The 56,712-nt window shown below is 69.2% G+C and carries 48 protein-coding genes (1 of these 48 only partly in view); 30 read left to right on the forward strand and 18 right to left on the reverse strand.

Features of this window, described 5'->3' with window-relative positions; translation table 11 throughout:
- Positions 1–122: 122 nt before the first annotated feature.
- Both QMZ26_RS15845 and phhA read right to left on the reverse strand, forming a co-directional pair.
- Positions 123–773, reverse strand: coding sequence for a DUF4375 domain-containing protein (locus tag QMZ26_RS15845; RefSeq protein ID WP_283222007.1), 651 nt, complete (start codon positions 771–773; stop codon positions 123–125).
- Between the two features lie 31 nt (positions 774–804).
- Positions 805–1,698, reverse strand: a complete 894-nt coding sequence (gene phhA, locus QMZ26_RS15850; protein ID WP_079224541.1) for a phenylalanine 4-monooxygenase — start codon at positions 1,696–1,698, stop codon at positions 805–807.
- A gap of 125 nt (positions 1,699–1,823) precedes the next feature.
- Between phhA and QMZ26_RS15855 the strand changes: the two genes are divergently transcribed.
- Together QMZ26_RS15855 and QMZ26_RS15860 are read left to right on the forward strand one after the other, a co-directional pair.
- A complete protein-coding gene (locus QMZ26_RS15855) occupies positions 1,824–2,306 on the forward strand; it encodes an Lrp/AsnC family transcriptional regulator (RefSeq protein ID WP_079224542.1) in 483 nt (160 codons plus the stop codon).
- Between the two features lie 87 nt (positions 2,307–2,393).
- Positions 2,394–4,391, forward strand: a complete 1,998-nt coding sequence (locus QMZ26_RS15860; RefSeq protein WP_283222008.1) for a hypothetical protein — start codon at positions 2,394–2,396, stop codon at positions 4,389–4,391.
- 41 nt (positions 4,392–4,432) lie between these two features.
- Here QMZ26_RS15860 and QMZ26_RS15865 read toward each other — a convergent pair whose 3' ends face one another.
- Together QMZ26_RS15865 and QMZ26_RS15870 are read right to left on the reverse strand one after the other, a co-directional pair.
- Positions 4,433–5,425: a patatin-like phospholipase family protein gene (locus QMZ26_RS15865; protein ID WP_079224545.1), complete on the reverse strand. Its 993-nt coding sequence runs from the start codon at positions 5,423–5,425 to the stop codon at positions 4,433–4,435.
- Between the two features lie 145 nt (positions 5,426–5,570).
- On the reverse strand, positions 5,571–6,629 hold the full coding sequence (locus tag QMZ26_RS15870) for a TIGR00266 family protein (RefSeq protein ID WP_283222009.1): 1,059 nt from the start codon (positions 6,627–6,629) through the stop codon (positions 5,571–5,573).
- Positions 6,630–6,789: 160 nt separating this feature from the next.
- On the opposite strand from QMZ26_RS15870, the gene QMZ26_RS15875 reads away from it, so the two are divergent.
- A complete protein-coding gene (locus QMZ26_RS15875; protein WP_079224549.1) occupies positions 6,790–9,057 on the forward strand; it encodes a TonB-dependent receptor in 2,268 nt (755 codons plus the stop codon).
- Between the two features lie 147 nt (positions 9,058–9,204).
- Here the strand turns inward: QMZ26_RS15875 and QMZ26_RS15880 are convergent, their stop codons facing one another.
- On the reverse strand, positions 9,205–10,044 hold the full coding sequence (locus QMZ26_RS15880; RefSeq protein ID WP_283222010.1) for a phosphatase PAP2 family protein: 840 nt from the start codon (positions 10,042–10,044) through the stop codon (positions 9,205–9,207).
- Between the two features lie 243 nt (positions 10,045–10,287).
- Between QMZ26_RS15880 and QMZ26_RS15885 the strand changes: the two genes are divergently transcribed.
- Together QMZ26_RS15885 and QMZ26_RS15890 are read left to right on the forward strand one after the other, a co-directional pair.
- Positions 10,288–11,166 carry a hypothetical protein gene (locus QMZ26_RS15885; protein WP_283222011.1) on the forward strand — a complete coding sequence of 293 codons (879 nt, stop codon included), beginning with the start codon at positions 10,288–10,290 and terminating at the stop codon, positions 11,164–11,166.
- An 11-nt stretch (positions 11,167–11,177) separates the two neighbouring features.
- On the forward strand, positions 11,178–12,380 hold the full coding sequence (locus QMZ26_RS15890) for a DUF4785 domain-containing protein (protein ID WP_283222012.1): 1,203 nt from the start codon (positions 11,178–11,180) through the stop codon (positions 12,378–12,380).
- A gap of 197 nt (positions 12,381–12,577) precedes the next feature.
- Here QMZ26_RS15890 and QMZ26_RS15895 read toward each other — a convergent pair whose 3' ends face one another.
- A complete protein-coding gene (locus tag QMZ26_RS15895) occupies positions 12,578–13,399 on the reverse strand; it encodes an ATP-binding cassette domain-containing protein (RefSeq protein WP_283222042.1) in 822 nt (273 codons plus the stop codon).
- A gap of 152 nt (positions 13,400–13,551) precedes the next feature.
- Between QMZ26_RS15895 and QMZ26_RS15900 the strand changes: the two genes are divergently transcribed.
- The 6 genes from QMZ26_RS15900 (at position 13,552) to QMZ26_RS15925 (ending at position 20,737) form a co-directional block, all read left to right on the forward strand.
- Positions 13,552–14,754: a fatty acid desaturase gene (locus tag QMZ26_RS15900; protein WP_283222013.1), complete on the forward strand. Its 1,203-nt coding sequence runs from the start codon at positions 13,552–13,554 to the stop codon at positions 14,752–14,754.
- A complete protein-coding gene (locus QMZ26_RS15905; RefSeq protein WP_079224554.1) occupies positions 14,751–15,080 on the forward strand; it encodes an EF-hand domain-containing protein in 330 nt (109 codons plus the stop codon). The genes QMZ26_RS15900 and QMZ26_RS15905 overlap by 4 nt, the downstream gene beginning before the upstream one ends.
- Before the next feature lie 75 nt (positions 15,081–15,155).
- The gene (gene mutM / locus QMZ26_RS15910) at positions 15,156–15,968 is read left to right on the forward strand and encodes a bifunctional DNA-formamidopyrimidine glycosylase/DNA-(apurinic or apyrimidinic site) lyase (protein WP_283222014.1); all 813 of its coding nucleotides are present in this window, start codon (positions 15,156–15,158) and stop codon (positions 15,966–15,968) included.
- A gap of 67 nt (positions 15,969–16,035) precedes the next feature.
- A complete protein-coding gene (locus tag QMZ26_RS15915) occupies positions 16,036–16,602 on the forward strand; it encodes an ECF-type sigma factor (RefSeq protein WP_079224557.1) in 567 nt (188 codons plus the stop codon).
- 16 nt (positions 16,603–16,618) lie between these two features.
- A complete protein-coding gene (locus QMZ26_RS15920) occupies positions 16,619–19,084 on the forward strand; it encodes a serine/threonine-protein kinase (protein ID WP_283222015.1) in 2,466 nt (821 codons plus the stop codon).
- A gap of 48 nt (positions 19,085–19,132) precedes the next feature.
- Positions 19,133–20,737: a glucan biosynthesis protein D gene (locus tag QMZ26_RS15925; protein ID WP_283222016.1), complete on the forward strand. Its 1,605-nt coding sequence runs from the start codon at positions 19,133–19,135 to the stop codon at positions 20,735–20,737.
- A 64-nt stretch (positions 20,738–20,801) separates the two neighbouring features.
- Here QMZ26_RS15925 and QMZ26_RS15930 read toward each other — a convergent pair whose 3' ends face one another.
- Both QMZ26_RS15930 and QMZ26_RS15935 read right to left on the reverse strand, forming a co-directional pair.
- The gene (locus QMZ26_RS15930; RefSeq protein ID WP_200734443.1) at positions 20,802–21,533 is read right to left on the reverse strand and encodes a sel1 repeat family protein; all 732 of its coding nucleotides are present in this window, start codon (positions 21,531–21,533) and stop codon (positions 20,802–20,804) included.
- 83 nt (positions 21,534–21,616) lie between these two features.
- Positions 21,617–22,237 carry a thymidine kinase gene (locus tag QMZ26_RS15935; RefSeq protein WP_283222017.1) on the reverse strand — a complete coding sequence of 207 codons (621 nt, stop codon included), beginning with the start codon at positions 22,235–22,237 and terminating at the stop codon, positions 21,617–21,619.
- A gap of 101 nt (positions 22,238–22,338) precedes the next feature.
- Here QMZ26_RS15935 and QMZ26_RS15940 point away from each other — a divergent pair, with 101 nt between their 5' ends.
- Together QMZ26_RS15940 and QMZ26_RS15945 are read left to right on the forward strand one after the other, a co-directional pair.
- Positions 22,339–24,315, forward strand: coding sequence for a UvrD-helicase domain-containing protein (locus QMZ26_RS15940; RefSeq protein ID WP_283222018.1), 1,977 nt, complete (start codon positions 22,339–22,341; stop codon positions 24,313–24,315).
- Between the two features lie 261 nt (positions 24,316–24,576).
- Positions 24,577–25,101 carry a GNAT family N-acetyltransferase gene (locus tag QMZ26_RS15945; RefSeq protein WP_283222019.1) on the forward strand — a complete coding sequence of 175 codons (525 nt, stop codon included), beginning with the start codon at positions 24,577–24,579 and terminating at the stop codon, positions 25,099–25,101.
- Between the two features lie 71 nt (positions 25,102–25,172).
- Here QMZ26_RS15945 and QMZ26_RS15950 read toward each other — a convergent pair whose 3' ends face one another.
- Positions 25,173–25,829, reverse strand: a complete 657-nt coding sequence (locus tag QMZ26_RS15950) for a DUF480 domain-containing protein (protein ID WP_108745622.1) — start codon at positions 25,827–25,829, stop codon at positions 25,173–25,175.
- A gap of 102 nt (positions 25,830–25,931) precedes the next feature.
- On the opposite strand from QMZ26_RS15950, the gene QMZ26_RS15955 reads away from it, so the two are divergent.
- From QMZ26_RS15955 to QMZ26_RS15980, 6 genes are all read left to right on the forward strand, one after another.
- On the forward strand, positions 25,932–26,855 hold the full coding sequence (locus QMZ26_RS15955; protein WP_283222020.1) for a 5'-nucleotidase, lipoprotein e(P4) family: 924 nt from the start codon (positions 25,932–25,934) through the stop codon (positions 26,853–26,855).
- The gene (pyrF, locus tag QMZ26_RS15960; RefSeq protein WP_283222021.1) at positions 26,852–27,577 is read left to right on the forward strand and encodes an orotidine-5'-phosphate decarboxylase; all 726 of its coding nucleotides are present in this window, start codon (positions 26,852–26,854) and stop codon (positions 27,575–27,577) included. The genes QMZ26_RS15955 and pyrF overlap by 4 nt, the downstream gene beginning before the upstream one ends.
- Positions 27,578–27,796: 219 nt before the next feature.
- Positions 27,797–28,621 (forward strand): serine protease, encoded by an 825-nt coding sequence (locus tag QMZ26_RS15965; RefSeq protein WP_283222022.1) that lies wholly within the window; start codon positions 27,797–27,799, stop codon positions 28,619–28,621.
- A 260-nt stretch (positions 28,622–28,881) separates the two neighbouring features.
- The gene (locus QMZ26_RS15970; protein ID WP_079224577.1) at positions 28,882–29,835 is read left to right on the forward strand and encodes a hypothetical protein; all 954 of its coding nucleotides are present in this window, start codon (positions 28,882–28,884) and stop codon (positions 29,833–29,835) included.
- Positions 29,835–32,471: a glycerol-3-phosphate 1-O-acyltransferase PlsB gene (gene plsB, locus QMZ26_RS15975; protein ID WP_200733753.1), complete on the forward strand. Its 2,637-nt coding sequence runs from the start codon at positions 29,835–29,837 to the stop codon at positions 32,469–32,471. The genes QMZ26_RS15970 and plsB overlap by 1 nt, the downstream gene beginning before the upstream one ends.
- On the forward strand, positions 32,468–32,827 hold the full coding sequence (locus tag QMZ26_RS15980) for a hypothetical protein (RefSeq protein WP_283222023.1): 360 nt from the start codon (positions 32,468–32,470) through the stop codon (positions 32,825–32,827). Before plsB ends, QMZ26_RS15980 begins: the two co-directional genes overlap by 4 nt.
- Before the next feature lie 29 nt (positions 32,828–32,856).
- Here the strand turns inward: QMZ26_RS15980 and QMZ26_RS15985 are convergent, their stop codons facing one another.
- Complete coding sequence (locus QMZ26_RS15985; RefSeq protein WP_079224582.1) at positions 32,857–33,060, reverse strand: YdcH family protein; 204 nt, start codon at positions 33,058–33,060, stop codon at positions 32,857–32,859.
- An 83-nt stretch (positions 33,061–33,143) separates the two neighbouring features.
- Here QMZ26_RS15985 and ttcA point away from each other — a divergent pair, with 83 nt between their 5' ends.
- The 3 genes from ttcA to QMZ26_RS16000 are packed head-to-tail and all read left to right on the forward strand — an operon-like array spanning position 33,144 to position 35,854.
- Positions 33,144–34,073, forward strand: coding sequence for a tRNA 2-thiocytidine(32) synthetase TtcA (ttcA, locus tag QMZ26_RS15990; protein ID WP_283222024.1), 930 nt, complete (start codon positions 33,144–33,146; stop codon positions 34,071–34,073).
- Positions 34,074–34,109: 36 nt separating this feature from the next.
- Positions 34,110–35,015, forward strand: a complete 906-nt coding sequence (locus QMZ26_RS15995; protein WP_005411825.1) for a recombination-associated protein RdgC — start codon at positions 34,110–34,112, stop codon at positions 35,013–35,015.
- Between the two features lie 59 nt (positions 35,016–35,074).
- On the forward strand, positions 35,075–35,854 hold the full coding sequence (locus tag QMZ26_RS16000) for a SprT family zinc-dependent metalloprotease (RefSeq protein ID WP_200733755.1): 780 nt from the start codon (positions 35,075–35,077) through the stop codon (positions 35,852–35,854).
- 312 nt (positions 35,855–36,166) lie between these two features.
- On the opposite strand, the gene QMZ26_RS16005 is transcribed toward QMZ26_RS16000, so the two are convergent.
- A complete protein-coding gene (locus tag QMZ26_RS16005; RefSeq protein WP_283222025.1) occupies positions 36,167–37,033 on the reverse strand; it encodes a methylglyoxal synthase in 867 nt (288 codons plus the stop codon).
- 163 nt (positions 37,034–37,196) lie between these two features.
- Between QMZ26_RS16005 and QMZ26_RS16010 the strand changes: the two genes are divergently transcribed.
- Positions 37,197–38,603: an ATP-binding protein gene (locus QMZ26_RS16010; protein ID WP_345782683.1), complete on the forward strand. Its 1,407-nt coding sequence runs from the start codon at positions 37,197–37,199 to the stop codon at positions 38,601–38,603.
- Here QMZ26_RS16010 and QMZ26_RS16015 read toward each other — a convergent pair.
- The 3 genes from QMZ26_RS16015 to QMZ26_RS16025 form a co-directional block, all read right to left on the reverse strand.
- Positions 38,589–40,034: an FAD-dependent oxidoreductase gene (locus tag QMZ26_RS16015; RefSeq protein ID WP_283222026.1), complete on the reverse strand. Its 1,446-nt coding sequence runs from the start codon at positions 40,032–40,034 to the stop codon at positions 38,589–38,591. The two genes, QMZ26_RS16010 and QMZ26_RS16015, sit on opposite strands and share 15 nt — an antisense overlap.
- Positions 40,035–40,095: 61 nt before the next feature.
- Positions 40,096–44,550 carry a glutamate synthase large subunit gene (gene gltB, locus QMZ26_RS16020; protein WP_283222027.1) on the reverse strand — a complete coding sequence of 1,485 codons (4,455 nt, stop codon included), beginning with the start codon at positions 44,548–44,550 and terminating at the stop codon, positions 40,096–40,098.
- A gap of 173 nt (positions 44,551–44,723) precedes the next feature.
- Complete coding sequence (locus tag QMZ26_RS16025; protein ID WP_079225454.1) at positions 44,724–45,113, reverse strand: I78 family peptidase inhibitor; 390 nt, start codon at positions 45,111–45,113, stop codon at positions 44,724–44,726.
- 116 nt (positions 45,114–45,229) lie between these two features.
- Between QMZ26_RS16025 and QMZ26_RS16030 the strand changes: the two genes are divergently transcribed.
- A complete protein-coding gene (locus tag QMZ26_RS16030; protein ID WP_283222028.1) occupies positions 45,230–46,282 on the forward strand; it encodes a DNA topoisomerase IB in 1,053 nt (350 codons plus the stop codon).
- Between the two features lie 33 nt (positions 46,283–46,315).
- On the opposite strand, the gene QMZ26_RS16035 is transcribed toward QMZ26_RS16030, so the two are convergent.
- Positions 46,316–46,660, reverse strand: a complete 345-nt coding sequence (locus tag QMZ26_RS16035) for a hypothetical protein (protein WP_079224598.1) — start codon at positions 46,658–46,660, stop codon at positions 46,316–46,318.
- Positions 46,661–46,856: 196 nt separating this feature from the next.
- Between QMZ26_RS16035 and QMZ26_RS16040 the strand changes: the two genes are divergently transcribed.
- The 5 genes from QMZ26_RS16040 (at position 46,857) to QMZ26_RS16060 (ending at position 52,376) form a co-directional block, all read left to right on the forward strand.
- Entirely contained in the window at positions 46,857–47,963 is a 1,107-nt protein-coding gene (locus QMZ26_RS16040; protein WP_283222029.1) for an SDR family oxidoreductase, read from the forward strand.
- Positions 47,964–48,030: 67 nt separating this feature from the next.
- On the forward strand, positions 48,031–48,444 hold the full coding sequence (locus QMZ26_RS16045) for a hypothetical protein (protein ID WP_283222030.1): 414 nt from the start codon (positions 48,031–48,033) through the stop codon (positions 48,442–48,444).
- 221 nt (positions 48,445–48,665) lie between these two features.
- Positions 48,666–49,790 (forward strand): DUF6624 domain-containing protein, encoded by a 1,125-nt coding sequence (locus QMZ26_RS16050; protein ID WP_283222031.1) that lies wholly within the window; start codon positions 48,666–48,668, stop codon positions 49,788–49,790.
- Positions 49,791–50,051: 261 nt separating this feature from the next.
- A complete protein-coding gene (locus tag QMZ26_RS16055) occupies positions 50,052–50,438 on the forward strand; it encodes a BlaI/MecI/CopY family transcriptional regulator (RefSeq protein WP_079224605.1) in 387 nt (128 codons plus the stop codon).
- Between the two features lie 3 nt (positions 50,439–50,441).
- Complete coding sequence (locus QMZ26_RS16060; protein ID WP_283222032.1) at positions 50,442–52,376, forward strand: M56 family metallopeptidase; 1,935 nt, start codon at positions 50,442–50,444, stop codon at positions 52,374–52,376.
- A 68-nt stretch (positions 52,377–52,444) separates the two neighbouring features.
- On the opposite strand, the gene QMZ26_RS16065 is transcribed toward QMZ26_RS16060, so the two are convergent.
- The 3 genes from QMZ26_RS16065 to QMZ26_RS16075 all read right to left on the reverse strand — a co-directional run bounded on the left by QMZ26_RS16065 (position 52,445) and on the right by QMZ26_RS16075 (position 56,367).
- The gene (locus QMZ26_RS16065; RefSeq protein ID WP_079224609.1) at positions 52,445–52,768 is read right to left on the reverse strand and encodes an I78 family peptidase inhibitor; all 324 of its coding nucleotides are present in this window, start codon (positions 52,766–52,768) and stop codon (positions 52,445–52,447) included.
- Positions 52,769–52,852: 84 nt separating this feature from the next.
- Positions 52,853–53,881 (reverse strand): ribonuclease H-like domain-containing protein, encoded by a 1,029-nt coding sequence (locus QMZ26_RS16070; protein ID WP_283222033.1) that lies wholly within the window; start codon positions 53,879–53,881, stop codon positions 52,853–52,855.
- The gene (locus QMZ26_RS16075; RefSeq protein ID WP_200734117.1) at positions 53,878–56,367 is read right to left on the reverse strand and encodes a DEAD/DEAH box helicase; all 2,490 of its coding nucleotides are present in this window, start codon (positions 56,365–56,367) and stop codon (positions 53,878–53,880) included. Before QMZ26_RS16075 ends, QMZ26_RS16070 begins: the two co-directional genes overlap by 4 nt.
- A 197-nt stretch (positions 56,368–56,564) precedes the next feature.
- Here QMZ26_RS16075 and QMZ26_RS16080 point away from each other — a divergent pair, with 197 nt between their 5' ends.
- Positions 56,565–56,712: the start of a hypothetical protein gene (locus QMZ26_RS16080; protein ID WP_200734116.1), read on the forward strand. The gene runs 335 nt beyond the window's last position; the window shows 148 of its 483 coding nt (coding positions 1–148); its start codon is at positions 56,565–56,567; its stop codon lies beyond the right edge, outside the window.

Here is a 56,712-nt window from a genome sequence, read left to right on the forward strand (position 1 = left end):
TCGACCCAGCCATGTTGAAAGTGGGTCAAGCCTGCTTCCAGCAGGCTTGACCACGAACATAGGATCTCGGCTCTACACGGGCTGCGCTGATCTGTAGAGCCGAGCCTACGCTCGGCTTGGCTCTACAACGGCTCCGGCCCGAAGTGCTTCAGCCCCAGCCGCGCCAGGTCTTCCGGCCGCTCGAAATAGGCTTCGTCAAAGGCATGCAGGGCATCCTGCTCCTGCTCGGTCATCGCGCCGTACAGGTCGTGCAGCTGCGTGATCGCCGGGTCGTCCTCCAGCCGGTCCAGCAGCCCGCGCATGCCGGCCAGGATCGCGTGGGTCTGCACCGCGCCCATCGCCTGCAGCGCACGCAGCGCCAGTTGGCAGGTGGGATCGCCCCAGTTGCACAGGAACTGCATGAAGCCGCCGTTGTTGATGTCCGCTTCCATGCGCCACAGCGCCACCAGCTGCTGGTCTTCGTCGGACAGCGCATCCAGCGTCCACGCGGCTGCCTTCAGACGCGCCAGAGCGGCTTCGTAGCGGTCATCCCACACCTGGTTGGGGATATCGACCACGCCCGCCTCGCGCGGCGGCAGCAGGGCCGGCCAGTTCACGCCGAGACCATTGGAGGTGGCAACCCAGTGCGCGCGCTGTTCGGCCGTGGCTTCGAACAGCGCGGGCGCCCAGCGCAGTGGCTGGCGGGTGCGGCGGCCGTCGGCCAGGGTCAGCAGGATGAAGTCGTCGTTGAAGGCAACGTCGGTTACGCGCAGCGAAGCAAATGCATCAGTCATGCCGTGCAGGATACCCGCGCGGCAGCGTGCCTCACACGTCCCCGCCGTCCGCCCAACCCTCACCCGTACCCGCCTGGAACACACGGTCATCGGCCTGCACGTCACCGGCCGGCAGGTGCGCCTGGTCGGCCAGCGAGGCGTAGATCGGGGTGAAGTCCGGCGAGGTCGCCTGCATCAGCTGCTCGAAGCTGTCGATGACGAAGTAGGTCTTCTGGAAGGTGTCGATGCGGTACTTCGTGCGCATGATCCGCTGCAGGTCGAAGCCGATGCGGTTGGGCGCGGCCGATTCCAGCGAGTACAGCGATTCGCCCTTCGAAGACACGATGCCGGCACCGTAGATGCGCAGGCCGTCGGGCGTGTCGATCAGGCCGAATTCCACCGTGTACCAGTACAGGCGCGTGAGGTTCTGCAGCGCATCCGGGCCGATCGCGTGGGCTTTGACGCCGCCGCGCCCGTAGGCCTCCATGTAGTCGGCGAACACCGGGTTCATCAGCAGCGGCACGTGGCCGAACAGGTCATGGAACAGGTCCGGTTCGGCGATGTAGTCGATCTGGTCCGGGCGGCGGATCCACCAGGTCACCGGGAAACGGCGGTTGGCCAGGTGGTCGAAGAAATCCAGTTCCGGCAGCAGGCCTTCCACGCCGACCAGGGTCCAGCCGGTGGCCGCGCCGAGCACTTCGTTGAGCTGGTCGAAGCGCGGGATCATGTGCGCGTTCATGCCCATCTCGTCCTGCGCGTCGAGGAATTCCTGGCAGGCGCGGCCCACCAGCAGCTCGCGCTGGCGCTGGTACAGCGTGCTCCAGGTGGCGTGGTCGTCGGCGGTATAGGTGTCCCACGGCTGCTCGACGAGCGCGGTGGTGTACACCGGCACGTAGCCCTTGTCGGTCTGCTGGTGTTCGACGCGGCGGGGCTGGGCGAGGTCCATGGGGCACTCCTTGAAGGGATACCAGTGATGCTAGGGCAGGGCGCGCGCAACAGGGTTGCAAAAGTTGCGCGTAATGGGCCTCGTGGCGCAATATCCTTGCGTACTCACCGTGTTGCGGGGCAGCAATGGCCGGAGAAGTCCAGTTCGATCGCACGGATATACGCCTGTTGGCCGAGATCCAGCGTGATGGTCGCGCCACCAACGCGGAGTTGGCGACGCGGGTGAACCTGTCGCCGTCGGCCTGCCTGCGGCGCCTGCAGCGGCTGGAAAGCGAAGGGGTGATCGTCGGCTACGGCGCGCGCCTGGAACCGCGCCAGCTGCGCCTGGGCCTGCAGGCCTTCGTCCGCGTGCAGCTGGAAAAGCACGACCAGGCGGCCATCGGCCACTTCGTGGACAGCGTGCAGGGCTGGGATGAAGTGGTGGCCTGCCACGCCCTGACCGGCGACATGGACTACCTGCTGCACGTCTACGTGCGCGACCTCGAGCACTTCTCGCGCTTCCTGCTGGACAGGCTGCTCAACGCCGGCGGCGTGGCCGATGCCAATTCCAGCTTCGTGCTGCGCACGGTGAAGGGCTTCCAGGCGCTGCCGCTGTCGCAGCTGGAGTAAACCGGCCGCGGCGATTTGACGGCGCCGGGCGGGTAGCCGAGCATCACCGCCCTGCGCGCGGCGCAGCGTTCCTTTCCGGTTCCAGGCATGTCCGAACTCCAGCACCCGGTGCTTACCACCACCTTCCTGCCGCTGCAGCGCAAGTCGCTGGCGCGCTACATCGCCCATGGCACGCCGCCACAGACCGCGCTGGAACAGGCCGGGCTGATGGCCGCGCAGCTGTGCCGCGCGCGCCTGCATGCGCCAGCCGAGATCGAGCGCCTGCTGCACGAGGCCTGTGCGCTGTTTGCCGCCAGCGAAACCGCCGCCACGCCGTTGACCGGTACGGGTGGCGGTGGCCAGCCGGAGCTGGACGCCTGGCTGGCCGCGCTGGCCGCCCATGGCGTGCTGCTGGCACCGGCGGAGATCCTGCAGGACTTCATCGTGCAGTCGCCCAGCGACTACCCGGGCCTGGCCCTGCAGCAGGCCTGCCAGGAAACCCTGGCTGAACATGAGATCCGCTTCCCGGCCGCGTTCGCCAGCGACGATGAGGACGACGACCAGGACGAAGCCGTTGCCAGCGATTCGCGCGCGGTCGAACACCATGGCCTGTACACGTCCGAGCAGGCCCGCGTGCTGCGCGCGATCGCCGCCAATCCCGATGAGCTGATCGACCTCGATGGCTACGCCGGTACCGGCAAGGGCCATCTGGTGCTGGCGCTGATGGATGCGCGGCCGGGCCGATATACCTACATCGCGCCGTCGCGCGGCCAGGTCGAAGCGTTCCGCGCCCGCGTGCCGGCCAGCACGGCCGTGCGCCTGCTGACCCAGATCGAATTCGCCAACCGCGTGGCCCAGCACGCCGCGCGCAATGGCCAGACCGGCGGCTTCGTCGCCAGCTACCGGCGCAGCACCCGCACCCCGCGCGAGATCGCCGGCCGCATCGGCCTGCAGGGCATCGGTGGGCGCAGCCCGGAACAGGTGCTGCTGACCGCCTTCGAGGCCATCAACCGCTGGTGCGCCTCGTCCGCACCGCGCATGGCGTTCCAGCATTTCGACCGCTCGGTACCGGCCGCCATGCTCGACGTGGCGCCCTACCTGGCGGCGGCCGAGCACGTCTGGCGCAGCATGTTCGATGCCGAACTGCAGCGCGGCGCGCTGTTGAGCCTGAGCCCGGCGCACATCGGCAAGTGGCTGGCGCTGCGCGGCATCACCCCGCCGCAGGACATGGGCATGCTGCTGGTGGACGAGGCGCATGACCTGAGCCCGTCGTGGAAGCAGCTGCTGGCCGGTCACGCACCGGGTGTGGTCAGCCTGGGCGACCCGCACCAGTGCCTGTCCGGCACGGTACCGCGCTGGGCCGCATCGAAGGTGCTGGAAATGCACCAGTCGGTGCGCCAGGGCAACCAGGTCGATGGCCTGGTCAACCAGGCGCTGGCGCTGGATGGCCTGGGCCCGGACAGCGGTCCGTTTGTGGGTGCCGCTGACCGCGCCACGGGTGTGCTGCATTACCGCGACTGGTCGCAGGTGCCACGCACGGGCCTGCGCATCCATGGCAATGCCGCCGATCTGGCCCTGGACGCCGCACAGCTGCAGGCGCAGGGGCTGCGGCCCTACCTGCATCCGGCCTCGTTGCGCGCGCTGCGCAGCGCGTTGCAGGGGCCGCTGGATGCCTGGCGCCGCCGCGATAGCGGGTCGAACCAGATGCAGGAGCGTTTCCTGGCCACGCAGGTCGGCGACGGGCAGGGCGCATGGGCGGACCTGTTCGCTTCGGCCGACCGCGTGCAGTCACTGCTGCAGGCGCTGGATGACCAGGACACGCCCGCCGATGCACGCGTGGTGCTGTGCCTGGCCGAGCACGCGAAGAACCTGCAGTTCGACGTCGTCTCGCTGTCGCCCGGCTGTTTCAGCGCAGGGCAGGGCGGGCGCATCTGGCACAACCCGGTGCGCGCGGTCTACCTGGCGCTGACCCGTGCGCTCCGCCAGCTGCACGTGCCCGCCGATGGCATGGAACAGCTGCAGCACACCGCGGCGCTGCAGGAACAGGCGCGCCAGGCACGCCGGCGCGAACGGCAGCAGGCCAGCGGTTACCGGCCCGTGCGCTAGCGCGGGATGCCGCGCTGCTCAGCAGCGACGCGGCAGAGCACTCAGCACTTTTCCTTGCGGCCCATCATCCTGCCCAGGCGCGAGGGCTCATCGCACTTCGGCACGACCGGTGCAGCCGGTGCCAATGCCGCCGCGCGCGCCTTCTGCAGCTGCTGGATCTTCGCGCGGATCTGCGGCATCGCCGCCATCGCGGCCTTCTCGCCTTCGAGGATGGCAGTGCCGCGCTGGCTGAAATCGGCGGCACCGATGTCCAGCACCTTCGGCCGGATGACGATGTCGGCGCGTGCGAGTTCCTGCTCGCCCAGGCGCTGGCCCATGATCGAGATCGACTGGTTGACGATGCCCAGCATGCCGGTCGGTGCCTTGCCGCTGGCCTTGCTGGAGATATCCACGGCGATGACGAATTCGGCACCGAGCTGGCGCGCGGCATCCACCGGCACCGGGCTGACCACGCCGCCGTCGATGTAGTTGCGGCCACCGATCTTCACCGGCTCGAACACGCCGGGGATGCTGCTGGACGCGCGCACGGCCTGGCCGACGTTGCCGCGCACGAAGATCGCGCGCTCGCCGGTTTCCAGCTGGGTGGCGACCGCGGCGAACGGCTTCTTCAGCTTCTCGGCCGGCCGGTTGGCCACCTGCTCGTTGACGTAGTCCTGCAGCTTCTGGCCCTGCACCAGGCCGCCGGAGAACAGGCGTACGTCGCGGATGCTGGCTTCATCCAGCGCCACGGCCTTGCTCTGCATCTGGAACGCGTCCATGCCGCTGGCATACAGCGCGCCGACCACGCTGCCGGCGCTGGTGCCCGACACCACCACCGGTTCGAAGCCGTTGGCTTCCAGCATCTTGATCACGCCGATGTGGGCAAAGCCCTTGGCTGCGCCGCCACCGAGAGCGATGCCGATCTTCACCGGCTTGGCCTGCGGTACCAGGATCGGCTGCGGCGGCGGAGTGGGGCGGACCTCCTCGCCACCACAACCGGCCAACAGGCCGAGCAGGGCGACGGACAGCAGCACGCGGGGGCGGAACAGGCTCATCGGCAATGCGCTCAGGGCGCCGGATTCAGGAAAGGGCGCCAGCATACCGAAGGTGCAAAATCCGTGGGTAGCGCCGGGCCATGCCCGGCGGATGGTTCAGCTGCCGCTGTGCTCGCCGGGCATGGCCCGGCGCTACCGTGCAGGATCAGAAGCGGTTGTCGCCGCCCAGTGCGCGGCCCAGCCCGCCCAGGATCGAGCCTTCGCCGCGGCTCTGCCCGCCGCCCTGCGGCGCGGCCATCCACATGCGCCCGGCCAGCCGCGAGAACGGCAGCGACTGCAGCCAGACCTTGCCCGGCCCGGTCAGCGTGGCCAGGAACACGCCCTCGCCGCCGAACAGCATGCTCTTGATGCCGCTGACCCGGCGCACGTCCATGTCCACCGTGGGGTGGTAGGCCACCACGCAGCCGGTATCCACATCCAGGCGCTCGCCGGCGGCCAGCTCGCGCTCGATCACGCAGCCACCGGCATGGATGAAGACCCAGCCGTCGCCTTCCAGCTTCTGCATGACGAAGCCCTCGCCACCGAACAGGCCGGTCATGATCCTGCGCTGGAACTGCACGCCGATGCGCACGCCGCGCGCGCCGGCCAGGAAGCTGTCCTTCTGGCAGATCAGGCGCCCGCCGTGCTGGTCCAGCTTCATCGGCAGCACCGTGCCGGGGTAGGGCGCGGCGAAGGCGACCTTGCCGCGGCCCGTGCCGGTCTGGGTGTAGACGGTGGCGAACAGGCTTTCGCCGGTCACCACGCGGCGGCCCGCAGCCATCACCTTGTCCATGAAGCCGCTGCTGGCCTGCGAGCCGTCGCCGAACACGGTGTCCATCTGCACCGTCGATTCCTTGAACATCAGCGCGCCCGCTTCGGCGATCGCGCTTTCGCCCGGGTCCAGGCCGATCTCCACGAACTGCATTTCATGGCCGACGATGCGGAAATCGATGGGATCGCCGTGGCCGCCGCTGCTGCTGGCTGCCTGCGCGGCGGCGGGCGTGGCGGCGGGCGTGGCGGCGGGCAGCACCGGCGGTGCGGCGGCAGCAGGCGCTGCCGGGCCCGCGCGCAATGCGGCCAGATCGGACACGGCTGTCCACCCGCTCATGCCCTGGCACCAGGCCAGCGCCCCCGGGTTCGCCTGCGCAAACTGGCGTGCAGCGTGCTCGTCGAGCGGGCCGATACGCTCGGCCTGGCCGGCGGCGTGGAAGTACCACTGGGTCATCGCAGCAGCTCTGTTGCAAGGGGAAAGCGCGAGTCTAGCGGCCTGCCGGGGGTGCTGCGGGCAGGGGCCATGAACGATCGGCATTTGCGGCGCAGGTGCTGTATTGCAACAATTATCTGGTAGCGCCGTTTTACCACCCCTCCAAACACAGCCTACCGCCATGTCTCCGACCCGCACTTCCCGTGGCCGATTTCCGGTCGCGCGTCCCCTCGTTGCCGCTCTTTCCGCCCTGCTGCCGCTGGTAGCAGCCGCCCAGGAAACCCCCGCTGCCAAGGATCCGGTTGCCCTCGACGCCCTGCAGGTCACCGCACAGCGCCGCGTCGAGAACGCCAAGGACGTGCCGGTCGCGATCACCGCGATCCAGGGCGAGAAGCTCGATGTGCTCGGCTCCGCCGGCGATGACATCCGCTTCCTGTCGGCGCGCGTGCCCAGCCTGAACATCGAATCGTCCTACGGCCGTGCCTTCCCGCGCTTCTACATCCGCGGCCTGGGCAACACCGACTTCGATCTCAATGCCTCGCAGCCGGTGTCGCTGGTGTATGACGACGTGGTGCAGGAAAGCCCGCTGCTGAAGGGCTTCCCGCTGTTCGACCTGGCCGGCGTGGAAGTGCTGCGTGGCCCGCAGGGCACGCTGTTCGGCCGCAACACCCCGGCGGGCGTGGTGAAGTTCGATTCGGCCCGTCCGTCGCAGGACGCCGATGGCTACGTGAAGATGTCCTACGGCACGTATGACACCTGGAACGTGCAGGGTGCCTACGGCGGCCCGCTGACCAGCCGCTGGTCGGCGCGCGTGTCGGCGCTGTACCAGCGCCGCGAGAACTACGTCGACAACACCATCACCACCGCGCCCAGCTCGGGCTTCGAGGGCTATGACGAGGCCGCTGGCCGCGTGCAGTTCCTGTACGAAGGTGATGACGTCGAAGCACTGTTCAACCTGCACAAGCGCAAGCTCAACGGCACCGCCCGCCTGTTCCGCGCCAACATCATCCAGAAGGGCAGCAACGCGCTGGTCGAGAACTTCGACCGCGACAAGGTCTCCACCGATGGCCTGAACTTCTCCAACCTGGAAACCTGGGGCGGCAGCGCACGCCTCAAGTGGGACCTGGGCCGCGTCACCCTGCACTCGATCACCGGCTATGAAACCGCCGAATCGCTGAACCACGGCGACGTCGACGGTGGCTACGGCGCGGCGTTCCTGGGTGCCGGCAACTCCGGCCCGGGCCTGATTCCGTTCCCGTCCGAATCGGCCGACGGCCTGCCGCACCACCGCCAGTGGACGCAGGAATTCCGCGTCGAATCCAACGAGTGGGGCCGCTTCGACTGGCAGGCCGGCGTCTTCTACTTCGATGAAGACGTCACCATCGACAGCTTCAACTACGACTCGCTGACCCCGGGCAACCCGCAGACCGGCCACGCCGTGCAGAGCCAGCGCAACAAGGCCTGGGCCGCGTTCGCCTCGGGCGACCTGGACGTGACCGACCGCTTCAAGCTGCGTGCCGGCGTGCGTTACACCCAGGACAAGAAGGACTTCACCGCCAGCGTGCTGCAGGCCGTGCCGGGCGGCACGCCGGTCAGCGGCCCGTACCTGGCCAACAGCGATGTCGACGACGTCAGCTGGGACCTGAGTGGCGTCTACCAGATCACCGACAACATCAACGCCTATGCGCGCGTGGCCAAGGGCTTCCGTGCACCGTCGATCCAGGGCCGCCTGGCCTTCGGCGGCGTCACCCAGGCCGATTCGGAGAAGGTGATCTCGTACGAAGCCGGCATCAAGGCCGACCTGTTCGACCGTCGCGCACGCCTGGGCTTCAACGTGTTCCGCTACAACGTCGATGGCCAGCAGCTGATCGCCGTGGGTGGCAGCAACAACACCGCCACCCTGCTCAACGCCGACAAGACCATCGGCCAGGGCTTCGAGCTGGACTTCGAGGCGTACCTGACCGACCACGTGCTGATGACCCTGGGCAGCAGCTACAACGACACCGAGATCAAGGACCGTGACCTGGCCGTGGCGATCTGTGGCGGTGGCTGCACCATCACCGACCCGACCACCGTCATCAACGGCGGCACCTACGCGCTGGTCAACGGCAACCCGCTGCCGCAGGCGCCGAAGTGGATCCACAACCTGACCCTGCGTGCCGGCTTCCCGGTGAACGATGCCAGCGAGGTCTACGTGTACACCGACTGGGCGTACAAGAGTGCGGTCAACTTCTTCCTGTACGAGTCGCCGGAGTTCCGCAGCCGCAGCTCGCTGGAAGGTGGCCTGCGCGTGGGCTACAACTGGGATTACGGCCAGTACGACGTGGCCGTGTTCGGCCGCAACCTGACCAACCAGACCCGCGTGGTCGGCGCGATCGACTTCAACAACCTGACCGGCTTCCTCAACGAGCCGCGCACGTTCGGCGTCGAGTTCACCGCGAAGTTCTGAGGCGGCTGATGGCGTGATGCAATGAAGAAGGGCCGGCGCAATGCCGGCCCTTCTGTTTTACAGGGCCGCCGGGCATGGCCCGGCGCTACCCCTGCTCGTCCCCGGTAGTGCCGGCCGCTGGCCGGCAGCGATTGATCTGCCCTGCGCTTACAGCGCGCTTTCCGGCCGCACCTTCAGCACCGCTTCCTCGGCCGCGCAGTCGCGGCTGGAATGCAGGCCGGCCTTGCGCGCATCGGCGATCTCCTTGCGCGCCGCCAGCAGATCCTTGTTGAACGCCGCGTTGTCATGCAGGCGGGCCACGGCGGCAGCGCCCATGAAGCGGCCTTCGAGGATGTCGCTCTGCCAGTGCACGTTGCACACCAGGCGGCTCTCGCCGTAGTTGCGGCCGCGCGCCTGGATGGCATCGGCGCGGTCGGGGGCGATCTCCGAAAGGATCAGCGCCCAGGCCCAGCCGATGGAGGTGTGGCCGGACGGATAGGAGCCGTTCCTGCGCAGGCCGGCTTCATCGTCCGGCGTGCAGGTGGGCTCGCCGTTGACCATGAACGGGCGCGGGCGCTGGTACTGGTTCTTGGCCGCCTTGGTGGCCGCGCTGGCATCGATGCGGCTGCGTTCCAGCAGGCGGTACAGGGCCGGGGTCTTCACCGCGTCCACGTCGATGTCGGCCGCGCAGGAGAACTGGTTGGCGCCGGCCGGGAAGCCGAGTTCGGCATCGCGGGTGGCCTGGGCAAAGCGCGGCGTGCCACGCAGGGCGCGGGCTTCGCGGCTGACCTGTTCGTCCAGCGCGAAACCGGCCGAACCGGCCGCCGGCGGCGCCGGCACCAGGGCAATGCTGGCCGGCACGGCCGCCTTGTCCAGATAGCCCACCGCCTTGGTGGTGATGGTGGCTTCCACCGCAGTGGGCGCGGGGGCGGTGGACGCGCAACCGGCCAGCGACAGGGCGATGGCCAGGCCGAGCAGGGGGCGGGCGGGGAGGGCAGGCAAAGACATGGGCAGGCTCGAGACAGGAAACACAGCGGCCATGATCGCAGCCCCTCCCGCCGCCCGCAGCGTCCATCGGTCATACGGCCAGACCCGGCATGGTGGCGCACCGAGGTCACGATTCTGCAACAACGGCATCCATCGTCGCCAATCTCCCGAATACGGGCGCAGCGCACGGACTTTCACGCGCGTTCGCCGCCAGCATCGGCCCACAGCCGGGCCGGGGGGATCCGCTGACGAGGGAGAGATGCGATGCGCAGCACCGCAACAGGAAGTACCGCCCTGGCCCTGCTGCTGGGCCTGGCCAGCGCCCCGGCCTGGTCCGCCGACGTGTATGGCGTGGCCTTCGTGCACGGCACCGGCGCGCAGACCAACGCCACCCAGGACTACTGGCAGCCGGCGATCATCGACACCGTGCGCCAGGGCCTGCCGAACAGCAGCAACTACGTGGTCATCAACTGCGATTTCACCCAGTACATGTGGAAGCCGGAGGCCGCTGGCTGCCTGGCCAACCAGCTGACCAGCTTCATCGACAGCCGCGGCATCACCCAGCTGGTGGTCATCACCCATTCCAACGGCGGCAACGTGGTGCGCTGGATCCTGTCCAACCCCACCTACGATAGCCGCTACCCGAAGATCATCAGCACCTTGCGCAAGGTGACCGCGCTGGCGCCGTCCTCGGCCGGCACGCCGCTGGCCGATGCGGTGCTCAACGGCAACACCTTCGAAACCTCGCTGGGCTGGCTGCTGGGCTACAAGAACGATGCGGTACGCATGCAGCAGGTGGGCCACATGGCGACCTACAACGCGCAGAACCTGTACGGCACCGCGGGGCGCCCGGCACTGCCCAGGCCGTTCCGCGCGGTGGTTGGCAGCGATGTCGAATCGGCGGTGTGGGACAGCAACAGCTACTGCGGCGGCTACCCGGCCAATGTCGGCCTGGAATTCACCCAGAACTGGCTGTCGTCCTGCTCGGACGGCTTCCTGGAGTGCAGCAGCCAGAAGGCGGCCGGCACGCTGTGGTTCACCGACAAGGCGCGTACCCAGGGCGCCGAGCCGCTGAGCCACAACCAGAGCCGCCGCGAGTGCTTCGGCCTGGGCACGATCCTGCGCAACGACCTGACCCAGTGAGGGAGATGACCATGAAGATCCAATCAACCCTGCTGGCCGCGGCCATGCTGGCTGCACTTGCCGCCGTGCCGGCCCATGCCGCGCAGGCGCTGCGTGCCGCCGCTGCCGGTGACCAGGTGCCCGCGTCACTGGTGGCCGCGCCGCTGCCGGCCGATGACAGCGAGCGCGTGCCGCTGGCCTTCGCCTGGGCGCTGGACCCGGCGCAGCCGCTGCAGGCACCGGGCGCGTACGCTGCCGTCAGCCGCAGCTACTGGCAGCAGGTCGACGCCGCCGAACTGCAACGCGGCCTGGACCTGCCGCTGACCGCACCGGATGCCGTGATCCAGCTCAGCCCGGGCACCGGTGCACGCGCGCTGCCTGCCGAGGCACTGCAGGTACGCGATGCGGCCGGCCGCAGCAGCGTGGCGCGCAGTGTCGATGCGCGGCAGCTGCAGGCCGCAGGCATGGCGGTGACCGATGGCAGCAGCATGCTGCGTACTGGCGCCAGCAGCGCGGTGGGCACGTACCGGCTGCAGAGCGCGCAGGCGCAGGGGCGCTACGTGGTGCAGGTGCTGGAGCCCAACAGCCCGGTGCGGCTGGAGGTGCAGGCCAGCCAGGCGCAGGTGCTGGCCGGTGGCAGCATGCAGCTGCAGGCGCGCCTGCTGGAAGACGGCCCCAGCGCCGCGAAGCTGGCCACGCGCCGCAGCAGCCTCGGCGGTGAAGCATTGCTGGTGGCACCGGATGGCCGCAGCTGGCCGCAGCGCCTGCTGCGCACCACCGATGGGAGCCTGCGCGCGCAGGTGCGCATTCCGGCCGAGGCCAGCACGGTGCAGGGCCTGTGGGAGCTGCAGGTGTTCGCCCAGGCCGATGGCGTGCTGCGCGATGGCAAGGTGGCCTTCGCCGTGGCGCAGCCGACCGCACGCTTCAGCGGCCAGGCCACGCCCGACCCGGCCAGCCGCCAGGTCAGCCTGCCGCTGCAGGTGGCCGCCGCGGGTCGCTACGAGGCGCGCGGCACGCTGTACGCCACCGGCGCCGATGGCCAGTTGAAGCCGGTGGCGCAGGCGCACGCGGCCGCATGGTTCGAGGGCGCTGGCCGTGGCGCGCTGGTGCTGCCGTTCGACCAGGCCGCACTGCCGCCCGGCTTCGGCGCGCCGTATGAACTGCGTGACCTGCAGCTGCAGGACCAGAGCCGGATGGCGCCGATCGAATCACGCGCGCTGGCGCTGCGGTTCTGAGGAGAAGGTGGCGGGCCGGATATCCCGGCCCGCCGCACCTGCAGATTGGGTGGAATTGACCGGGTAGAGTCGACTGTTAGTCGACTGCCCTTCCAACAGACCGCGAGAACCCCGCGCTGCGCGCGATAGTCGACTAACAGTCGACTCTACCGCCGTCCGGCCGTCCCGCCGTCCCGCCGTCCCGCCGTCCCGCCGGATTACCCCGCGTACGCGGTCAAGACCCCATTCTGTTCCACCACGCTGATCGCCCCGCCGAATACCGCCGACAGCGGTTCGTCGCGCAGCAGTTCATCGCGGGTGCCGTCGGCCAGCACGCGGCCGTCGCGCAGCAGCACCACGCGTTCGATCTCGGGAATCACTTCCTCGATATGGTGGGTGACCAGCACCAGGGTGATGCCCTGCTGGGCCAGCACGCGCATGGTCGCCACCAGCTGCTGCCGCGCCACCAGGTCCAGCCCGGTGGAGGGCTCATCCAGCAGCAGCGCCTGCGGCCGGTTGACCAGGGCGCGGGCGATCAGCACCCGGCGGGTCTCGCCGGCCGACAGTTCGGCATAGGCGCGCTCGCGCAGGGCCAGTGCGCCGGTCATCGCCAGCGTCTCGCCCACCCGTGCCCGCATGTCCGCCGTCACCTCGCGGAACGCCGGCACCACGTAGCTGGCGAAGAAGCCGGACAGCACCGCCTGTTCCACGGTCAGCCCGGGCATGTCGGACAGGTTGCTGCTGAGGTCGCCGGTGACGATGCCCAGCTGCGAACGCAGGCGATCGACCTGCCAGCGGTTCTGCCCCAGCACCTTCACCGCCACCCGGCCGTCGGCCTGGGCCAGCGGGTACAGCTCGCGGGTGATCAGCTTGATGAACGTCGATTTGCCGCAGCCGTTCGGGCCCAGCAGCGCGGTGTGCTGGCCCTGCGCGATGCGCAGGCTGAGCCCGTGCAGGACCTTCACCTGGCCGCGGACCACGCTGGCGTGGTCCAGTTCGATCAGCGCCGGCAACTCCGCGGCGGACGGGGCAGTGGTAATGGCGCGGGTGCGCGGATCAAGGCTCGACAACTCAGGTCCCCAACTGTGAACGGTGGCACTTCATGACGGTGCACGACGACCGTCGCGAGGGTGCAGTTTGCAACTTAAGCGCCCATCATGTCTGCCATCCCGCGTCGATCTGGAGTGCCGCCATGCCCGATGCCCTGATCTCCCTGCTCACCGGTGGCGTGCTCGGCCTGGGTGGCTGGGCCATGCTGGCGGTGCTGCTGGTATTTACCCAGCTCACCATCTTCTCGGTCACGCTGTACCTGCACCGCAGCCAGGCGCATCGCGGGGTCGATTTCCATCCGGCCGTCGCGCATGTGTTCCGCTTCTGGCTGTGGCTGACCACCTCGATGATCACCCGTGAGTGGGTGGCCATCCACCGCAAGCACCACGCCAAGGTGGAAACCGAGGACGACCCGCACAGCCCGGTCACCCGCGGCATCGGCAAGGTGTTCTGGCACGGCGTGGAGCTGTACCGCGAGGCCCGCGGCATGCGTGCGGACATCAAACAGTACGGCCGTGGCACCCCGGACGATGCCATCGAGCGCCACCTTTACACCCCGCGCGCCACCCTCGGCCCGGTGCTGCTGCTGGCCATCAACAGCGTGCTGTTCGGCCTGCCCGGCGTGGCCCTGTGGGCGATCCAGATGGCGTGGATCCCGTTCTGGGCCGCAGGCGTGGTCAATGGCCTGGGCCACTGGTGGGGCTACCGCAACTACGAGTCGGCCGACACGTCCACCAACCTCACCCCGTGGGCGTTCTGGATTGGTGGCGAGGAACTGCACAACAACCATCATGCCTTCCCCAGCTCGGCGCGCTTTGCCATGCGGCGCTGGGAGTTCGACATCGGCTGGAGCGCGATCCGCCTGCTGCAGGCGCTGCGCCTGGCCAAGGTGCTGCGCGTTGCACCGGCCATGGACGTGCGCCCGAACATCGCCGTGCCCGATGCCGAGACCCTGAAGGCGCTGCTCTCGCACCGCTTCCAGGCGATGACCGATTACCAGCGCAACGTGTTCATGCCGGCCCTGCGCGAGGAAGCCACGCAGGCCGGGGCGAAGCTGCGCCGCCTGTTGCCGCGCCGCCTGCGCCGTGGCCTGGTCAACGATGGCCGCTGGCTGCAGCCGGACAGCCGCGCCCAGCTCAGCGCGTGGGTCGCGCAGCGCCCGCGCATCCGCACCCTGGTGGAATACCGTGCGCGCCTTGCCGCGCTGCTGGAAGCCCGTGGCCACGATGCCGCCGAGCGCCTGCGCCACCTGCAGGCGTGGTGCCACGAGGCGGAGGAAAGCGGTATCGCTGCGCTGCAGGCGTACGCCGCGCGGTTGAAGGGCTACACCCTGGTGGGCGCATGAGGCAGCTGCTGGTTCCGCTGCTGTGCCTGCTGCCGCTGGCCGCGGCCGCGCAGGTCAGTGACACCGCCACCTACCTGCAGCGCATGGACAGCGATGGCGATGGCAAGGTCAGCGAAACCGAATACGTGCAGTGGATGCTGTATGCCTTCGACCACATGGACCGCAACGGCGACGGTGTGCTGACCGCCGATGAACTGCCCGGTGGCAAGGGCAGGCCGATCACCCGCGAGCAGCAGCGCCAGGTGATCGTGCAGCGCTTCCACAAGCAGGACGCCAATGGCGATGGTTTCCTGGATGCACGCGAACTGTCGGCGCCGCCGCGCTGACGCTGCGGTAGCGCGATCACCGGTAGCGCCGGGCCATGCCCGGCGGCTTCGCATGGCCGGGCGTAGAATCAGCCCATGCCTGAACTGCCCGAAGTAGAAACCACCCGCCGCGGCCTGGCGCCGCACCTGGAAGGCCGCCGCGTCCACGGGGTGATCCTGCGCCGCGCCGACCTGCGCTGGCCGATTCCGCCGGAGGTGGCCGATCTGCTGCCGGGGCAGCGCATCGACGCGGTGCGCCGGCGCGCAAAGTACCTGCTGCTGGATACCGCCGTCGGCAGCGCCGTGCTGCACCTGGGCATGTCAGGCAGCCTGCGCGTGCTGCCGGGCGATACCCCGCTGCGCGCGCACGACCATGTGGACATCAGCCTGGACAATGGCCGCCTGCTGCGCTTCAACGACCCGCGGCGCTTCGGCAGCCTGCTCTGGCAGCCGGCCGGCGAGGTCCACCCGCTGCTGCAGGGGCTGGGCCCGGAGCCGCTGGACGACGCCTTCGACGGCGACTACCTGTTCGCGCGCAGCCGCGGCCGCAGCGCACCGGTGAAGACCTTCCTGATGGACCAGGCGGTGGTGGTCGGGGTGGGCAACATCTACGCCGCCGAAAGCCTGTTCAAGGCTGGCATCAGCCCGCTGCGTGAAGCCGGCAAGGTCTCGCGTGAACGCTATCGTCGGCTCGCCCGCGAAGTGAAGGACACCCTCGGCTATGCCATCACCCGCGGCGGCACCACCCTGCGCGACTTCATCAGCCCCGATGGCGCCCCGGGCTACTTCGAGCAGGAGCTGCTGGTCTATGGCCGCGACGGCCTGCCGTGCCCGCAGTGCGGGCGCCCGCTCAAGCACGCGATGATCGGCCAGCGCGCCAGCGTGTGGTGCAGCCGCTGCCAGCGCTGAATCTCTTCATGCAGCGGACGCGGGCGGCGTTATAGTCCGCACAGCATCCGCTGCGGGGGAGGTTGCGATGGACGAAGGACCGGATATCACTGTCTGGCTGGATGCCGCGCGCGGTGGCGACCGCACGGCGCTGGACCGCGTGCTGACCACGCTTTACCAGGAACTGCACGGCATGGCCCGGCGCCAGCTGGCCGGCCAGCAGGGGCGCACCCTGGACGCCACCTCGCTGGTCCACGAGTCCTACCTGAAACTGCTGGGCAGCCGCGGCGCGGCGCGCTTCGAGGATCGCGCGCACTTCTTTGCCTATGCCGCCTCGGCCATGCGCAGCGTGGTGGTCGACTACGCGCGCAACCGGCTGGCGCGCAAGCGCGGCGGCGACCTGAAGCGGGTGGCCGAGATCCCCGAGAACAGCAGCAGCGGCGTGCGCCTGGACGAAGACCTGCTGGCGCTGGATGTCGCCCTGGAGCGCCTGCAGGCGGTCGATGTGCACCTGGCGCGGGTGGTCGAGCTGCGCTACTTCGCCGGCCTGTCCGAACAGGAGATCGCCGAACTCAGCCAGCGCTCGGAGCGCAGCATCCGCCGCGACTGGCAGAAGGCGCGGTTGTTCCTGCTGGCGGCGATGCGCGGCGACTGAGGCGCGCAGGCCGACCATGGATGCCGCGCGCTGGCAGCAACTGTCGTCCTGGCTGGACCAGCTGCTGGAGCTGGCCCCGGAGGCGCGGAAGCTGCGCCTGCAGCGCCTGGCCGAGCATGACCCGACCCTGGGCCGCGACCTGGAACACCTGCTGCTGCAGGAGGCCGACAGCCAGGAATTCATGGCCCAGCCGCTGTGGACCGCACCGCCACCGGGGCGCGCCGGCAGCCAGGTAGGCCCTTACCGCCTGCTGGGCCCACTGGGCGAGGGCGGCATGGGCGAAGTGTGGCTGGCCGAGCGCTGCGACGGCCTGTACCAGCGCCAGGTGGCGCTGAAACTGCTGCGCAGCGGCGTGGCCGACCCCGGGCTGCGGCAGCGCTTCGGCCGTGAGCGGCAGATCCTGGCCCGCCTGCAGCATCCGCACCTGGCCCAGCTGCTGGATGCCGGCGTGGACCAGCACGGCCAGCCCTACCTGGCGCTGGACTACGTGGAAGGCGAACCGATCAGCGACTACTGCCGGCGCCTGCAGCCCCCGCTGGAAACCCGCCTGCAGCTGATGCTGCAGGTCTGCGCGGTGGTCAGCCATGCCCATGCCAACCTGGTGGTGCACCGCGACCTGAAGCCCTCCAACATCCTGGTCCGCGCCGATGGCACGGTGAAGCTGCTCGATTTCGGCATCGCCGCGCTGCTCGACCACGACGATGCCGACGCCACCCACCCGCCCACCGAGGTGCGCGCGTTCACCCTGCACTACGCCGCGCCGGAACAGGTGCGCGGCGAGGCGGTGACCACCCTCACCGATGTCTACTCGCTGGGCGTGGTGCTGTTCGAGGTGGTGACCGGGCACAAGCCCTACCGCCTGCGCCGGCACAGCGATGCCGAATGGGAGCGGTCGATCCTGGACGTGCAGGTCCCGCGCGCCTCGGCGCTGCTGCAGCGCCTGGCCGACCAGCCGGGTGCCGCCCGGCGCGCGCTGCAGCGGCAGGCCCGGCAGCTGCGCGGCGACCTCGACGTGCTGCTGGAAAAGGCGCTGCAGAAGGATCCCGCACAGCGCTACGCCTCGGCCGAGGCGCTGGCCGGCGACCTGCAACGCTACCTGCAGGGCCGGCCGATCCAGGCCCGGCCGCCCGGCGTGGGTTACCGGGTGAACAAGTATATCGGCCGCCACCGCTGGGGCGTGGCGCTGGCCTCGCTGGCGGTGCTGGCCCTGCTCGGGACCACCTCCGTCGCGCTGTGGCAGGCGCGCCAGGCGCAGGTGGAAATGGCCCGCGCGCAGGCGATGCAGGATTTCACCGTCAGCCTGTTCGACAAGGCGGCCAGTGAGCGCCATGGCCATTTCGACGTGCCGCAGCTGCTGGCCACCGGGCAGCAGCGCGGTGAGGCCGAGCTGGCCGACCAGCCCCTGGCGCTGGCCGAACTGGAAGGCGTGATCGGCCGCCTGCGGATCGGCCTGGGCGACTACCAGCTGGCCCTGCAGACCTTGGACCAGCAGCGCCGGCTGCTGCAGCAGGTGGACGACGTGCCGCCCGCCCTGCAGCTGGAAGCGGTGACCCAGCGGGGTCGCGCGCTGCGCATGCTGGGCCGCGACCGCGATTGCCTGGCGCACCTGCAACCGCTGCAGCCATTGGCCGCCAGTGAAGCCGACGCACTGCCGGCGACGGTGGCCGAGTTCCACAGCCAGCTGGGCCGCTGCCAGGCGCAGCTGGGCAATGCGGAGGCGGCGCGCGCGTCATTCGAACAGGCCCTCGCCCTGCGCCACGAGGGCATCGGCCAGCGCTTTGGCCGCGCCGAATCGCTGGCCGACCTGGCCGGGCTGGATGCCAGCGCCGGCCACCTGCCTGCGGCGCTGGCCGGTTACCAGCAGGCGTTGGGACTGCTGGACCAGCCGAGCGATGGCCGCAGCCCACAGGTGATCGGCCTGCACCGCCAACGGGGCGAAGTGCTGGCGCGGCAAGGCCGGACCGAGGCTGCTGCCAGCGAACTGGACCTGGCCTGGCAGGCGGCACAGGATGCCTGGGGCCCGCGCCATCCCGAGGCGCTGGTGGTGCGCCGCGCCCGCGCGATGCTGGCCCTGCAGCGCGGGCAGGGCGAACAGGCAGGGCAGGAGCTGCAGCAGGTCCAGGCGCAGTTGCTGGCCGCGTTGGGCCCGGCCCACCGCGAGGTGGGCCAGGGCGAGTTCGCACTGGGGCAATGGGCCAGCGATCGGGGGGATGCCGCCCTGGCCGCCAGGCACTACGCACGGGCGGTGGCGATCTGGCGCCAGCCCGACCACACCGCACTGCTGCCGCAGGCGTTGCTGGCACAGGCAAGCGCGCTGCAGCAGGCCGGGCAGCCGGGCCCCGCGCGCGCTGCGCTGGCCGAAGCGCGCCAGCTGCTGCTGGCCCAGCGCGGGGCACAGGCCCCGGCACTGCGTGAGCTGGACGCGCGGCTGGCCGCGCTGGCGCAGCCTGAACCAGCCGTACAGCCCTCCGCTGCCCGTTAACGTTTGTCTGCCTATGATGGCCGACCTTTCCCTTGCTTCCGCGCCTGCATGCAACGACGCGACTTCCTCCGCAATGCCTCCCTGGCCCTGGCCGCCTTTGGCCTGCCGACCCTGCCGGCCTGCGCGGCCGGGAAGAGTGGCCAGCTCGGCCTGCGCCGGCTCGGCCAGCCGCAGCCGTTCGACTTCGCCACCCTGAAGGGCCAGGCCCGCGCACTGGCGCAGGCGCCGTACCAGAGCCACAAGCGGGTGCTGCCCAAGCCGCTGGAAGCCCTCGACTGGGACCAGTACCAATCCATCGGCTACCGCCAGGACCATGCGCTGTGGGCCGACCAGCCCGGCAGGTTCCAGGCGAAGTTCTTCCACCTGGGCCTGTACTTCCATTCGCCGGTGCGGATGTTCGACGTGGTCGATGGCAAGGCGCAGGAACTGGCCTACGACGGCGCGGCGTTCAACTACGGCAAGAGCGGCCTGAAGAACGGCGAGCTGCCGGCTGACCTGGGCTTTGCCGGCTTCCGCCTGAACACCCGCAAGGACACCGACCGCGACTTTGCCGCCTTCCTCGGCGCCAGCTATTTCCGCGCCGTCGGCAAGGAAGGCCAGTACGGCCAGTCCGCGCGTGCGCTGGCCATCGATACCGGCATGGGCAAGCCGGAGGAATTCCCCGATTTCATCGCCTACTACCTGGAACAGCCGGCGGCCGACTCGGACACGATCGTGGTCTACGGCCTGCTCGATTCGCCCAGCGTGGCCGGTGCCTACCGCTTCGCCATCACCAATGGCGACGTGCTGCTGATGGATATCGACAGTGCGCTGTACCCGCGCAAGGCAATCGAGCGCCTGGGCATCGCCCCGTGCACCAGCATGTACCAGGTGGGCGAGAACGACCGCCGCATGGGGTGGGACTGGCGCCCGGAGATCCACGACACCGATGGCCTGTCGATGTGGACCGGTGCCGGCGAATGGATCTGGCGACCGCTGGTGAACCCGCGCAACCTGCGCTTCAACATGTTCGTCGACCACAACCCGCGCGGCTTCGGCCTGCTGCAGCGCGACCGCAACTTCGACCATTACCAGGATGACGGCGTGTTCTACGAGAAGCGCCCGTGCCTGTGGGTGGAACCGAAGGGCGAGTGGGGCGATGGTTCGGTACAGCTGGTGGAGATCCCCACCGTGGACGAAACCTTCGACAACATCGTGGCGTTCTGGAACCCGAAGGAAAAGCCGCAGCCGGGCCAGGAGCTGCTGGTCGGCTACCGCCTGTTCTGGGGCGCCGAGCCGCCGGCACGCACGCCGCTGGCGCACTGCGTGGCCACCCACACCGGCCTGGGCGGCGTGGTGGGCAAGAAGCGCGAGTACTTCAGCTGGCGCTTTGCGGTGGACTTCGAAGGCGGCGAGCTGGCCAGGCTGATCGACAAGGGCGAGGTGGAGGCGGTGGTGGAAGCCAGCCGCGGCCGGGTGGAGATCGTGTCGGCGCGGCCGCTGCGCGAGATCAACGGCTACCGCGCGATGTTCGACCTGGTGCCGCCGGACGGCAGCACCGAGCAGATCGACATCCGCCTGTACCTGCGCAGTGGCGGCAAGCCGCTCACCGAAACCTGGCTGTACCAGTACACCCCGCCGCCGGCGGGCGCACCGGAGCGCACGCTGTACTGAGGCCGCGCTGTAACCGGAGCATGTGGGCGGGCAGGGCGCCGCCCTGCACGCCATGCCGGCGGTGTTACTTGCCGCGGGTGTCTGCCGGTGCAGGCGCCGGCGGTGGTGCAGGTGCGACGGTGGGCACGCCGACGTCAACTGTGCCGCGCCGGATCTTCATCCAGTTTTCGTCCTGCCAGCGCTGGTAGCGGTCGGGATCCCAATAGGTGGGGTCATACAGGCGATCGGCCTTGATGGTGCGGCTCACTCCTCCGTCCATGTAGACGATGTCCACGTTGTTGGACAGCGAGCCGGTGCGGCTGCCGGTCATCGCCCGCTTGCCGCGCTGCAGTTCGGCGGCCAGGCGCGGCCGGGCCGCCGCATCACCGTACTCATCGCGCAGCCGCAGTGCCTGCGCCCGTGCCTCTGCCTGCTTTTCCAGCGGCAATGCGGCCCAGAATCTGTCACGCAGTTCAAGCATCAGCGGGTAGCCGCGCTCGGAGGCGACATCCATCCAGGCGTAGGCCATGACCGGGTCGGCGGCACGCTTGACGCCGTACCAGTACATCTCGCCGAGCAGGCCCTGTGCCGGCTTGTCCGCATAGCGGGCAGCCTTGCGGAAATTGTCCATCGCCGCCTCGGCATCACCCTGCTGCAGGGCATTCATTCCCCACTGGCGGAACTTCATGTCCGGATGGCCATCCAGGAAGCCGGCACCGAGCAGCGCCGCATCGTCCTGCGGCGAAGCCGCCTGGCCGGCTGCCGTGGCAAGCCCCGGCAGGAACATCAAAGGAAGCAGCAACAGGACGGAGCGCATGACGGACTTCCCGATCAACGGTGACGTTGGCCCAGCCTAGGGCGGTCACCGCGGCCTTGTAAACGGCCGGACGTCACGCCCGCCTACAGCGGCAGGGGCGCCTGCGCCGGGTCGATCCGGCCTTCACCGCGGGTGATTTTCTTGAATTCCGCCCGGCTCACCGACACATAGCGTTCGTTGCCACCGATCTCGACCTGCGGGCCGTCCTGCACGGCGTGGCCATGCTCGTCCACGCGCACGGTCATCGTCGCCTTCTTGCCGCTGTGGCAGATCGTCTTGATCTCCTGCATCTCGTCGGCCCAGGCCAGCAGGTACTGGCTGCCCTCGAACAGCTCGCCGCGGAAATCGGTGCGCAGGCCGTAGCACAGCACCGGGATGCGCAGCTGGTCGACCACCTCGCTCAGCTGCCAGACCTGCGCGCGGGTCAGGAACTGCGACTCGTCCACCAGCACGCAGCCCATCGGGCCGTTGTCGTCCAGGTCCTGGGCCACCCAGCGCTGCAGGTCGCTGTCGCGGTCGAAGGCCATGCCCTCGGCGCGCAGGCCGATGCGCGAGGCGACCACGCCGGCACCGGCGCGGTCGTCCAGGCGCGGGGTCAGGATCGCCACCCGCATGCCGCGCTCGCGGTAGTTGTGCGCGCTCTGCAGCAGGGTGGTGGTCTTGCCGGCGTTCATCGCCGAATAGTAGAAATAGAGCTTGGCCATCGGCCGATTGTACGCCGCTGCCCCGGCGCGCCGAAGCCGTTCAGCATCCCCACCGGCCGACGGCTGTGGCCGTCACCCGGGACCGCTACAATCCCCCTCCAATGCACGGTCTCAATCCTCCCCAAGCCGCCGCCGTCCTGCACATCGAAGGCCCGTTGCTGGTGCTCGCCGGTGCCGGCAGTGGCAAGACGCGCGTGATCGTCGAGAAGATCGCCCACCTGATCGGCTGCGGGCGTTACCCCGCGCGCCGCATCGCGGCGATCACCTTCACCAACAAGTCGGCCAAGGAAATGCGCGAGCGCGTGGCCAAGCGCCTGCGCGAGCAGGACGCCGACGAGGTGACCATCTGCACCTTCCACGCCCTGGGCCTGAAGTTCCTGCAGATCGAACACGCGGCGGTGGGCCTGAAGCGCGGCTTCTCGATCTTCGATGCCGACGATGCCGCCGCGCAGATCAAGGACCTGATGTCCGGCGCCAAGCCTGACGACATCGAGGACATGAAGAACCTGGTGTCGCGCGCGAAGAACGCCGGCCTGTCGCCCGAGCAGGCGATGGCCGCCGCGCGCAGCAACCGCGAGAAGGAAGCGGCCAGCGTCTACGAGCGCTACCAGCTGCGCCTGACCGCGTTCAATGCGGTGGACTTCGACGACCTGATCCGGCTGCCGGTGCAGGTGCTGGAAGAGAACCCGGACATCGCCGTGGCCTGGCGCGAACGCATCGGCTACCTGCTGGTGGACGAATGCCAGGACACCAACGACGCGCAGTACCGCATGCTCAAGCAGCTGGCCGGCGAGAAGGGCAACTTCACCTGCGTGGGCGACGATGACCAGTCGATCTACGCCTGGCGTGGCGCCAACCCGGAAAACCTGCAGCAGATGGGGCGCGATTATCCCGCGCTGGAAATCATCAAGCTGGAGCAGAACTACCGCTGCTCCAACCGCGTGCTGCGCGCGGCCAACGCGCTCATTGCCAACAACCCGCACGAACACCTGAAGAAGCTGTGGAGCGACCAGGCCGACGGCGAGCGCATCCGCGTGTGGGAATGCCGCAACAGCGAACACGAAGCGGAGAAGGTGGCCGCCGAGATCGCCTTCGTGGCGCAGGCGCACAAGGTGCCGTGGAGTGATTTCTGCATCCTGTTCCGCGGCAACTTCCAGTCGCGGCCGCTGGAAAAGGCGATGCAGCTGCTGCGCATCCCCTACCACCTGACCGGCGGCACCATGTTCCTGGAACGCCAGGAAGTGAAGGACACGCTGGCCTGGCTGCGGCTGCTGGTGAACCCGGACGACGACACCGCGTTCATGCGTGCGGTGCAGTCGCCCAAGCGCGATGTCGGCGCCGGTACGCTGGCCAAGCTGGCCGAGCTGGCGCAGGAAAAAGACATCCCGATGGCGCATGCCGCCGAGTCGATCGGCGCACTGCAGCAGCTGCCGCCGCGTGCGGCCAACAGCCTGGCGCGCTTCACCGACATCCTGCGCGACCTGCGCGCGCAGACCCGGCAGATCACCTCCGGCGACATGATCCGCAAGGTTGCCAAGGAATCAGGCCTGTTGAGCGAGCTGCGCCAGCAGGCCAAGGAAGAGGCCAGCTACCAGCGCCGTGCCAACAACATCGAGGAACTGGCGCAGTGGTTCGAGGGCGGCCCGCGCGGCGCCACCGCGGCTGATCTGGCCGGCCAGCTGGCGCTGCTCTCGCGCAGCGACAAGGACGAGGGCGGCAACCAGGTGCGCATGATGACCATGCACGCCTCCAAGGGCCTGGAATTCCCCTATGTCTTCATCGTTGGCTGTGAGGACGGCGTGCTGCCACACCAGGTCAGCCTGGACGAAGGCAACCTGCAGGAAGAGCGGCGCCTGCTGTACGTGGGCATCACCCGCGCGAAGATCCAGCTGTGGATGAGTTACAGCAAGCTGACGCGCAAGTTCGGCGAGCACGTGCGGTTGAAGCCGAGCCGGTTCTTCGAGGAGATTCCGGCCGAGGAGATCCAGCGCGATGGCGCGGACCCGGTAGCGGATGCGGCGCGGAAGAAGGAGCGCGCGACGGCGGGGTTGGCGGCGATCGAGGCGCTGTTCGACTAAGGCGCTCCAACGGCGCCGCCCCTCCGTGGTGGAGCGCGCGTTGGTTGTGCGGTGTGGCCGGTCGGGGTGGGTTCGCGGGGGACGCCGTGAACCCGTCCCTGGGGGCTTAGCCGCGCCATCCATGGCGCGGATACCCCCGCGAACCCACCCCGACCGGCCTCTGACGGATTCCGGGCGCCTCCTGCCACGGCAATGCAGAGAAAATCAAAATCAACAGCCGGGCGTTGAGGCAGAATCGGGGTTTCGGCTGGAGGCCTGTGCATGCATCCCATCGAAAGTGAACGCCTGCGGCTGCGCCGCATCGAGCCGGATCGGGATGCGCTGCCGATGCTGGCGCTGCTCAATGATCCGGGATTTTTGCGCTTCATCGGCGACCGCAACGTGCACAGCGAGGAGCAGGCGCGGGAGTACATCGCGCTGCGCGTGCTGCACAGCTATGCGTTGAACGGGTTCGGCATGTACGCGATCGAGCGCCTGGCCGACGGCGCGTGGCTGGGCAATGCCGGCCTGGTGCGGCGTGATGGCCTGCCGGGGCCGGACATCGGCTATGCGGTGCTGTCGGAATTCGCCGGGCAGGGCTGTGCCAGCGAGGCGGCACGGGCGGTCGTGGCGCACGCGCGTGCCGAGCTGGGCATCGAGGACCTGTACGGCATCACCGACCTGGACAACGTGGCTTCCGGGCGGATCCTGCTGGGGCTGGGCATGCAGGAACGCGGGGTGATCCAGCTGCCGGGCGTGGACAGTCCCAGTCGGCTGTACGCCACGCCAGGCGCGGCCGAGGTTTGATTGTGGTGGGTGCCGACCAGCGGTCGGCACGACTCAATTGCAGTTCCGATCAACGGTCGGCACCCACCCCCTCAACCGCCGCGCAGTTCGGCCAGCTGCGCCTGCAGTTCAGCCACTGCCGCTTCCAGCTGGGCCACGCGCTCGGCCAGGCCGGGGTCGGCCGCTTCGCTGCTGCCACCGCCGCTGCTGGCGTACTTCGCGGCCAGCGCCGCACCGTCCACCTCACCGCACAGCAGGTGCATGTAGCGGTCCTCGCGCTGGCCGCTGGCGCGCGGCAGCACCACCAGCAGGGCGCGCTGCTGCAGGCGCTCGATGGCGTGGCGGGCTTCGTCCACGTCGGCGAAGCGGTATAGGCGCTCGCTGCGCGTGACCAGCTCGCCCAGGGTCTGCGGCCCGCGCAGCAGCAGCATCGCCAGCAGCACGGTCTGCTGCCGGGTCAGGTCCAGCGCGGCCTGCAGGCGGTGCTCGTAGCGGTCGGCGCGCGAGGAGAAGTGCTGGCGCGCCAGGCCCAGTGTCTCCAGCTGGCGCAGGGCGTGCTGCACGCTGCCGGCATCGACGTTCATCACCGGCTCGCGGGCGGTCTTCTGGTTGGCTGCCGACTGTGCGGCGTTGACCGTCAGCGGGTAGGTGTCCGGGGTGGTCGCCTCCTTTTCCACCAGGCAGCCCAGCAGGCGGGCCTGGACGGCATCGAGCAGGGGGACGTCGGGGGTCTGGACGGGATCGGTCATGGCGGCCTCCGCAAGGCAACGGGTCAACCCCGAAGCATAGCCGTGCCACGGTCATCTTTGCCGGTAAAATGGCCGGGTATATCTGATTGCCGGTGAATCCTGATGCGTCGTCCCGTTTCCCTGTCCCTGACCCTGCTCGCCACTGCGGCGATCGGCCTGTCTGCCTGCAAGCGCGTGGACGCGCCTGCCGCCGAGACCCCCGCCCCCGATGCCCCGGCCGCGGCCGCCAAGGCCGACGGTGCGGTTGATGCGACCGCCAATGACAACCTCAATGCCGTGCTGTGGATGCAGCGTGCGCAGGAGTACAAGGCGATCACCGAACAGACCTACCGTGCTGCCGCCGACCACCTGGACGCCGCGCTGAAGGAAGCCCACTGGGATGCGCTGGTGCCGGAAGAACGCGGCAACGCGGCCAAGGGCCTGAAGCCGGCCGTGGTGCTGGACGTGGATGAAACCGTGCTGGACAACTCGCCCTACCAGGCGCGCCTGGTGCGCGACGGCAAGGAATACGACGAGCTGACCTGGGACCAGTGGGTGGCCGAGAAGAAGGCCAAGGCCATCCCCGGCGTGGTTGATTTCGCCAAGGCCGCCAACGCCAAGGGCGTGACCCTGCTGTACATCTCCAACCGCGCCGTGCACCTGAAGGACGCGACCCTGGCCAACCTGCGCGAGCAGGGCCTGCCGGTGGCCGACGACAGCGTGTTCCTGGGCCTGGGCACCGTGGTGAAGGACTGCGAGCAGAACGGCAGCGAGAAGAACTGCCGCCGCCGCCTGGCCGGCCAGCAGTACCGCGTGCTGATGCAGTTTGGCGACCAGATGGGTGACTTCGTGGAAGTGACCGCCAACACCAACGAAGGCCGCGACGCGCTGCTGCAGCAGTACCACGACTGGTTCGGCGAGCGCTGGTGGATGCTGCCGAACCCGACCTACGGCGGTTTCGAGCCGGCCCAGTTCAACAATGACTACACCCAGTCGCGCCAGGCCCGCCACGACGCCAAGCGTGCGGCGCTGGACTACGCACCGTGAGCCGCGCACCGCTGCCGCTGCGCGATGACGAACGGCTGATCTTCGCCCTGGACGTGCCTGACCGCGTGCAGGCGCTGGAGTGGGTCGATCGCCTGGGCGACAGCGTGGCGTTCTACAAGATCGGCATGGAACTGCTTGCCTCCGGCGAGTATTTCCAGGTGCTGGAAGAGCTGGCGCGCCGCGACAAGCGCGTGTTCGTCGACCTGAAGTTCTTCGACATCCCGGCCACCGCCGCGGCGGTGATCAAGCGCCTGTCGCAGTGGCCGGTCAGCTACGCCACCATCCACGGCTGGCACCCGGCGATGATGGAGGCCTGCGCGGCCGCCAACAGCAGCGACATGCGCCTGCTGGCGGTGACCGTGCTGACCTCGATGGGGCGCCCGGATCTGGCGCAGATGGGCATCGACCGCGAGCCGGTGGACGTCGTGGTCGAGCGCGCGCTGGCCGCCCAGGCCGCCGGCATCGACGGCGTGATTGCGTCGGGCCAGGAAGCCGCTCCGATCCGCGCCGCCACCGGCGCCGGGTTCTCGATCGTCTGCCCGGGCATCCGCCCCGGTGGCCCGGTCGGCGATGACCAGAAGCGCACCGTCGGCGTGGCCCAGGCCTTCGCCGATGGCGCCGATGCCATCGTGGTCGGCCGCCCGATCCGCCTGGCCACCGATCCGCAGTCGGCCGCGCGGGCGATCCAGCAGGAAATCGCGTCGGCTCTGGCTGCACGCTGAGCCTGCCGGCGCCGCCGGTCACAGCGCAAGACCGAACGCCATCCCGCCTCGTGTGGGATGGCGTTCGCATTTGTGGGCCCAGCGCTGTCGCTGTCGGCCCCGCAGCGAAAAACCGTGCGCACGGTCGCACTGGATCCGAACGCCGCTCCCTCCCAATCGATGCACCGGCGCCGCCCACGGCTACGCCGGTTCCAACCATCAGAGAGGGAGTACACGGATATGTATCGCAGCACCTCTGCAGTTCTTGCTGGCCTGTTGCTGGCTGCCAGCGCGGCGGCCGCCTTCGCCGCACCCGAGCCCCGCGAAACGCCGCGCATCATCGGCGGCGAGGACGCCCAGCCGGGGCAGTACCCGTTCATGGTCAGCATCCAGGGCGTTTTCGACGGCGACACCGACCATGACCGCCACTTCTGCGGCGGCACCCTCATCTCGCCGTCGTGGGTGCTGACCGCCGCGCACTGCATGCAGGGTGAAGCGCCTGTCTGGATTGCGGTGGCCGGCAATGTCACCGCGCTGTCCACCGACGCCGCGCCGCGCGCCTCCAACGTCAAGGCCATCCATGTGCATCCGGCCTTCAACAGCGGCAACTCGCTGGAACACGACGTGGCCCTCATCCAGCTCGATGCGCCGCTGGCCGATGCCCAGCCGGTGACCCTGCGCCTGCGCCCGGATGCCAGCTACCTCAAGCCCGGCCGCGACTTCACCGTCATTGGCTGGGGCGACACCGACATCGGCGATGGCCGCGTCTATCCCACCCAGCTGCAGACGGTGCAGGTACCGTTCGTGCCGTTTGCCGAATGCCAGCAGGCCTATGCCGGCGAACTGCAGCGTGGGAAGGTCATCTGCGCCGGGCGCGAAGGCATGGACAGCTGCCAGGGCGATTCCGGCGGCCCGCTGCTGCTCAAGCTGCGTGAGGGCTGGACCCAGTTCGGCGTCGTCAGCTGGGGCGAGGGCTGTGCCCAGGCCGGTTACCCTGGCGTTTATGCCCGAATCGCCGAAAAACATGCCGTAGATTTCATTGAATCGGTCTGGCAGAAGGATTGATTCAATAAAATCAATTATTTAAGTCATGTTACATGACGTATTGCCTTAACTTCGGCGGCGGCGTAGCATCGCCGCCATCCGGTCCCTGGGCCGGAGATGTGCCACAACTGTCCACCGGCCCCGCGCCGGTTTGAAGAGCCTGCGATCCCCGTGATCCGGGCTCTTTTTTTATCGCCGCGGAACGCAAACCGTGATCGCACGGCTTGCCGCTGTCACCTTGCAGGCCGCAAGATGCGGGCCGGTACGGGGAGTCCGATTGCATGAGCGTGGCAGTGCGACGAAGGTCTGCGCGTGGATGGGGGCTGGCAGCCATGGTGCTTCTGGCGATGGCCGCGTGCCGCCAATCCGGCAGCGACCCGGCCAAGCCGGCGGCCGAGCCGGTGGCGGCGGTGCAGGCCATGGCCCAGCGCCTGGTCGAGGATGATCTGGTCGGGTACGCGCGCCTGTCGGTGCCGCCGGGCCAGTACCAGCGCCTGCAGCAGGCCTGGACCGAGGGCCACAGCCAGTGGCCGCTGGGCGAGCTGCCTCTGGGCGACCAGATGCTGCCGATGCTGGCGGCCCTGCGCGAGCCGCAGGCCGCCACCCAGCTGCAGCGCAGTTTCGACCGCCAGCTGGCCGGCCAGGCCAGCGCGGTGCGCCAGGCGGCCCAGTCGATGGGCAACTTCGGCGTGCAGTACCTGCGCCACCAGAAGGGCTACACCCCCAGCCAGCAGACGCACTACATCGCCCTGGTGGAAACCCTGGCCGGCTGGGCGCAGGGCGCGCCGATCAGCGACCGGGCCCGCGCCCGCAGCAGCATCGCCGCCCTGGTCGAGGCCGCCGCCAAGGTGGGCTTCGACGATGAAGACGGCCTGCGTGCGGCCGGCATGGAAGGCAGCCTGCAGCAGCTGGCGCCGTTCCTGCACACGGTCAAGGCGGTCCTGGCCAGCTACGGGCTGGGCGTGGACGACGCCCTGCGCAGCCTGCGTGGGGAACTGCTTTCGGTGGAAGGCGACAACGCCCTGGTGCGCATGGAGTACGAACTGGCCGGGCGCACCCTGCAGCTGCAGCTGCCGCTGAGCCGGCGTGAAGGCCACTGGTACCTGACCCGCACCCTGGCCGATACCGATGCCCTGCTGCGCAAGGCCGATGCGGCCCGCGCGGCCGCCGCGCCGGCGCCTGCGCAGGCCCCCGCCGCCGGCGGGGAAGCGGCAACCACGCCGCCTAAGCCATAATGGCGCCGATGTCGAAACAGAACCCGCTGCCGTTCCCCGGCGAAGAACCCCAGCAGACGCCCGCCGATCCGGCCGCGGCGTCTCCCTCGACCGGCACCGGCCCCAACCCGGTGCCGCCGCCCGCGCACGCCCGTCCCGCTGGCCGGCGCCCCCTTTGGGCGCGCCTGCTGGGCCGCCTGGTCGAGCCGTGGCTGGCCCTGAAGATCGAGCCGGAAGACCCGGGCCAGTACAACGATGGCCGCCCGGTGGTCTACGTGCTGGAAGACTACGGCCTGTCCAACGCGCTGATCCTGGACAAGGCCTGCCGCCAGGCCGGCCTGCCCTCGCCGCTGGTGCCGCTGGCCGGCGACCCGACCGGCCGCAAGCGCGCCTACCTGGCGCTGTCGCGGCGCAGTTCCAGCAACTCGCTCATCCCCGAGCAGCGCGGCGCCAAGACCCACTCCGATTCGCTGGCCAAGGTCCTGCAGGCGCACCGCGTGCGCGATGACCTGGATGTGCACCTGGTGCCGGTGTCGATCTTCGTCGGCCGCGCGCCGGACAAGCAGAGCGGCTGGTTCGCCGTGCTGTTCTCGGAAAACTGGGCGCTGGTCGGCCGTTTCCGCCGCCTGCTGGGCCTGCTGCTGAACGGGCGCAGCACCATCGTCCGCTTCGCGCCGCCGATCTCGCTGCGCAGCACCGTGGACGAAGGCCTGGAGCCCGAACGCACCGTGCGCAAGCTGCAGCGCGTGCTGCGTACCCATTTCCGCCGCATCCGCGAATCGGTCATCGGCCCCGACCTGTCCACCCGCCGCCTGCTGGTGGACCAGGTGCTGGCCGCCGAACCGGTGCGCGAGGCGATTGCCGCCCAGGCCAAGCGCGACAACTCCAAGCCGGCCGATGCCTGGAAGAAGGCGCACGCCTACGCCTGGGAAATCGCCGCGGACTATTCCAGCCCGGTGGTGCGTTCGGCCAGCTTCATGCTCAGCCACGTGTGGAACCGCATCTACGCCGGCGTGCTGGTGCACCACCTGGACAAGTTCAAGGCCGCCGCGCCGGGCCACGAAGTGGTGTACGTGCCCAGCCACCGCAGCCACATGGACTACCTGCTGCTGTCCTACCTGCTGTACGACCGTGGCATCGTGCCGCCGCACATCGTGGCCGGCATCAACCTGAACCTGCCGGTGGTCGGCACCCTGCTGCGCAAGGGCGGTGCGTTCTTCATCCGCCGCTCGATCCGCGGCAACGCGCTGTACTCGGCCGTGCTCAGCGAATACGTTGCGCAGCTGGTGGCCGGCGGCTATTCCATCGAGTACTTCGTCGAGGGTGGCCGCTCGCGCACCGGGCGCCTGCTGCAGCCCAAGGGCGGCATGATCTCGATGACCCTGCGCGCGTTCCTGCGCCAGCCGCGCAAGCCGGTGCTGTTCCAGCCCATCTACATCGGCTACGAGAAGCTGATGGAAGGCGGCAGCTACCTGGACGAGCTGTCCGGGCGGCCGAAGGAAAAGGAATCGATCTGGTCGCTGCTGTGGGGCATCCCCAAGGTGCTCAAGCAGAACTACGGCCAGGTGGTGGTGAACTTCGGCGAACCGATCGCCCTGAACGACGTGCTGGCCGAGAAGGCGCCGGAGTGGAACGGAGAGGCGGTGCCGGAGGACGAGAAGCCGTCGTGGCTGTCGACCACCGTGGACACCCTGGCCGACCGCATCCAGGTGCGCATCAACGGTGCCGCCGACGTCAACCCGATCAACCTGCTGGCGCTGGCGCTGCTGTCCACGCCCAAGCACGCGATGGGCGAGGCCGACCTGATCGCGCAGATCGAGCTGTGCAAGACGCTGCTGGAAGAGATGCCGTATTCGGGCCGGGTGACGGTGACCCCGCACTCGCCGGAGCGCATCATCGCCCACGCCGAGGAAATCAACGTCCTCACCCGCATCAAGCACCCGCTGGGCGACGTGCTCAGCGTCAGCGGCGATACCGCGGTGCTGCTCAGCTACTTCCGCAACAACGTGGTGCACCTGTTCACCGCCTCGTCGTGGGTGGCCTGCTGCTTCCAGAACAACCGCCGCATGAGCCGCACCGGCCTGGTCCGCCTGGGCCGCACCGTGTACCCGTTCCTGCAGGCCGAGCTGTTCCTGCCGTGGAGCGAGGACGAGTTCGCCCAGCGCATCGAGCAGACCATCGACGTGTTCATCCGCGAAGGCCTGCTGCAGCAGGTCAACGACGATGACGGCGGTATGCTGACCCGCAACACCGGGCAGACCGACGAGGTGTTCCGCCTGCGTGCCATCGGCCATTCGCTGCAGCAGGCGTTCGAGCGTTACTACATCGCCATTTCGGTGCTGGTGAAGAACGGCCCGGGCACGCTGGGCACCGCCGAGCTGGAAAGCCTGTGCCAGCAGGCCGCGCAGCGCCTCAGCCTGCTGTACGCGCCGGCCGCGCCGGAGTTCTTCGACAAGTCGCTGTTCCGTGGCTTCATCCAGAAGCTGCGCGAGCTGCGCCTGGTGTGGCCGGACGAGAACAGCAAGCTGCTGTTCGACGACCGCCTGGACAGCTGGGCCAAGGATGCCAAGTTCATCCTCGGCCGCGAACTGCGCCACACCATCGAGCGCGTCAGCCCGGAAGCGGCGCGCCCGGAAGAACCGACGCCGCAGCCATGAACCGCGCTGGCCGGTGGATCAGCCCCGCGTGGCTGCTGCCGGCCCTGCTGCTCGCCGCCGGCACTGCCCAGGCGGCGCCGGCCTGCGTGGAGGACACCCTGCCGGGGCGGTTGGCCGATGCACCGGTGCGCCTGTGCGTGGACGCCGGCGACGGCGCTGTGCCGCGCTACAGCCTGTGGCTGGCCGGTGCCGAGCGCATTGCCGGCGATGAAGACGCGGCTGTCGGCGCGGGCCTGCAGGGCGACTGGTACGGCCACCCGCTGCGCCTGCTCTGCCGCGTGGACGGGCCCGTGCGCCGCTGCGCGCTGAGCGTCGACGGCGAACCGGCGTGGAACGCCGACCTCCCGGACAGGTAGATCCACGCCATGCGTGGATGGGGCCCCGGTTACGCCGGCTCGTCGGGAATCTGCAGGCTTTCCAGCTTGGCGATGCAGTCCTTCAACTGCAGCTTGCGCCGCTTCAGCCGTTTCGATTCCAGCTCGTCCTCGCCATTGGCGGCCATCCGGGTGATCTGTTCATCCAGCACGCGGTGTTCGGCGCGCAGGGCGACGAGGCGTTCGACGATCTCGGCGGGGCTGTAGGTATCCACAGCCTCCGAGCATACACAGCGCCGATGACCATCGGGAGAGGGCGGCCCCGCGCCGCGGCCGGCGCCGGCCCCAAGCCGGTAGAATGGAGCCCATGAGCGCCGTGATTTCCCTGCCCGATCCCCTGCCGCGTGCGACTGTCGCACCGCGCCGGGACGTGGGCGCGGAGCACCGGCTGGCAAAGCGCCTGCGCCGCCAGGTCGGCCAGGCCATTGCCGACTTCGGCATGATCGAGGCCGGTGACAAGGTCATGGTCTGCCTGTCCGGCGGCAAGGACAGCTACACCCTGCTGGACCTGCTGCTGCAGCTGCAGAAGAAGGCGCCGGTGCCGTTCGAGCTGGTGGCGGTGAACCTGGACCAGAAGCAGCCCGGTTTCCCCGAACACGTGCTGCCGCAGTACCTGGCCCGCCTGGGCGTGCCGTACCAGATCATCGAGCAGGACACCTATTCGGTGGTCAGCCGGGTCATCCCCGAAGGCCGCACGATGTGTTCGCTGTGCTCGCGCCTGCGCCGCGGCGCGCTGTACAACCACGCCGAGAAGCACGGCTTCACCCGCATCGCGCTGGGCCACCACCGCGACGACATGGTGGCCACCTTCTTCATGAACCTGTTCCACCACGCCAAGCTGTCGGGCATGCCGCCGAAACTGCGCAGCGACGACGGCCGCCACGTGGTCATCCGCCCACTGGCCTACGTACGCGAGCACGACATCGTCGCGTACGCCCGGGCCCGTGATTTCCCGATCATCCCGTGCAACCTGTGTGGCAGCCAGGAAAACCTGCAACGCCGCCAGGTCGGGCTGATGCTCCAGCAGTGGGAAAAGGACCATCCCGGCCGCATCGACCAGATCGCCCGGGCCATGGGCCAGATCCACCCCTCGCAGCTGGCCGATGCCAGCCTGTTCGACTTCATGGCGCTGGGCCGTCGCGACGCTGCACCCGTGTCCGATGCCCACGCCTGGCTGGCCGGTTTTCCGGCCGATGCCGACGCAGTTCCCGAGACGCCCGCCGCTTAAGGTGGGACGCCCTTCCTCTTCGCCATCCGGAATTCCATGTTCTTTCGCAACCTGACGTTCTTCCGTTTCCCGACCACCACCGATTTCTCCGAAGTGGACACCCTGCTGCCGCACGCCCTGCTCAAGCCGGTCGGTGCGCTGGAAATGAATTCGCGCGGCTTCATCTCGCCCTTCGGCCGCGAGGAGAAGGAACTGCTGTCGCACCGCATCGCCGAACACCTGTGGCTGACCGTGGGCGGCGAGGACAAGATCCTGCCGGCGGCGGTGGTCAACGACCTGCTCGAGCGCAAGCTGGAGGAGATCGAGGAGAAGGAAGGCCGCCGCCCCGGTGGCCGCGAGCGCAAGCGCATGAAGGATGACCTGCTGCATGAACTGCTGCCGCGCGCCTTCGTGAAGTCCTCGCGCAACGATGCCTTCATCGACCTGCAGCACGGCTACGTCGCGGTGGACACCTCCAGCCGCAAGACCGGCGAGTACTTCATGTCCGACATCCGTGGCCTGCTCGGCAGCTTCCCGGCCATGCCGCTGAACGCCGAAGTCGCGCCGCGCTCGATCCTGACCGGCTGGATCGCCGGCGAGCCGCTGCCGACCGGCCTGAGCCTGGGCGAAGAGTGCGAGATGAAGGACCCGGTGGAAGGCGGCGCGGTGGTCAAGTGCCAGCACCAGGAACTGCGCTGCGACGAGATCGACAAGCACCTGGATGCCGGCAAGCAGGTGACCAAGCTGGCCCTGATCTTCGAGGACAACCTGTCCTTCGTCATCGGCGATGACCTGATCGTGCGCAAGCTGAAGTTCCTCGACGGTGCCCTGGACCAGCTGGAGCATGCCGACGAAGACGGCCGCCGCGCCGAGTTCGACGCCCGCTTCGCCCTGCAGAGCGCCGAGATCCGTCGCCTGTTCCTGTTGCTGGAAGAAGCCTTCAAGCTCAGCAAGGCTGACTGAACAGGCACTGCGCGGGCCGCCGGTCATCCAGCGGCCCCGCGCAGCGCTATGCTGGGCACATGAGCCGCCTGCTGCGCCGCCTGATCGGCCCGACCCCGCCCGCCACCGTGCAGCGCGACACCGTTCGCCTGCGCCTGGATGATGCCGAGATCGAGGTACTGCGCGTGCGTGATCCACGCGCGCGCCGCATCAAGCTGAGCGTGGACGAGCGCGGTGCGCGCCTGACCCTGCCGCCGCGGGCGAGCCTGGTGATGGGCGAGCGCTTCCTCGAACAGCACCGCGACTGGCTGGCGCAGCAGCTGCGCGTCTACCAGGACAACGGCCTGCCGGCGCCGCTGCAGCCGGGCGAGGACGGCATGCTGCCGCTGCGCGGTGAACTGCTGCCGGTGCGCTGGCAGGAAGGCCGCTTCGCGCGGCTGGAGATCGACGGCGACGGCGCCTGCGTGCAATGGCCGACCCGGGCCGGCGATGCCACCCTGCGCCGTCTGCTGCGCGAGTTCTACGAGGCGCAGACCCGCGCCGACGTTGGCCGCTGGCTGCCGAAGTATCTGCCCGGCCTGCCGCGCGCACCCAGCCGCGTGCGGCTGAAGGTGATGTCCTCGCAATGGGGCTCGCTGGCCCCGGACGGCAGCATGGCGCTGGACCTGGCCCTCGTGCTGGGCCGCCCGGACGCCTTCGAATACGTGCTGGTGCACGAACTCTGCCACCTGATCCAGCCTAACCACTCGCCCGCGTTCTGGCACGAAGTGGAACAACGCTTCCCCGCCTGGCGCGAACAGCGCGATTACTTCCAGCTGGAAGGCCGCAGACTCAAGGCCATGCTGCGGCAGCTTTTGTAACTGTAGAGCCGAGCCGATGCTCGGCTGCATTCAACGGCAGCCGAGCATGGGCTCGGCTCTACAGAAGCGTGCGCAGCGCGCGACCCGCTCCTGCTCTTTAGTTTCTTCTTCCGTGGCTGGACGCGCACGGAAACTGTCCGTGGCCGGGTGGGGTGGGTTGCGCAGGACCGCAGGCGCCATGGATGGCGCCTACGAGCCCCCATGGACGGGTTTACGGCGTGTCCTGCGCAGCCCACCCCACCCGGCCAAGCCCAGCAGCCCCACGATCCCGCAGCCAGTCACGAGGGGCCCAGCCGTTGGCCGATACCCCCATCAACCTGCGCGCAACGCCGCCGCCGTCGCCCAGCGTGCCGCCACCCGCGGCGCCGTGATGCACACCGCCTGGTCGGTCACCGTCGTCACCGCCCGCTCCAGCAGCTGGATGTCAGCCTCGTGCTGGCGCGCCACGTGCGGATCCTCGAAGAAGATCGCGCGCTGGCAACGCCCCTCCAGCACCCGGTCGGCAATCTGCGCATCACCGCCCATCGGGCCGCTCTGGTAGCGCGTCACCCACGGTGCATCGCTGGGCCAGCCACGACTCCAGGCCAGTTCGTTCAGGCGCTGGCCGGTGGTGCCGGTCGCCACGCGCTCGCCGAAGCGCGCCAGGACATCGAAGTGCTCGTCGGCGAAGGCCAGCATCGCCGGCTTCATCGCATCGTGGGCGATCAGCGCCAGGGTCTGTCCCTCGAACGCGTGCAGGTCATCGGCGCCGGCATCGGCGGCCAGCCCGGCGTGGATGCGTTCGTTCTCGATCCAGTCGCGCGCGGTGGCCACCGTCGAAATGAACGGCTTGCCGTGGATCACGCACTGCCGCTTGAGCGCGGTCGCTTCGGGAAACACCGACGAAGGATCGACCGGATCGATGAAGTAGATCGCGCCATCGAGGGTCCGCTCCGGCCCCATGCCGACCACTTCGGCCACCAGCTTCATCAGGCCACCCTGGCGCCCGTAGGGATAGCGCTGCAGGCCTGCATAACCGGCCAGGAAGCCGTTGCGCTCGATGGCGTCGTGGGTGCGCCCGACCGCATGCAGGGACACGCCCAGCTCGCGCAGGCCCGGCTCGCTGGCACGCAGCCAGCGGAACAGCGCAGCGCGCGCGTCATGGTGGTGCAGGCGGTTGGCGGCCAGGCCGATGCGCATCGCGGGCTCCCTCAGTGGTAGAGGCGGCAGTGTATGTCGCTATCAGCACCGCTGGAGCGTTTTGCAATTTTCCTCATTGCTGCTGCGCGCCGTGTCGCTAGCGTGGCAGGTGGCTGCTGCGTCGTGCAGCCGTGTGTCTGGCCTGCGGCGTGAGGAGTCCATCGTGAGTGTCGCTGGTTGTCCTGATGCCGCCACTGCGCACCGCCGCTGGCGTTGTGGCGGCGTGCTGCTGGTCCTGCTGGTGGCCCTGCCGGTCGCTGCCAGCCAGCCACAGCCGTGGTCGCACGGGTTGGCCGCCGCGTTGCTGGCCCTGCTCGGGCTGGGCCTGCTGCATGCCCTCGGACGCTGGCGGCTGCGCCGCGAAGTGCAGCGCCGCCGCGCACTGCAGCAGCGCCTGCAGATACTCAGCGCTGGCCTGCCGGCGGTGGTCTATCGGGTGCGGCGCAGCGGAGGTGGCGATTACAGCGTGCCCTACCTTGCGGGTGACGTGCACGCCCTGTTCGGCATCGACGTGGACAGCGCGCGTGTCGAGCATGCACGTCTGCTGGCGGCCGTGCATCCGGACGACCGCGCATCGGTGATGGCCCATGTCGAGGCCGCGGCACGGGTGCGCGGTCCGATCGACGTCACCTTCCGCAGCCAGGGGCGGATGGGCTGGCGCTGGGTGCGCTCGCACGCGCGACCGCTGCCCCGTGGCGACGGTGACAGCCACGCAGTCGAATGGCGTGGCTACTGGATGGACGTGACCGAAGCACAGCGGCATGCGCGCGCCCTGGACGAGGCCCGCCGCGAGGCCGAGCAGGCGGTCGTGGCCAAGGCCCACTTCTTGGCGGCCATGCGCCAGGAGATCGGCGCGCCGATGAACACCCTGGTGGGCATGCTCGATGGCCTGGCCGGTACGCGGCTGGACCCGCGGCAGCGGCACCTGCTGGCCAGCCTCGAGGAGGCCGCCGTGATGCTCCGGCAGATCCTCGACGAGGTGCTGGACAGCGCGCGGCAGCCGATCGGCAGCCGGCCCCCGCAGGCCGTGCCGACCGACCTGGCCGCGCTGCTGCGGGGCGTGCAGCGCCTGCTGGCACCGCTGGCCGCGAGCAAGGGCCTGCAGCTGCGCTGCGTGCTGGATCCGGCGCTGCAGGCCCGCTCGAGGGTCGATGGCCTGCGCCTGCAGCAGATCCTGTTCAACCTGGCCGGCAATGCGCTCAAGTTCACCGCGCACGGCGGGGTGGAGCTGCGCCTGCAGGTGCAGCGCCAGGCCGCCTCCGGCCAGCACCTGCGCGTGCAGGTGGCCGACACCGGCGTGGGCATCAGCCCGGCGCGGCAGCAGGCGGTGTTTGCGCCCTACACCCAGGCCGAAGCGTCCACCCCGCGCCGCTTCGGTGGCAGCGGCCTGGGCCTGGCCATCTGCCGCGAGCTGGCCGCCGCACTGGGCGGCGAACTGCAGCTGCACAGCATTCCCGGCGAGGGCACCACCGTCAGCCTCGACGTGTACCTGCCCGCGTGCGACGCCCCTCCAGCGTCGGCGCCACGGGTCGCACAGGCGGCGGCGACGGCCGGATCAGTGCGCCAGTAGACGCACGATGCTGGCCGCGGCGTCGCGGCCCTCGGCGACGGCGGTCACCACCAGGTCCGCGCCGCGCACCGCATCGCCACCGGCGAACAGGCGCGGGTGCGACGTCTGGTACGGCAGCCGGTCCTTGCCACCGGCCACGATGCGGCCGTTGGACTGGCCTTCCACGCCGTGTTCGGTCAGCCACGCCGGCAGGGTCGGCGAGAAGCCGAAGGCAATGATCACCACGTCCGCTTCCAGCAGCGATTCGCTGCCCTCGATCGGTACCGCGTTCTGGCGGCCGTTGGCATCGGGTTCGCCCAGGCGGGTCTCGACCACGGTCACGCCGATCACTTCGTCATCGGCACCGGCTTCGATCGACAGCGGCTGGCGGTTGAACAGGAAACGCACGCCCTCCTCGCGCGCGTTGGCCACTTCGCGCGCGCTGCCGGGCATGTTGGCCTCGTCGCGGCGGTAGGCGCAGGTCACCTTGGCCGCGCCCAGGCGCACGGCGCTGCGCACGCAGTCCATGCCGGTGTCGCCGCCGCCCAGCACCACCACGCGCTTGCCGTTGAGATCGGGCAGGGCGATGGTGTCCTCCCAACCGGCAATCGGCCGGCCCTTCGGATCATCGCCGCTGACGATGCGGCTGTTCTGCACCAGGAACGGCAGGGCCGGCAGCACGCCCTTCAGGTCCTGGCCGTCCAGCCCGCCATCGGTGTAGCGGTAGGCGCCGGTGCCGACGAAGACCGCATCGTGGCTGTCCAGCAGCTGCTGCACGCTGACATCGCGGCCGATCTCCACGCCCAGGCGGAACTGCACGCCCATGCCCTCCAGCACCTCGCGGCGGCGGTGGATCACGTCCTTGTCCAGCTTGAAGCTGGGGATGCCGAACTGCAGCAGGCCGCCGATCTGTTCGTAGCGGTCATAGACCACGGCGGTGATGCCGGCGCGCGCCAGGCGGTCGGCACAGGCCAGGCCGGCCGGGCCGGCACCGATCACCGCCACGCTCTGGCCAGTGGGCTGCACCGCGCCCAGATCCGGGCGCCAGCCGCTGGCCAGGGCGGTATCGACGATGTACTTCTCCACCGCACCGATGGTCACCGCGCCGAATTCCTCCAGCGTGCAGCTGCCTTCGCACAGGCGGTCCTGCGGGCAGACGCGGCCGCACACTTCCGGCAGCGGGTTGGTGCTGTGGCACAGCGTGGCCGCTTCGTGGATGCGGTTTTCCTGCACCAGCTGCAGCCACTGCGGGATGGCGTTGTGCACGGGGCACTTCCAGCTGCAGTACGGGTTGCCGCAATCCAGGCAGCGGCCGGCCTGGTACTGGGCGTCTTCCTTGCCGAACTTGCCGTACAGCTCACCCCAGTCGCCGGAGGTGCGCAGTTCGACCGGGATGCGCTGCGGCATGGTCCGGGGCAGGTCGAGGAACTGGAAAGCGTGCTTGCGGCTCATGGCTGGCTCTGGAATGCGAAGGGGAACGTTGCCGGCCAGCGGCCGGCACTACCGGGCGGAATCACGCGGCGCGTCGCAGGGTTTCAGTCAGCGACTCGATGCTGGCGGCCTTGGGTTTGACCAGCCAGAACTTGCCGATGTAATCGCGGAACTCGTCTAGGATCTGCTGCGCCCAGATGCTGCCGGTCAGCTCGCGGTGGCGGCCGATCAGGCGGTGCAGGTGCTGGCGGTAGTTCTCGAAGCCCTCGGCCGACACGCGGTGGATGTCGATCAGCTCGTGGTTGTAGCGGTCGACGAAATCGCGATCCACGTCCAGCACGTAGGCCAGGCCACCGGTGAAGCCGGCGCCGAAGTTCAGGCCGACCTTGCCCAGCACCAGCACCACGCCGTCGGTCATGTACTCGCAGCAGTGGTCACCGGCACCTTCCACCACCGCCAGCGCGCCGGAGTTGCGCACCGCAAAGCGCTCGCCCGCGCGGCCGGCGGCAAACAGCTCGCCACCGGTGGCGCCGTACAGGCAGGTGTTGCCGATGATGGCGGTGCTGCGGGCCTCGAAGCGCGCGCCACGCGGCGGGCGCACCACCAGGCGGCCACCGGCCATGCCCTTGCCGACGTAGTCGTTGGCTTCGCCTTCCACTTCCAGGTGCAGGCCGCCGACGTTGAAGGCACCGAAACTCTGCCCGGCGCTGCCGCGGAAGCGCAGTTCCAGCGGTGCCTCGGCCATGCCCTGGTTGCCATGCGCTCGGGCCACGGCACCGGCCAGGCGGGTGCCGATGCTGCGGTCGGTGTTGTGGATCAGGAAGCGGTGTTCGCCGCCCTGCTTGTGTTCGATGGCCGCGGCCAGCAGGCCATCCATCTGCGTGGCCAGGCTGTCCGGCGATTCGTACAGGCGCTGCGCGGCGCAGTGGCTGCCTTCGTAACGGGTATCGGCCAGCAGGCGCGACAGGTCCACGCGCACGCCATCGCGCGGCGCCGCCTCGATCTGCCGCAGCAGGTCGGTACGGCCGACGATCTCCTCCAGCGAACGCGCGCCCAGGTAGGACAGCCAGCCGCGCACTTCCTCGGCCAGCAGGCGGAAGAAGTTCTCCACGCGTTCGGGCTGGCCGGTGAAGTGGTTCTCGCGCAGGCGGTCGTCCTGGGTGGCCACGCCGGTGGCGCAGTTGTTGAGGTGGCAGATGCGCAGGTACTTGCAGCCCAGCACGATCATCGGCGCGGTGCCGAAGCCGAAGCTGTCCGCGCCCAGCAGCGCGGCCTTGACCACGTCCAGGCCGGTCTTCAGGCCGCCATCGGTCTGCAGCAGGGTGCGCCCGCGCAGGTCGTTGGCCAGCAGCGCCTGGTGCGCTTCGGCCACGCCCAGTTCCCACGGCACGCCGGCATAGCGGATCGAGCTGACCGGCGAAGCACCGGTGCCGCCGTCATGGCCGGAAATGGTGATCAGGTCCGCACCGGCCTTGACCACGCCGGCGGCAATCGTGCCGACGCCGGCATGGCTGACCAGCTTCACCGACACCAGCGCGGTCGGGTTGACCTGCTTCAGGTCGTAGATCAGCTGCGCGAGGTCTTCGATGGAGTAGATGTCGTGGTGCGGCGGCGGCGAGATCAGGCCGATGCCCGGCTTGGCATAGCGCAGGCGAGCGATCAGTTCGTTGACCTTGTGGCCGGGCAGCTGGCCGCCTTCGCCGGGCTTGGCGCCTTGGGCGACCTTGATCTGCAGCACCTCTGCGTTCACCAGGTACTCGGCGGTGACGCCGAATCGGCCCGAGGCCACCTGCTTGATCTTGCTGCGGCGCTGCGTGCCGTAGCGCGCGGGGTCTTCGCCACCTTCGCCGGAATTGCTGCGGCCGCCGAGGCGGTTCATGGCGATGGCCAGCGCTTCATGCGCTTCCGGCGACAGCGCGCCGAGGCTGATGGCGGCGGTGTCGAAGCGCGGGAACAGTTCGCTGGCCGGGGCCACCTCGTCCAGCGGTACCGGCGTGCCCGCCGGCACCAGTTCCAGCAGGTCGCGCAGCGCCGACGGCGGCCGTGCATGCACGGCATCGCAGTACTGCTGCCACGCACGCGGGTCACCGCTGCGCGCCGCGCGCTGCAGGGTGGTCACCACGTCCGGGTTGTACATGTGGTACTCGCCGCCGTGCACGTACTTCAGCAGGCCGCCGACATCCACGCCCTGCTGCGCGTCCCAGGCCTGCGCGCACAGCTCGCGCGCATCGGCATCCAGGCGCGCGAAACCGGCGCCACCGATGCGCGAAGCGGTATCGGGGAAGCACAGGTCGACCACCTCCGGTTCCAGGCCGATGATCTCGAACAGCTGCGCGCCGCGGTAGCTGGCCACGGTACAGATGCCCATCTTCGAGATGATCTTCGACAGGCCCTTGTAGACGCCCTTGCGGTAGCGGCGGCCGATCTGCGACTGCTCGCCGCCCTTGCTGAGCTTGAGGATGCCGCGGCGGCCCAGGTCGAACAGGGTCTGGTAGGCCAGGTACGGGTACACCGCCGTGGCACCGAAGCCGAGCAGGCAGGCCATGTGGTGCGGGTCGCGCGCGGTGCCGGTCTCGACGATCAGGTTGACGTCGCAGCGCAGGCCCAGGTGCGAGAGGTGGTGGTGGATGGCGCTGGTGGCCAGCAGGGCGTGCACCATCGGCCGCCCGGCCACCGGGTAGCGGTCGGACAGCAGCAGCATCACCATGCCCTCGCGGGCGGCCTGTTCGGCCTCGGCGCAGATGCGCTCGATGCCGGCGCGCAGGCCTTCGTCCTCGCTGTAGGACAGGTCGAGCAGGCGGTTGGCCTGCACGTACTGGTCCATCTTCAGCAGCTGGCGCAGCTTGCGCTGGCTCAGCACCGGCGAGTTGAGGATGACGTGGTTCACCGTCTCCGGGCCGGCGTGGAAGATGTTGGTCTCCTTGCCGAGCTGGGTGGACAGGGACATCGCGCAGTCTTCGCGCAGCGGGTCGATCGGCGGGTTGGTGACCTGCGCGAAGGCCTGGCGGAAGTAGTCGTACAGCGGGCGGCTGCGCTGGCTGAGCACGGCCATCGCCGTGTCATCGCCCATCGAGCCGGTGGCTTCCTGCTCGGTCTCGGCCAGCGGCCGCAGCACCTGTTCCACTTCCTCGCTGCTGAGCTGGTACAGCTTGTGGTAGCTGCGCAGGGTGCCCTCGTCGAAGGGCTCCTCCACCAGCGAGGGATCGATCAGTTCGGTCTGCAGGTAGGTGACGCCCTGCTGCAGCCACTGCTTGTACGGCGCGCGGCCGCGGTTGATGCGGTCGATGGCTTCCGAATCGAGCAGGTCGCCGCGCTTGAGGTCGATGGCGATCATCTCGCCCGGGCCGAGCTTGCCCTTGCGCACCACGCGCTCGGTCGGCACTTCCCACACGCCCGCCTCGGAGGCGACCAGGAAGTGGCGGTCGGCGGTCAGCATCCAGCGCGCCGGGCGCAGGCCGTTGCGGTCCAGCGTACACACCGCATAGCGGCTGTCGCAGGCGACGATGCCGGCCGGGCCGTCCCACGGCTCGCTGTTCAGGCCATGGAATTCGTAGAACGCGGCCAGGTCCGGGTCCTTGAACTCCAGCGACTGGGTCGCCGGCGGCACCAGGATGCGCAGCGCCTGGATCAGTTCCATGCCACCGGACACCATCAGTTCCAGCATGTTGTCCAGGCTCTGCGAATCCGAGCCGTGCATGGAGATGACCGGATCGAACTCGGCGATGTCGAAGCGCGGGGTCTTCCACACCTTGCTGCGCGCCTGCGCCCAGCGCCGGTTGCCTTCGATGGTGTTGATCTCGCCGTTGTGGGCGAGCATGCGGAACGGATGCGCCAGCGGCCAGCGCGGCAGCGTGTTGGTGGAAAAGCGCTGGTGGAACACGATGGCGCTGGAGGCCAGTTCGCGGCGCTGCAGGTCCGGGAAGAAGCGGCTCAGCTTGTCCGGCAGCACCATGCCCTTGTAGCTGATCGCATTGGGGCTGAGGGTGGTGACGTAGTAATCGGCATGCTCGCGCAGCTGCTGTTCGCTGCGGCGGCGGGCCAGGAACAGCGCCAGCGCGAAGCCGCCGTCATCCTGGCCGACACCGGCGTCGACGAACACCTGTTCAATGCGCGGCAGCGTGTCGCGGGCCAGCTGGCCGCAGACGCTGTCATCGGTGGGCACCTCGCGCCAGCCCGCGACCTTGCAGCCCACCGCTTCGACCTGCGCCTGCAGCTGCGTGCGGCAGACCTGGGCGGCGTCGGCGTCGTGCGGCAGGAACACCAGGCCGGCGGCGAAGCGCGCACCCACGGTGATGCCGGCTTCGCTGGCCAGCAGTTTCAGGAAGGCGTCGGGGCGGCGCAGCAGCAGGCCGCAGCCATCGCCGGTCAGGCCGTCGGCGGCGACGCCGCCACGGTGGGTCATGCGCGAAAGCGCGGCGATGGCGGTGTCGACCAGTAGGCGCGAGGGCTGGTCGTCAAGCTGCGCGACCATGCCGAATCCACAGGCATCGCGCTCGGAGCGCGGGTCGTAAAGCCCTTGGCGGTTGCGGGGGGCCATCTCTACCTCGATGCGTAATGAAATGAGCAGGGACACTCGTGCCCGCCCAATCCCTGGAGCGCATCATGAGGCCACCGGATGCCTCGACTAGATCACAGTTGCTGCAACGCCGCAATACACGGTTGCGCGTGCAACCAAAACGCCGGCAAACCCTTGCCGGCGTTGGCTTTCACTCAACCGCAGCGGGCGCCGCTGACCAGGCCCTTTTCGTCCACTTCGATGTTCAGGCGATCGCCCAGGAACTCCATCGTGGCTACGTCGCTGGGCTTGAGCACGCGCACCTGGCTGGCGGCGGCATCTTCCTGGGCCTGCTTGCCCAGCGCGTCGGTGTAGGCCTGGCCGACCAGGCTCTGCACCTGGCTGGCATCGCAGTTGCCGGCCGGCGGTGCTTCGGTGGCCTTGCCGGCTTCATCGGCCGGGGCCTTGGCGGCTTCGGCGGCCTGCTGGGCATGGGCGGTGGCCGAATCCTGCTCATCCAGCGCGGGCGCCTGGCAGGCGGACAACGCCAGCACGGCCGGCAGCAGCAGGGCGGAGAGCGAACGGGCGCGAATCTGGAACGGCATCATGACTCCGGAACGGAAGGGACTGTGAAGACCCGAGCATAGCCGCCCGTGGCCCCTCACGTGTTTGTCTTGCGTTATTGACGTGGCCACGCCGCGCCGATCGCCACACTGGCGGCATGCCTCCTGCCCCCACCCCCGAACGACAGGCCGCGCGCGCGGCGGGCCTGCGCTATGTCGATGACACCCAGCCCGGCATCAGCCGGCGCCGCGCAGGCAAGGGCTTTGCCTACCGCGATGCCGATGGCCACGCCGTGCGCGATGCCGCCACCCTGCAGCGCATCCGCGCGCTGGCCATCCCGCCGGCCTACACCGCCGTGTGGATCTGCACCCATGCCAACGGCCACCTGCAGGCCACCGGGCGCGATGCGCGCGGGCGCAAGCAGTACCGCTACCACGCCGACTGGGCGGCAGTGCGCGACTCAGGCAAGTTCGACCGCACCATCGCTTTCGGCGAAGCACTGCCCGCCCTGCGGCGCAGGCTCAGCCGCGATCTCAAGCTGCGTGGTTTCCCCCGCGAGAAGGTGCTGGCGGTGGTGGTCGCGCTGCTGGCCGACACCTTGGTGCGGGTGGGCAATGAAACCTATGCCAAGGAAAACAAATCCTTTGGCCTGACCACGCTGCGCAACCGCCACCTGGACCTGCTGCGCGGTGGCCGCGTGCGCATGCGCTTCCGCGGCAAATCCGGGCAGCTGCACGAGGTGACCGTGGGCGACCGCCGGCTCGGTACGCTGGTGCGCGGCGTGCAGCAGCTGCCCGGGCAGGCGCTGTTCCAGTACCGCGACGACGAGGGTGTCATCCAGCCGGTCGATTCCGGTGCGGTCAATGACTACCTGCGCGAGGTGATGGGCGAGGATTTCACCGCCAAGGACTTCCGTACCTGGGGCGGCACCCTGGCGGCGGTGCAGACCTTCGCCGCCACCGAGCTGCCGGAGCCGGCCAGCCAGCGCGCGCTGGCCAAGGCGCAGCGCGAGGTGGTGTGCCAGGTGGCCGCGCGGCTGGGCAACACGCCGGCGGTCTGCCGCAAGGCCTACATCGACCCCTGCGTGTTTGCGGGCTGGGAACGCGGTGAGCTCGCTTCGCTGGCGGGCCTGCGCGGCCCGCGGCAATGGGAGCAGGCGACCCTGAAGGTGCTGCGCCGGGCACGGCGGCTGGCCAAGCGCAGCGCCTGAGCGCTGCGTAGCGTCGCGTTTGCGCGACGGCGCTTACCCGCAATAGATGGCAGTGATGTTGTTGGTGCGGCCGGTTTCGATGGTCAGGCGATCACCGCCCTCGACGGCCGCGCCTGCGGCAGGGTCAGCGCTGCCACTGGCGGTATTGCCGCTGCGCTCGCGGCTGCCGCGGGTGACCTGCACGTGCAGGCTGTCGCTGTCCACGCGCGCCCGCTCGACGGTCATCGCCGAAGCAGCCAGGCCCACCGCGCCGCGCACCATGTTGGTGTGGCACTGGCCGGAAATCACGCCATCGATCGGCTGGATCTGGGCAACCGGACTGCTGCTGCAGGCGGCAAGGGCAAAGCAGACGGCGGCGGTGGCAATCGCATGTTTCATCGGGGCATTCCTCGTGTCTTGGCCTGAAGAGTGCGACGACACGCGTGGTGGCGGAATGAATGCCATGCACGCGGTGGACACGGTGCGCTCACCGTCACCGACCACGCGGGCAGGGACACTGCACGAGCGGCGCACGCCGCCCCCGGTAGTGCCGGCCGCTGGCCGGCGACCCCATCCCCCTCCCGAGGAGACCTGCATGGCCACCACCAAGAAGACCCCCGCCCGCCGCAAGGCGTCGCCCAAGGTGCGCAAAGGCAGCACCGCCACCACGAAGGTCGCCGACCCCGATCGCCCGCGCGTGGTGAAGACCGCCACCCGCAAGGCCGCCGCCAGCGACCCGCGCGCGGCCCGGGTGGCCTCGCGGCAACGGCGCCTGCAGGACCAGGAGAAGGCCAAGGACGCACGCGCCATCAGGAAGGCGACGAAGAAGACCGCCACCCGGGCGGGTGCGCGCCGGCAGCCGGAAACGATGCCGGCCCAGCACCTGGCCAAGCCCGGCCATGAGCATGCATTGGAACTGGCGCCGCGCTTCCTTGCCCCGGATTACGTCGGCAGCGGCAAACTGCAGGGCATGCGCGCGATCATCACCGGCGGTGATTCCGGCATCGGCCGCGCCGTGGCCGTGCTGTTCGCCCGCGAAGGCGCCGATGTCGCCGTGCTGCATCTGGATGAAGCGGAGGATGCGGACATCACCCGCCAGCACGTGGAGCGCGAAGGCGGGCGCTGCGTGGTGATTGCCGGCGACGTGCGCGATCCGCGCTTCTGCAACAAGGCGGTAAAACAGGTGGCCAAGGCGTTCGGTGGCATCGACATCCTGGTCAACAACGCGGCATTCCAGCTGCATTGCGAGCGCCTGGAAGACCTGGAAGACGCGCACCTGCAGGAAACCCTGCAGACCAACATCGGCGGCTACATCCAGATGGCGCGGGCAGTGCTGCCGCATCTGGGCGAGGGCGCCAGCATCATCAACACCGGCTCGGAAACCGGCCTGTTTGGCAGCAAGGCCCTCATCGACTACTCGGCCACCAAGGGCGCCATCCATGCTTTCACCAAGGCGCTGGCCAGCCAGCTGCTGCCGCGTGGCATCCGGGTGAACTGCGTGGCCCCGGGGCCGGTGTGGACGCCGCTGAATCCTGCCGACAAGCAGGCCGACGACGTGGCTGAGTTCGGCAAGGACAGCGACATGGGCCGCCCCGCGCAGCCGGAAGAACTGTCACCGGCCTATGTGTTCCTGGCCTCGCCCGCATGCGCCAGCTACATCAGCGGTGCGATCCTGCCAGTGATGGGCGGTCCACGGGGTTGAGCCGGCGGTAGTGCCGGCCGCTGGCCGGCAGCTATCCTCGGGCACGCGAACAGAGGATGGGGTGGGCATGGACGGCACCGTTGAATACCTGTGGCTGCCGCCGGGCGCGATACCGCCCGAACGGGCCTGCTCCCCTTTCCGCGCCATTGTGGCGGTCGAAGCCGCCGTGGAGGCGGACTGGCAGGCGCAGGTGAGCGACTGGCTGGTGCGCAGCGGTTGCCGCTACATGATGGCCTGGGGCATCGAGTGCAGCGGTTGGGATGATGCGGTGGACATGGCATCGCTGGAGGGCGAGGGTGCCGACTTCGTGATGACCACCTGGCATGACCGCGACACCCTGGCGGAGGTGTTCGCGTTCTGCGCCATTGCCCAGCACCCTACGCTGGCGCTGCCGCACACACTGGTGCTGCATGTGGCCGGGGTGGCCGACCGGGCGCGCGTGCTTGCAGGTGTTCAGGGCGCTGTTCTAGCAGGTGCATAGAGATCGGCGATGCGCGGAATGAACCGCTGCGGGTTGGCACCGTCCGCTGCCATCAAGCTGCACGTTCGGCGCGTGGGAACGGCATACTCGGCCCACCGGGCGGAAACGCCACATGGCAGATCACAACGGAGCTCGCATTCAATGGAATTGAACGGAACGAGAAAATTCTTCCATGGCCCAGTCAGGTTGGACGCGGCAGCTCCCAATGCAGGCCCTGCACGATGATCAGCCTCGGCAGACCCTTCAGTCGCTTGGCCAGTGTCCTTGCGCTGCTGCTGGCCTTCGCACCCTTCTGCACGGCAGCAAGCGCTTTTGACATCGGCCTTGATGGAAAAAGCCCTTACCCGGAGCAATCCCGCGACCAGATACTGGAGCTCCAGAGAAACTCGGATGGCCGATCGCTGCGCCGCGATGAACTGGATGCATTCAAGGCGGTGCTGGTCCAGCAGGGCTGGCCCACCTATCGCACCTCGGGCCCAGCCCTGATTGATGCTGCCGGAAAATTGCTGGAGCGCTCCGGTCTGGACTTCGAATTCCAGGAATACATGCTTCGCGTTCTTGATCAGCAAGTCGGCGACGACATCCGTCCTGCAATCTATGCACGGCTTGCTGATCGCATCCACGCCTCCCACGATTCCAGCCAACTCTACGGCACCCTGCAGCAGCGGCTCGATGGTGTGTCTACGGTCGATCCGCCAATAGCCTCCTTGGGCTCCCTGCTGTTCTTCCGTGATTTCTATGGTCTTCCCAGCCTGGAGGAGGAACTGGCCTCGGGCGGCATCGACTACGAAGCGACCTTGTCACAGCCACCGGCGACGTACACCCGGCCCGACATCCGGACGCTGCTCGGTGAGCTGATCCAGCCCGATCAGTCCTTGCGGACAGCCCTGAGCGCTGCGCGCAGCACGGGCGATTCAGCAAAGGTCGAGCGGCTCAAGGAGGAGATCGCTGCCTCCGATCGAGAAGGCCTGCGCAGGATCAAACAGGTATTCGAAGACGTAGGCTTTCCGACGCGGGACATGGTGGGCATTGATGGTGTCTCCACGGCCTTCCTCCTGGTCCAGCACGCGGATGAGGATCCAGCGTTCCAGAAGCGTGCGCTGGAACTGGCCACGCCCTTGATGACGTCACGCGGGATGTCGCGTCGTCAGTACGCCATGTTGGCTGATCGTGTGTCCTTGGCCGCCGGCGAGCCGCAACGCTACGGCACGCAGATGACCCTCCAGAACGGTAAGTACGTGCTGCAGCCAACGTCCGATATTGAAGGCTTGGACAAGCGTCGCTTGCAGATGGCACTGGGCCCCTATCAGGCGATGCTTGATAGCGCCAACGCCGAGCGGCCGTGAATGGCTTCTGGACGATGTTTCCACCGTTTGAGGCTCGCCCGTTGCAGATTCCTGGGGCCGATCAACACCGTGGTTCTGATGAAATGCTCATTCATCTTGAGGATCTGAAGTAGTCCCTCGGATGTGGGCTTCACGACGTGGGGAGCGCGCCAATGGCGGTGGCTGGCCCCCTACCGTTCGTCGGCCCATGACTTCCGGGGGATTGACTACAACTGTCGTCACGCAGACAGTGACGACACGTGTAGTCAAGGGAGTGGTGTCATGCGTGGCAAGACCATCGGGGACCAGGAGCTGGCCCTGCTGCAGTACATCGATGAACATGCGCCGGCCAGCGTCGGCGAGGTCGCCAGTGGCTACGGCGAGGCCCGCGGGCTGGCCCGTTCCACCGTGCTGACGATGATGGAGCGGCTGCGCGCCAAGGGGTATCTTCAGCGCGAGCAGCAGGAAGGCGTCTACCGCTACCAGGCCACCCGTGGCCCGGACAGCGTGCTGCAGGGCGCCGTGGCCCAGTTCGTCGACAACACCCTGCAGGGTTCGGTGTCGCCGTTCGTGGCCTACCTGTCGCAACGCCAGGAAGTCAGTGACAACGAGCTGGCCGAACTGGAAGCACTGGTCGCCCAACTCCAATCGCGTCGCCACGAGGGCTGAGCCATGGACACTACGATGCTGATTCCGATGTTGGAGCGCCTGGGCTGGACCAGCCTGCAGACCGTGCTGCTGGTGGCCCTGGTGTACGGCCTCTGCCGCGCCTTGCCCTCGCTGTCGGCCAGCACCCGCTGCCGCCTGTGGTGGCTGGTGTCGCTGCAGGCGGTGCTAGGCCTGTTCTGGAGCCAGCCGCTGCAGCTGGCCTGGCTGCCGGCGCCGCAGGCGGTGGCAATGAGCGCCACCGACCTGGCCGCCGATGCGATCCATCCCATGGCGCCGGAACTCTCGGCGAACCTGCTGGCCACCGCGCCGATCGACCAGGCCCACGACATCGCCGCGTCGATCGGCAGCGGCGTATCGCCGATGGCCTGGTGGGCGATGGCGCTGGCCGCGCTGTGGCTGTCCGGCGTGCTGGTGATGGCGTGGCGCACCTTCGGTGAGTGGCGCCAGTGCCGTGCGCTGCTGGCCGCCTCGCACCCCTGCGAAGACGCTGCCCTGGTACAGGCGCTGCAGCTGGCTGCCGATGCCCACGGCCTCCGCCGCGCACCGCGCCTGTGGATGAGCGAACAGGTGGACGCGCCGCAGCTGGTGGGTCCGCTGCGCCCGGTGCTGCTGCTGCCGGCCGGTGCCAATGCCCTGCAGGGCGATGCGCTGGATCTGGCGCTGACCCACGAGCTGCAGCACATGCAGCGCCGTGACCTGCAGTGGGGCCTGCTGCCCGCACTGGCCCAGCACCTGTTCTTCTTCCATCCGCTGCTGCGCCTGGCCGTGCGCGAATACGCCCAGGCCCGCGAAGAAGCGGTGGATGCGGCGGTGGTCGGCCAGCACGGTGCCAGCCGCCATGCCTATGGCCGCCTGCTGCTGCAGCTGGGCGTGGCACCGCAGCCGCACCTGGGCGTGGCCAGTGCCGCGCCGAGCACCACCAGCCTGAAGCGCCGCCTGATGAGCCTGCAGCCGCGCCGTGCCTGCCCGCGCATCCTCGCCATCGGCCTGACCGCGCTGGTGGTTGCGGTGGGCGTGGCGCCGATGCGCCTGGTGGCTGCCCCGGCTCCGCCTGCGCCGCCGGCACCGCCGAAGGTGGTCCCTGCACCGCCCGCACCGCCGGCCGCGCCCGCTGTGCCGGCCAACGGGGTCCATCTGGTGATGCCCAAGCCGCCGGCACCGCCCGCCGCGCCGTCCGTCCCCGCCGCGCCGTCTGCGCCGTCTGCACCGCCCGCGCCTCCGGCACCGCCTGCCGAGGATGACGACAGCTACACCACGGTGGGCGAGCTGCACCTGGGCAACGATCTGGAACGTGGCCACGTGCTGATCGATCACGGCCGCAGCTATGCCAGTGCGACGATCGATGACATCCAGCAGGCCCGCCGTGATGTCGGCCGCGATGGCCCGGTGCTGTGGTTCCGCGAAGGCAACAAGCGTTATGCCGTGCGTGATCCGGCCCTGATCCAGCCGCTGCAGCGCGTCTATGCGCAATCGGCCGAACTGGGCCGCCAGCAGGGCCAGCTCGGCCGCGAGCAGGGGGTATTGGGGCGCCAGCAGGGTGAGCTGGGCCGCAAGCAGGCCGTGCATGCCCGGGAAATCAGCCGTGTGGCGACCCAGGTGGCAAGCAGGGCGGTGCGCGAGAGCGACATCAACCGCCAGGGCGCAGCGGAGGCCGCGAGGGCGGCGCGTGGTGCGGTGGATGACGCCGCGATTGCCCGCCAGGCCGCGGCCGAGGCGCGTCTTGCGATGCGTGAAGTGCAGGCGGTGCAGGACGCACACAGCCACGACATCAGCGAACTGGCCAACCAGCAGGCCCAGCTGGGCCTGCGCCAGGCCGCGCTGGGCAGCCAGCAGGCCGAACTGGGTGAACGCCAGGCGCAGCTGCAGGCGCAGGCGTCGGCACAGGCGAAGCAGGTGATCGCCCGCGCGATGGCCAGCGGCAAGGCCCAGCAGCTCTGACGGGTAAATGCCGGCCAGCGGCCGGCACTACCAGGAGGCGGGGTAGTGCCGGCCGCTGGCCGGCAACATCAACCGCAGCTGGCGCGCTCGATCCGGTTCTGCTCGTCCACGCGCACGGTGACCCGGTCCTGGCGGAAATCCATCGTCACCGCCATGCCCGGCTTCACCACGCGTGCGTTGCGCGCGCCGCTGTCGGCCACCAGCTTCTTGATCGTGGCCTCGTCGGCCGTCTTGCCGGTGAAGGCCTCCAGTGCCTCCGGACGGCATTCGTGCGGGCCTTCGGCGCCCTTGGCCGGCAGGGTGCCGGTGTCGGCGGTGCTGTTGGCACCGGCATGGCTGCAGGCCGCGAGCGGCAGGATGCTGGCCAGCAGCAACAGGGTTGTACGGCGCATGGGCACGGCTCCGGTGAAGGGACAGCGGGCAGTGTCGCCGCTGCGCGTGTCAGCGGTGTCAACGCCGCCTGAACCCGCGGGCGCTCAGGGCTGCACCAGCGCCAGCGTCTCGCGCTCGCGCTGTTCCTCGCGGATCAGCCGCTGCAGCAGCAGGGCCAGGGTCACCACGTCCTGGTGGTTGTGGTCGGCCACGCGGCGCAGGTTCACTGCATCGCCGCCGCGCAGGTAGCGCAGCCACGCCGCGGGTGCTTCCGAACCGGGCAGGTCATCCTCGCGCACCACGCGCAGCAGCTGGCGCTCGATGGTGGACAGCCTGCAGTTCTCCCAGCTGCCGCGATAACGGCGGCGGGTGGGATAGAGCAGGTCGACGTGATCCAGCGCGGTGATCGGATCGCGCTGCCGGGCCAGCCGATAACGCGCCTTCAGCAGCGGCGCATCGTAGCTGCGGCCGTTGTAGCTGCAGAACACGGTGGAGGGCTGCAGCCAGCTGGCAAAGGTGGCCAGCATCGCGTCTTCCGCCGCCATGGTGGACATCAGCAGCTGGCGGATGCGCAGGCCCTCGCCGCGCTGCGGGCAGGCATGCCAGTCGGCCGCGCCGATCATGAAGGCGCGGGTGCCGGTGCCACCGGCCAGGCCGGTGGTTTCGGTATCGAAGAACAGCAGGTCGCGTGCGGCCACGTGCTCGCCCTCGCGGCGCGCGAAATCCAGTGACAGCGGCTGCGGGGGAATCGCCTGCGGCTGCAGCGATTCGATCAGGAACAGGCCCGGTGCGATTTCTTCGCCGGGCAGCTGCCGGTCCTGCGCGCTGGCCCGTGCCGGGGCGGCGGTGCCGCGCGTGCGCAGGCCCAGCAGGCGATGCAGGCCGCCCACTTCCGGGCGCCGCAGCGGTGCCGGTGCCGCGGCCGTCGCAGGTGCCGCCGTGCCGGTCGGCTTGTGGCGGATCTCCTGCTCGACCCACGCAAACACCGAGCGCTCGGCGGCGGGCTGCCGCGCGTCGTTGGCGGCTACCGGAGCAGGCGCCGTGGGCGGCGGCTCGGGCGCGGCGGGGGCGCTCGCCTTCGGGTCGCCGGCCTGCTTCCGCAGCAGGCGCAGCTTGTCCAGGCTCAGGCTCACGGTGCCAGCAGCTCCATCGGGTCGCGCGGGGTCACCACCACGTCGCGTACGTGCTGGCAGGCTTCGGCGTCAAACAGGTCGAGCACGCGCAGCGCCAGCGCACGCGGCGAGGTTTCATCTTCTTCCTGCGCGGCCAGCACGGGGCCGACGCAGGCCGGGCAGCCGGCCTTGCAGTCGCAGCGCTGCACCAGTTCGCGCGCGCGCTGCACCAGCTCGGCCTGGCGCTGCCACAAGGGTTCGCTGAGGCCGACGCCGCCGGGGAAGTTGTCGTACAGGTACACCGTCGGCACGAACTCCTGCAGCAGCTCGACGATGCCCGGATCACCCTCGCCGCCGCGCAGCTGGCCGCGACCGGTCTGGTCGGCGATCGCAAACCAGGAACCATCGCCGTTGCCGACCGACTTCTGCAGGTCGCGCGCATCGGCCATCACCGCCACGGTGGCGACGATGTGCAGTGCGTAGGCGGCACCGAGGAAACCATCCAGCGCATCCTGCTTGCTGGCGAACGCGCGCAGCAGCAATGCCTGCGGCAGCTGCCACCACACCGCAGTGGTATGCAGTTCCTGGTCGGGCAGGTTCACCGGGCCGTAGCCGATGTTCTCGTGCGTGTAGTAGCGGATCTTCTTGTAGCCGGCCACGCGGCGCACGACGTGGACTTCGCCATGGTGCGAATCGCCACGGCCAGCCACGCCGCCGTCGAAGCGGTCCAGCACCTTGAGCTTGGTGAAGTCGATGCTGTCGGTGTAGTAGTCCACGTGGGTACGCGTGACGTAGGCCTTGCGGCCTTCCCAGTCCAGCGTTTCCACCTGGTATGGGGTGGACTGCACCATGTGGATCGCGCCCTCGTACAAGGTGAGCGCGGCCGCGGAATAGTCGACCTCGGCGATGATCTGCTGGCGGCCGTCGCTGCGGTCGACCACCACGAAGTTGCCATCGGCCACCGCGCGCAGGCTGACCGCGTTGGCCGGATAGCTGTCGGCGATCCATTCCCAGCGCTCGCCTTCGCGATGGATGACTTCGGTCTCGGCCAGCGCTTCCAGGAACACTTCCGGATCGATCGGGCCGAAGCCATCACCCACCCGGAACGGCAGTTCGAAGGCCGCGCAGCGGATGTGGTCGAACAGGATCAGCGGCTGGTCCGGTGCGATGCGCGCGTGTTCGGGCGAGGCCTCGGCGAAGAAATCCGGATGCCGCACCACGTACTGGTCCAGCGGCTGCGAGCTGGCCACCATCACCCCCAGCGCGGGCTGCTGGCGGCGACCGGCGCGGCCGAAGCGCTGCCAGGTGGCGGCCACGCTGCCGGGGTAGCCGTTGAGGATCACCACGTCCAGGCTGCCGATGTCCACGCCCAGTTCCAGCGCCGAGGTGCTGACGATGCCGTCGATGTTGCCCGCGCGCATCGCACGCTCGGTCTCGCGGCGTTCGGTGGGCAGGTAACCGCCGCGGTAGGCGCGGATGCGCGGCGGCTTGCGCGGATCGTGGTCGAAGATGTCCTTCAGGTACTTGGTCAGCACTTCCACCATCAGCCGGGTCTGCGCGAACACCAGCGTCTTCAGCCCGGACTTGATCGCGATGCGGGCGATGCGGTTGCTCTGTGATCGCGCCGAGGCACGCAGGCCCAGGTCCGGGTTGATCACCGGCGGGTTCCACAGCAGCACCTGCTTGGGCCCGCTGGGCGCGCCGGATTCGGTGATGGCGGTGACCGGCGCCTCGATCAGTGCTTCGGCATGCGCCTGCGGGTTGCCGATGGTGGCCGAGCACAGGATGAACTGCGGTTGCACGCCGTAGAACGCGCAGATGCGCTTGAGCCGGCGCAGCACGTTGGTGACGTGGCTGCCGAACACGCCGCGGTAGGTGTGCACTTCGTCGATGACGATGTAGCGCAGGTTCTCGAAGAACTGCGCCCACTTGGTGTGGTGGGGCAGGATGGCCTGGTGCAGCATGTCCGGGTTGGAGACCACGATGTCGCCGTGCAGGCGGATGGCCTGGCGGGCATCGCCCGGCGTGTCGCCATCGAAGGTGAAGGCCTTCACGCCGAGGTCGCCGGCGCGGTTGAGCTCCAGCAGCTCGGCCACCTGGTCCTGGGCCAGCGCCTTGGTCGGGAACAGGTACAGCGCCTTGGCCTTGTCCTGCATGGCCGCGCTGACCACCGGCAGGGTGTAGCACAGCGACTTGCCGCTGGCGGTGGGGGTGACGATGGCCACGTGCTCGCCGCGCTGGCTGGCCTCCCACGCTTCAGCCTGGTGGCTGTAGAGCTGCTCGATGCCGCGTGCCTTCAGTGCTGCAGCCAGGGCCGGCGGCACCGAACCGGGCAGCGGCGCATAGCGGCCCTCGCGGCCGGGAATGGCGAAGCTGCCGGTGATGCGATCGTGGTAGCGGCGCTGCAGGCGCGCACTGAGCAGGGCGCCATCGCGGGCGGGCAGGCCGTCGCGGGTGGCGAGCTTCTGCTCGGCGTCGGCAGTGCGCTTGGCGAGTTCGTAGGCCATGGAAGGTGAAGCCGGGACGGTTTGCGAGGGGTCACATGGCACCACAGATGGGTCTCAGGGTGTGAGACCGCGTGCCGGGATGCAGTGAACCATTCAGTGCGGCGGCACGACACCGCTGGCTGAATGCCGGCAGCGCAGGCAACGAAATCTGAAGCCGTGATGCGTATCCTCGAGGATTGCACGCAACAGGCAGGGCGATGGCTGTGGCACGACGGGAACTGCAGGGAGCACTTCTGGCCGGCATGATGCTGGCCGCCACGGCGCAGGCGCAGCAGGCCACGCCGGTGGTCGAGCCCGCTGCGCAATCGCCGTTGCCTGCGCCGCCGCAGGGCGATGTCACCACCC

The sequence above is a fragment of the Stenotrophomonas sp. PFBMAA-4 genome (assembly GCF_030053215.1).
GTDB lineage: Bacteria > Pseudomonadota > Gammaproteobacteria > Xanthomonadales > Xanthomonadaceae > Stenotrophomonas.

Bases quoted from the DNA above. Each gene is read 5' to 3' on its own strand.
- QMZ26_RS15845 (WP_283222007.1), bottom strand. From the start codon at position 773: ATGACTGATGCATTTGCTTCGCTGCGCGTAACCGACGTTGCCTTCAAC.
- phhA (WP_079224541.1), bottom strand. From the start codon at position 1,698: ATGGACCTCGCCCAGCCCCGCCGCGTCGAACACCAGCAGACCGACAAG.
- QMZ26_RS15855 (WP_079224542.1), top strand. From the start codon at position 1,824: ATGGCCGGAGAAGTCCAGTTCGATCGCACGGATATACGCCTGTTGGCC.
- QMZ26_RS15860 (WP_283222008.1), top strand. From the start codon at position 2,394: ATGTCCGAACTCCAGCACCCGGTGCTTACCACCACCTTCCTGCCGCTG.
- QMZ26_RS15865 (WP_079224545.1), bottom strand. From the start codon at position 5,425: ATGAGCCTGTTCCGCCCCCGCGTGCTGCTGTCCGTCGCCCTGCTCGGC.
- QMZ26_RS15870 (WP_283222009.1), bottom strand. From the start codon at position 6,629: ATGACCCAGTGGTACTTCCACGCCGCCGGCCAGGCCGAGCGTATCGGC.
- QMZ26_RS15875 (WP_079224549.1), top strand. From the start codon at position 6,790: ATGTCTCCGACCCGCACTTCCCGTGGCCGATTTCCGGTCGCGCGTCCC.
- QMZ26_RS15880 (WP_283222010.1), bottom strand. From the start codon at position 10,044: ATGTCTTTGCCTGCCCTCCCCGCCCGCCCCCTGCTCGGCCTGGCCATC.
- QMZ26_RS15885 (WP_283222011.1), top strand. From the start codon at position 10,288: ATGCGCAGCACCGCAACAGGAAGTACCGCCCTGGCCCTGCTGCTGGGC.
- QMZ26_RS15890 (WP_283222012.1), top strand. From the start codon at position 11,178: ATGAAGATCCAATCAACCCTGCTGGCCGCGGCCATGCTGGCTGCACTT.
- QMZ26_RS15900 (WP_283222013.1), top strand. From the start codon at position 13,552: ATGCCCGATGCCCTGATCTCCCTGCTCACCGGTGGCGTGCTCGGCCTG.
- QMZ26_RS15905 (WP_079224554.1), top strand. From the start codon at position 14,751: ATGAGGCAGCTGCTGGTTCCGCTGCTGTGCCTGCTGCCGCTGGCCGCG.
- mutM (WP_283222014.1), top strand. From the start codon at position 15,156: ATGCCTGAACTGCCCGAAGTAGAAACCACCCGCCGCGGCCTGGCGCCG.
- QMZ26_RS15915 (WP_079224557.1), top strand. From the start codon at position 16,036: ATGGACGAAGGACCGGATATCACTGTCTGGCTGGATGCCGCGCGCGGT.
- QMZ26_RS15920 (WP_283222015.1), top strand. From the start codon at position 16,619: ATGGATGCCGCGCGCTGGCAGCAACTGTCGTCCTGGCTGGACCAGCTG.
- QMZ26_RS15925 (WP_283222016.1), top strand. From the start codon at position 19,133: ATGCAACGACGCGACTTCCTCCGCAATGCCTCCCTGGCCCTGGCCGCC.
- QMZ26_RS15930 (WP_200734443.1), bottom strand. From the start codon at position 21,533: ATGCGCTCCGTCCTGTTGCTGCTTCCTTTGATGTTCCTGCCGGGGCTT.
- QMZ26_RS15935 (WP_283222017.1), bottom strand. From the start codon at position 22,237: ATGGCCAAGCTCTATTTCTACTATTCGGCGATGAACGCCGGCAAGACC.
- QMZ26_RS15940 (WP_283222018.1), top strand. From the start codon at position 22,339: ATGCACGGTCTCAATCCTCCCCAAGCCGCCGCCGTCCTGCACATCGAA.
- QMZ26_RS15945 (WP_283222019.1), top strand. From the start codon at position 24,577: ATGCATCCCATCGAAAGTGAACGCCTGCGGCTGCGCCGCATCGAGCCG.
- QMZ26_RS15950 (WP_108745622.1), bottom strand. From the start codon at position 25,829: ATGACCGATCCCGTCCAGACCCCCGACGTCCCCCTGCTCGATGCCGTC.
- QMZ26_RS15955 (WP_283222020.1), top strand. From the start codon at position 25,932: ATGCGTCGTCCCGTTTCCCTGTCCCTGACCCTGCTCGCCACTGCGGCG.
- QMZ26_RS15965 (WP_283222022.1), top strand. From the start codon at position 27,797: ATGTATCGCAGCACCTCTGCAGTTCTTGCTGGCCTGTTGCTGGCTGCC.
- QMZ26_RS15970 (WP_079224577.1), top strand. From the start codon at position 28,882: ATGAGCGTGGCAGTGCGACGAAGGTCTGCGCGTGGATGGGGGCTGGCA.
- plsB (WP_200733753.1), top strand. From the start codon at position 29,835: ATGGCGCCGATGTCGAAACAGAACCCGCTGCCGTTCCCCGGCGAAGAA.
- QMZ26_RS15980 (WP_283222023.1), top strand. From the start codon at position 32,468: ATGAACCGCGCTGGCCGGTGGATCAGCCCCGCGTGGCTGCTGCCGGCC.
- ttcA (WP_283222024.1), top strand. From the start codon at position 33,144: ATGGAGCCCATGAGCGCCGTGATTTCCCTGCCCGATCCCCTGCCGCGT.
- QMZ26_RS15995 (WP_005411825.1), top strand. From the start codon at position 34,110: ATGTTCTTTCGCAACCTGACGTTCTTCCGTTTCCCGACCACCACCGAT.
- QMZ26_RS16000 (WP_200733755.1), top strand. From the start codon at position 35,075: ATGAGCCGCCTGCTGCGCCGCCTGATCGGCCCGACCCCGCCCGCCACC.
- QMZ26_RS16005 (WP_283222025.1), bottom strand. From the start codon at position 37,033: ATGCGCATCGGCCTGGCCGCCAACCGCCTGCACCACCATGACGCGCGC.
- QMZ26_RS16015 (WP_283222026.1), bottom strand. From the start codon at position 40,034: ATGAGCCGCAAGCACGCTTTCCAGTTCCTCGACCTGCCCCGGACCATG.
- gltB (WP_283222027.1), bottom strand. From the start codon at position 44,550: ATGGCCCCCCGCAACCGCCAAGGGCTTTACGACCCGCGCTCCGAGCGC.
- QMZ26_RS16025 (WP_079225454.1), bottom strand. From the start codon at position 45,113: ATGCCGTTCCAGATTCGCGCCCGTTCGCTCTCCGCCCTGCTGCTGCCG.
- QMZ26_RS16030 (WP_283222028.1), top strand. From the start codon at position 45,230: ATGCCTCCTGCCCCCACCCCCGAACGACAGGCCGCGCGCGCGGCGGGC.
- QMZ26_RS16035 (WP_079224598.1), bottom strand. From the start codon at position 46,660: ATGAAACATGCGATTGCCACCGCCGCCGTCTGCTTTGCCCTTGCCGCC.
- QMZ26_RS16040 (WP_283222029.1), top strand. From the start codon at position 46,857: ATGGCCACCACCAAGAAGACCCCCGCCCGCCGCAAGGCGTCGCCCAAG.
- QMZ26_RS16045 (WP_283222030.1), top strand. From the start codon at position 48,031: ATGGACGGCACCGTTGAATACCTGTGGCTGCCGCCGGGCGCGATACCG.
- QMZ26_RS16050 (WP_283222031.1), top strand. From the start codon at position 48,666: ATGATCAGCCTCGGCAGACCCTTCAGTCGCTTGGCCAGTGTCCTTGCG.
- QMZ26_RS16055 (WP_079224605.1), top strand. From the start codon at position 50,052: ATGCGTGGCAAGACCATCGGGGACCAGGAGCTGGCCCTGCTGCAGTAC.
- QMZ26_RS16060 (WP_283222032.1), top strand. From the start codon at position 50,442: ATGGACACTACGATGCTGATTCCGATGTTGGAGCGCCTGGGCTGGACC.
- QMZ26_RS16065 (WP_079224609.1), bottom strand. From the start codon at position 52,768: ATGCGCCGTACAACCCTGTTGCTGCTGGCCAGCATCCTGCCGCTCGCG.
- QMZ26_RS16075 (WP_200734117.1), bottom strand. From the start codon at position 56,367: ATGGCCTACGAACTCGCCAAGCGCACTGCCGACGCCGAGCAGAAGCTC.